Origin of the sequence: Corynebacterium sp. (assembly GCF_030532195.1) — a bacterium.
Classification (GTDB): domain Bacteria; phylum Actinomycetota; class Actinomycetes; order Mycobacteriales; family Mycobacteriaceae; genus Corynebacterium.
Genome location: NZ_JAUNLP010000005.1, coordinates 1 through 57,671 on the forward strand (window position 1 = coordinate 1; position 57,671 = coordinate 57,671).

General features: G+C 57.9%; 49 protein-coding genes (1 of these 49 running past the window's edge). 23 read left to right on the forward strand and 26 right to left on the reverse strand.

Annotated features, from left to right (window positions below; all coding sequences use genetic code 11):
- Positions 1-118: 118 nt before the first annotated feature.
- Positions 119-1,396: an MFS transporter gene (locus Q4E11_RS06450; RefSeq protein ID WP_303164581.1), complete on the reverse strand. Its 1,278-nt coding sequence runs from the start codon at positions 1,394-1,396 to the stop codon at positions 119-121.
- A gap of 188 nt (positions 1,397-1,584) precedes the next feature.
- Here Q4E11_RS06450 and Q4E11_RS06455 point away from each other — a divergent pair, with 188 nt between their 5' ends.
- Positions 1,585-3,087 (forward strand): NYN domain-containing protein, encoded by a 1,503-nt coding sequence (locus Q4E11_RS06455; RefSeq protein WP_303164583.1) that lies wholly within the window; start codon positions 1,585-1,587, stop codon positions 3,085-3,087.
- Between the two features lie 97 nt (positions 3,088-3,184).
- Here Q4E11_RS06455 and Q4E11_RS06460 read toward each other — a convergent pair whose 3' ends face one another.
- On the reverse strand, positions 3,185-4,036 hold the full coding sequence (locus Q4E11_RS06460; RefSeq protein ID WP_303164584.1) for a PspA/IM30 family protein: 852 nt from the start codon (positions 4,034-4,036) through the stop codon (positions 3,185-3,187).
- Between the two features lie 154 nt (positions 4,037-4,190).
- On the opposite strand from Q4E11_RS06460, the gene Q4E11_RS06465 reads away from it, so the two are divergent.
- Positions 4,191-5,459 carry a serine hydrolase gene (locus Q4E11_RS06465; RefSeq protein ID WP_303164586.1) on the forward strand — a complete coding sequence of 423 codons (1,269 nt, stop codon included), beginning with the start codon at positions 4,191-4,193 and terminating at the stop codon, positions 5,457-5,459.
- On the opposite strand, the gene trxA (Q4E11_RS06470) is transcribed toward Q4E11_RS06465, so the two are convergent.
- From trxA (Q4E11_RS06470) to Q4E11_RS10630, 10 genes are all read right to left on the reverse strand, one after another.
- Positions 5,456-5,842: a thioredoxin gene (trxA, locus tag Q4E11_RS06470; protein WP_303164588.1), complete on the reverse strand. Its 387-nt coding sequence runs from the start codon at positions 5,840-5,842 to the stop codon at positions 5,456-5,458. The two genes, Q4E11_RS06465 and trxA (Q4E11_RS06470), sit on opposite strands and share 4 nt — an antisense overlap.
- Positions 5,843-5,981: 139 nt before the next feature.
- Entirely contained in the window at positions 5,982-6,830 is an 849-nt protein-coding gene (locus Q4E11_RS06475; protein WP_303164590.1) for a fumarylacetoacetate hydrolase family protein, read from the reverse strand.
- A gap of 120 nt (positions 6,831-6,950) precedes the next feature.
- On the reverse strand, positions 6,951-8,090 hold the full coding sequence (locus Q4E11_RS06480; RefSeq protein ID WP_303164592.1) for an acyltransferase family protein: 1,140 nt from the start codon (positions 8,088-8,090) through the stop codon (positions 6,951-6,953).
- A gap of 164 nt (positions 8,091-8,254) precedes the next feature.
- Positions 8,255-9,829 (reverse strand): replicative DNA helicase, encoded by a 1,575-nt coding sequence (gene dnaB, locus Q4E11_RS06485; RefSeq protein WP_303164594.1) that lies wholly within the window; start codon positions 9,827-9,829, stop codon positions 8,255-8,257.
- 672 nt (positions 9,830-10,501) lie between these two features.
- Entirely contained in the window at positions 10,502-10,954 is a 453-nt protein-coding gene (rplI, locus tag Q4E11_RS06490; protein WP_303164595.1) for a 50S ribosomal protein L9, read from the reverse strand.
- Between the two features lie 96 nt (positions 10,955-11,050).
- Complete coding sequence (locus Q4E11_RS06495; RefSeq protein WP_303164596.1) at positions 11,051-11,614, reverse strand: single-stranded DNA-binding protein; 564 nt, start codon at positions 11,612-11,614, stop codon at positions 11,051-11,053.
- Positions 11,615-11,737: 123 nt separating this feature from the next.
- The gene (gene rpsF, locus Q4E11_RS06500; protein WP_303164598.1) at positions 11,738-12,025 is read right to left on the reverse strand and encodes a 30S ribosomal protein S6; all 288 of its coding nucleotides are present in this window, start codon (positions 12,023-12,025) and stop codon (positions 11,738-11,740) included.
- A gap of 250 nt (positions 12,026-12,275) precedes the next feature.
- The gene (locus Q4E11_RS06505) at positions 12,276-12,467 is read right to left on the reverse strand and encodes a hypothetical protein (protein WP_303164600.1); all 192 of its coding nucleotides are present in this window, start codon (positions 12,465-12,467) and stop codon (positions 12,276-12,278) included.
- Positions 12,468-14,933 carry a transglycosylase domain-containing protein gene (locus Q4E11_RS06510; protein ID WP_303164601.1) on the reverse strand — a complete coding sequence of 822 codons (2,466 nt, stop codon included), beginning with the start codon at positions 14,931-14,933 and terminating at the stop codon, positions 12,468-12,470. It abuts the gene before it with no gap.
- A gap of 11 nt (positions 14,934-14,944) precedes the next feature.
- A complete protein-coding gene (locus tag Q4E11_RS10630; protein ID WP_368410411.1) occupies positions 14,945-15,316 on the reverse strand; it encodes a DUF5318 family protein in 372 nt (123 codons plus the stop codon).
- A 235-nt stretch (positions 15,317-15,551) separates the two neighbouring features.
- Here Q4E11_RS10630 and Q4E11_RS06515 point away from each other — a divergent pair, with 235 nt between their 5' ends.
- From Q4E11_RS06515 to Q4E11_RS06530, 4 genes are all read left to right on the forward strand, one after another.
- Positions 15,552-16,634, forward strand: coding sequence for an inositol-3-phosphate synthase (locus tag Q4E11_RS06515; protein ID WP_303164603.1), 1,083 nt, complete (start codon positions 15,552-15,554; stop codon positions 16,632-16,634).
- 407 nt (positions 16,635-17,041) lie between these two features.
- Entirely contained in the window at positions 17,042-17,533 is a 492-nt protein-coding gene (locus Q4E11_RS06520) for a MarR family winged helix-turn-helix transcriptional regulator (RefSeq protein ID WP_303164605.1), read from the forward strand.
- A 146-nt stretch (positions 17,534-17,679) separates the two neighbouring features.
- The gene (locus tag Q4E11_RS06525) at positions 17,680-18,612 is read left to right on the forward strand and encodes a universal stress protein (RefSeq protein ID WP_303164607.1); all 933 of its coding nucleotides are present in this window, start codon (positions 17,680-17,682) and stop codon (positions 18,610-18,612) included.
- Positions 18,613-18,694: 82 nt separating this feature from the next.
- Entirely contained in the window at positions 18,695-19,096 is a 402-nt protein-coding gene (locus Q4E11_RS06530) for a hypothetical protein (protein WP_303164609.1), read from the forward strand.
- Positions 19,097-19,249: 153 nt separating this feature from the next.
- On the opposite strand, the gene leuS is transcribed toward Q4E11_RS06530, so the two are convergent.
- Entirely contained in the window at positions 19,250-22,168 is a 2,919-nt protein-coding gene (gene leuS, locus Q4E11_RS06535; protein ID WP_303164611.1) for a leucine--tRNA ligase, read from the reverse strand.
- Between the two features lie 59 nt (positions 22,169-22,227).
- Here leuS and Q4E11_RS06540 point away from each other — a divergent pair, with 59 nt between their 5' ends.
- The 3 genes from Q4E11_RS06540 to Q4E11_RS06550 all read left to right on the forward strand — a co-directional run bounded on the left by Q4E11_RS06540 (position 22,228) and on the right by Q4E11_RS06550 (position 25,139).
- Positions 22,228-22,836, forward strand: a complete 609-nt coding sequence (locus Q4E11_RS06540; RefSeq protein ID WP_303164612.1) for an SdpI family protein — start codon at positions 22,228-22,230, stop codon at positions 22,834-22,836.
- Between the two features lie 71 nt (positions 22,837-22,907).
- Positions 22,908-23,897, forward strand: a complete 990-nt coding sequence (locus Q4E11_RS06545) for a bile acid:sodium symporter family protein (protein ID WP_303164613.1) — start codon at positions 22,908-22,910, stop codon at positions 23,895-23,897.
- Between the two features lie 111 nt (positions 23,898-24,008).
- The gene (locus Q4E11_RS06550) at positions 24,009-25,139 is read left to right on the forward strand and encodes a DUF695 domain-containing protein (protein WP_303164615.1); all 1,131 of its coding nucleotides are present in this window, start codon (positions 24,009-24,011) and stop codon (positions 25,137-25,139) included.
- Positions 25,140-25,147: 8 nt separating this feature from the next.
- On the opposite strand, the gene Q4E11_RS06555 is transcribed toward Q4E11_RS06550, so the two are convergent.
- Positions 25,148-26,167: an NADPH:quinone reductase gene (locus Q4E11_RS06555; RefSeq protein WP_303164617.1), complete on the reverse strand. Its 1,020-nt coding sequence runs from the start codon at positions 26,165-26,167 to the stop codon at positions 25,148-25,150.
- Positions 26,168-26,282: 115 nt separating this feature from the next.
- Between Q4E11_RS06555 and Q4E11_RS06560 the strand changes: the two genes are divergently transcribed.
- On the forward strand, positions 26,283-27,197 hold the full coding sequence (locus Q4E11_RS06560) for a hypothetical protein (RefSeq protein WP_303164618.1): 915 nt from the start codon (positions 26,283-26,285) through the stop codon (positions 27,195-27,197).
- Between the two features lie 66 nt (positions 27,198-27,263).
- On the opposite strand, the gene Q4E11_RS06565 is transcribed toward Q4E11_RS06560, so the two are convergent.
- The 4 genes from Q4E11_RS06565 to Q4E11_RS06580 are packed head-to-tail and all read right to left on the reverse strand — an operon-like array spanning position 27,264 to position 30,450.
- Positions 27,264-27,617: a branched-chain amino acid transporter permease gene (locus Q4E11_RS06565; RefSeq protein ID WP_303164620.1), complete on the reverse strand. Its 354-nt coding sequence runs from the start codon at positions 27,615-27,617 to the stop codon at positions 27,264-27,266.
- A 2-nt stretch (positions 27,618-27,619) separates the two neighbouring features.
- Positions 27,620-28,351 carry an AzlC family ABC transporter permease gene (locus Q4E11_RS06570; protein WP_303164622.1) on the reverse strand — a complete coding sequence of 244 codons (732 nt, stop codon included), beginning with the start codon at positions 28,349-28,351 and terminating at the stop codon, positions 27,620-27,622.
- Positions 28,352-28,993: a YqgE/AlgH family protein gene (locus Q4E11_RS06575; protein WP_303164624.1), complete on the reverse strand. Its 642-nt coding sequence runs from the start codon at positions 28,991-28,993 to the stop codon at positions 28,352-28,354.
- Positions 28,993-30,450: a CCA tRNA nucleotidyltransferase gene (locus Q4E11_RS06580; RefSeq protein ID WP_303164826.1), complete on the reverse strand. Its 1,458-nt coding sequence runs from the start codon at positions 30,448-30,450 to the stop codon at positions 28,993-28,995. Before Q4E11_RS06580 ends, Q4E11_RS06575 begins: the two co-directional genes overlap by 1 nt.
- 160 nt (positions 30,451-30,610) lie before the next feature.
- Between Q4E11_RS06580 and Q4E11_RS06585 the strand changes: the two genes are divergently transcribed.
- The 7 genes from Q4E11_RS06585 (at position 30,611) to Q4E11_RS06615 (ending at position 41,812) form a co-directional block, all read left to right on the forward strand.
- A complete protein-coding gene (locus Q4E11_RS06585) occupies positions 30,611-31,417 on the forward strand; it encodes an NUDIX hydrolase (protein ID WP_303164626.1) in 807 nt (268 codons plus the stop codon).
- Between the two features lie 7 nt (positions 31,418-31,424).
- Entirely contained in the window at positions 31,425-33,992 is a 2,568-nt protein-coding gene (locus tag Q4E11_RS06590; RefSeq protein WP_303164628.1) for a hypothetical protein, read from the forward strand.
- Positions 33,993-34,019: 27 nt separating this feature from the next.
- On the forward strand, positions 34,020-37,577 hold the full coding sequence (locus Q4E11_RS06595) for a lipid II flippase MurJ (protein ID WP_303164631.1): 3,558 nt from the start codon (positions 34,020-34,022) through the stop codon (positions 37,575-37,577).
- Positions 37,578-37,710: 133 nt separating this feature from the next.
- Entirely contained in the window at positions 37,711-38,361 is a 651-nt protein-coding gene (locus Q4E11_RS06600; protein WP_303164633.1) for a sigma-70 family RNA polymerase sigma factor, read from the forward strand.
- Positions 38,362-38,530: 169 nt separating this feature from the next.
- Complete coding sequence (gene trxB, locus Q4E11_RS06605) at positions 38,531-39,469, forward strand: thioredoxin-disulfide reductase (protein ID WP_303164636.1); 939 nt, start codon at positions 38,531-38,533, stop codon at positions 39,467-39,469.
- Between the two features lie 463 nt (positions 39,470-39,932).
- Positions 39,933-40,253 carry a thioredoxin gene (trxA, locus tag Q4E11_RS06610; protein WP_303164638.1) on the forward strand — a complete coding sequence of 107 codons (321 nt, stop codon included), beginning with the start codon at positions 39,933-39,935 and terminating at the stop codon, positions 40,251-40,253.
- 374 nt (positions 40,254-40,627) lie between these two features.
- Entirely contained in the window at positions 40,628-41,812 is a 1,185-nt protein-coding gene (locus tag Q4E11_RS06615) for an N-acetylmuramoyl-L-alanine amidase (protein WP_303164640.1), read from the forward strand.
- Positions 41,813-41,926: 114 nt separating this feature from the next.
- On the opposite strand, the gene Q4E11_RS06620 is transcribed toward Q4E11_RS06615, so the two are convergent.
- From Q4E11_RS06620 to rpmH, 8 genes are all read right to left on the reverse strand, one after another.
- The gene (locus tag Q4E11_RS06620; RefSeq protein WP_303164641.1) at positions 41,927-42,850 is read right to left on the reverse strand and encodes a hypothetical protein; all 924 of its coding nucleotides are present in this window, start codon (positions 42,848-42,850) and stop codon (positions 41,927-41,929) included.
- 10 nt (positions 42,851-42,860) lie between these two features.
- Complete coding sequence (locus tag Q4E11_RS06625) at positions 42,861-44,114, reverse strand: ParB/RepB/Spo0J family partition protein (protein WP_303164642.1); 1,254 nt, start codon at positions 44,112-44,114, stop codon at positions 42,861-42,863.
- A 12-nt stretch (positions 44,115-44,126) separates the two neighbouring features.
- Positions 44,127-45,089: a ParA family protein gene (locus Q4E11_RS06630; RefSeq protein ID WP_303164644.1), complete on the reverse strand. Its 963-nt coding sequence runs from the start codon at positions 45,087-45,089 to the stop codon at positions 44,127-44,129.
- A 263-nt stretch (positions 45,090-45,352) separates the two neighbouring features.
- Complete coding sequence (rsmG, locus tag Q4E11_RS06635; RefSeq protein WP_303164828.1) at positions 45,353-45,961, reverse strand: 16S rRNA (guanine(527)-N(7))-methyltransferase RsmG; 609 nt, start codon at positions 45,959-45,961, stop codon at positions 45,353-45,355.
- Between the two features lie 616 nt (positions 45,962-46,577).
- Positions 46,578-47,711, reverse strand: a complete 1,134-nt coding sequence (gene yidC / locus Q4E11_RS06640; protein ID WP_303164647.1) for a membrane protein insertase YidC — start codon at positions 47,709-47,711, stop codon at positions 46,578-46,580.
- An 88-nt stretch (positions 47,712-47,799) separates the two neighbouring features.
- Positions 47,800-48,132 carry a membrane protein insertion efficiency factor YidD gene (yidD, locus tag Q4E11_RS06645; protein WP_303164648.1) on the reverse strand — a complete coding sequence of 111 codons (333 nt, stop codon included), beginning with the start codon at positions 48,130-48,132 and terminating at the stop codon, positions 47,800-47,802.
- On the reverse strand, positions 48,092-48,472 hold the full coding sequence (gene rnpA, locus Q4E11_RS06650; RefSeq protein WP_303164650.1) for a ribonuclease P protein component: 381 nt from the start codon (positions 48,470-48,472) through the stop codon (positions 48,092-48,094). Before rnpA ends, yidD begins: the two co-directional genes overlap by 41 nt.
- A 20-nt stretch (positions 48,473-48,492) precedes the next feature.
- Positions 48,493-48,630, reverse strand: a complete 138-nt coding sequence (gene rpmH, locus Q4E11_RS06655) for a 50S ribosomal protein L34 (protein WP_005511646.1) — start codon at positions 48,628-48,630, stop codon at positions 48,493-48,495.
- 747 nt (positions 48,631-49,377) lie between these two features.
- Here rpmH and dnaA point away from each other — a divergent pair.
- The 6 genes from dnaA to Q4E11_RS06685 all read left to right on the forward strand — a co-directional run.
- On the forward strand, positions 49,378-51,132 hold the full coding sequence (gene dnaA, locus Q4E11_RS06660) for a chromosomal replication initiator protein DnaA (RefSeq protein ID WP_303164656.1): 1,755 nt from the start codon (positions 49,378-49,380) through the stop codon (positions 51,130-51,132).
- 510 nt (positions 51,133-51,642) lie between these two features.
- Positions 51,643-52,833 (forward strand): DNA polymerase III subunit beta, encoded by a 1,191-nt coding sequence (gene dnaN / locus Q4E11_RS06665; RefSeq protein WP_303164657.1) that lies wholly within the window; start codon positions 51,643-51,645, stop codon positions 52,831-52,833.
- A gap of 12 nt (positions 52,834-52,845) precedes the next feature.
- The gene (gene recF, locus Q4E11_RS06670; protein WP_303164659.1) at positions 52,846-54,039 is read left to right on the forward strand and encodes a DNA replication/repair protein RecF; all 1,194 of its coding nucleotides are present in this window, start codon (positions 52,846-52,848) and stop codon (positions 54,037-54,039) included.
- 17 nt (positions 54,040-54,056) lie between these two features.
- Complete coding sequence (locus tag Q4E11_RS06675) at positions 54,057-54,707, forward strand: DUF721 domain-containing protein (RefSeq protein ID WP_303164661.1); 651 nt, start codon at positions 54,057-54,059, stop codon at positions 54,705-54,707.
- A 242-nt stretch (positions 54,708-54,949) separates the two neighbouring features.
- Entirely contained in the window at positions 54,950-56,989 is a 2,040-nt protein-coding gene (gene gyrB, locus Q4E11_RS06680; RefSeq protein WP_303164662.1) for a DNA topoisomerase (ATP-hydrolyzing) subunit B, read from the forward strand.
- Between the two features lie 68 nt (positions 56,990-57,057).
- On the forward strand, positions 57,058-57,671 hold the 5' portion of the coding sequence (locus tag Q4E11_RS06685) for an alpha/beta fold hydrolase (RefSeq protein ID WP_303164663.1). Its footprint extends 307 nt past the window's final position; 614 of the gene's 921 nt are visible here — the first part of the coding sequence; its start codon is at positions 57,058-57,060; the stop codon falls past the right edge of the window.

Below are 57,671 nucleotides of genomic sequence, written 5' to 3' on the forward strand. Positions count from 1 at the left end.
AACCAGCCAGCCGCGCTGACCTCCGAATACATTACACACAACCCCACAACAAAGCTAATCCCCAGGTCAATGCACAAAAACAGTGTTAGTTGGAGTTAAGGGTTTGTTAAAGCATTGGTTAAAGAGTCGACTTAGCCCCTGCTCCAAGGCGCTTCCACACGGCGGCGGAGGCCACACCCAGCAATGCACCAGCGCCAAGGAACACGCTTCCTGCACCAAGTGCTGCCGCTCCAAGACCAGCAACTGGCGGAAGCACGACTTGGGCTAGGCGGTTGCCCATCAAACGAATAGATAGAGCCTGTGCTCGAACATCTGCACTTACTAGCGAGCTGACCCAGGTCATGGACATCGGCATGACAAATCCCCATGCCAAACCACAGATACCAACTGCAATAACCATCATCCAGCTAGAAGTCAGCCACGGCATGGCGAGCATCGGCACAACACCAGCACACACCGCAACGATGAGGACACGGTCGCGATTGGCACGACGCAGGACTGTCGGCATAACTGCTCGAGAGACAATCGCCAGGCCACTTCGAGCACCCAAGATTGCAGTTACCTCGGCCACGCTGAATCCGAGTTCTCGACCCAGCACCGGTACATAGGCGGTCAGCAAATCGATTGCCACAATCACGGCTATCGACACTGTCATGGCACTGGACATGCCTTCATAGCGAAGAATGTCGAAAAGCGAGGGCGAGATCTTTTCAGCCGGATGTTCAGTCCGCTCCCGGGAAGGACTTTCATCTGCACCTGAGGATTGTCCACCAGCAGAACCCGAGGCTGCCGCATACACTTCCCCAGCTGCGGCCGCTTCGAGCCGTCGATAAGCAGTGGCGACCGGCCAGCCGATGACGAGCGCGACCGCACCGATAATCGCCATCGCCCATAGCGCGCCGGTCGTGGTAGTGCCGGCGCTGGCGCCGTCGTGATTCGGAGTCAGCAGACCAGCACCGACGATACCGAGGAATTGGCCGATGGAGATGCCCAGTGTGAAGTAGGCAAACAGACTGTCCAGCCCCGCGACGCCACCTCGGAGATGAGAAACCATCCCCTGCGCGGCGATGAGCGTGGTCAGATGCGCGAACCCAAGCGTGACGTAGCCGAGCAGCAACACGGGCAGATTCGCCGAAAGTGCCATGACAACTGCGGCGATGACAGTTGCGATGAGGCCGGCGTACATGACTTCGGTGGCTCGGCGGGAGTCGACAAGCTTGCCGGCGGGAAGAGCGATAAGCAGAGGAACAAGGGAAAACGCCGCGGTAAACCAACCGACGGTGGCTGCGGAACCACCGAAGTCGAGGACTCGCCAGGACAACAGCACACGCCCACCGTTGAACACCGCCTGCCCCATGACCGTCACGAGAACCAAAAGACCGAACCAGCGTTTCATTTTCTGCTCGATTTTTCCTTTCTCCTGCGAGGCGGGTTCATCTGCGAAAACAAATCAAACTATTGCAGGTTATTAAGGATAGTCCCTGTAGTCACACATGTTTAGGGCATAGAATGAATTATTCGGGCATCCTTGTCGATGTAACCGGATTGCCTATTTAGTTAATAAAGAATCAGGAATTAGGAGCCATGCTTGAACGCACATTGGTGTTCGTCGACACGTCATATTTATTGGCGAGCTTTTACAACTCGTGGGAAACCGGAGCCCGCGGGCAATTAGAAATTGACCTTAGAGAAGTAGTTAGTGTCCTTGACCGAATGATTACCCAGCAGCTGAACCAGCCAGTTCAGCGGCAACTTTGGTACGACGGCATCCCGGAGTCGGGGCCGCACCGTTATCAGCGCTCGCTGCGCACTATCGATGGTGTTCAGCTGCGTGCAGGTCAGCTCATTGAATGGGGCGATCGTCGCACACAGAAGGCCGTCGATACGCGCCTGGTTGCAGACATGGTCGTCGCGGGCCTGCGCAATCAGGTCTCCGATATCGTGCTGGTCTCTGGCGATGCCGACATGCTACCGGGCGTGACCGAGGCATCATCCGCAGGCGTGCGCGTGCACCTCTACGGCTTTGGCTGGGATTCCATGTCGGGTGCGCTTCGCCATGCCTGTGATTCGACGACCATTCTCGACCCCCGCGAGGACTTCGCTGACGCCATGCAGCTCAACGTCCTCGAGGGCCCGATTCCACCTGTCGTCCGCACGAACAAGCCACTCGGCGATGCCGAACCAATCGAGGATCTTGGCGCCACCCGTATCCCGGATACGCGCATCACCCCGCCAGGCGAGGAATCGCTTGACGACGGTCACAGCGCCACCCCTTCTTCTGGTGACGGTGACCCTGAGACTTCGGAGACCGGAGCCTCGGAGATTCAACAGGAAAAGCGCGTCGTACCATCGCCCACAACCGAGAGCGACTCGGAGTGCATCGAGTTCGACGGAGCTGCAGCGACACCCACTGCCAAGGCGGATTCGCCGAAGTTCAACGAAGTTGAGCATGCCGCGAAGATGGGTAAGCGGGAGGTTCCGGCGGAAGCTGAGCGCAAGGCAGAAGTTGAGCGCACTGGTTCATCTGGTTCGTCTGCCACCTCGGCTACCCCGGCTGCCCCGGCTACTCCAGCGGCCATGCCCGGCGCGACTGAGGTCAGCGGAGCTGCAAGTGAAACAGCTGCGCCTACTGAGGCGAAGGCGGATGCTGCAGCTGGCAGTGATTCGGTGAAGACGGAGCCGTCGTCAAGCGGTGCTGACGCTAAGCCTGCTGAGACAGAGGCGCCCAAGCCGAGCCCGCGTCCGAACCCGTCGATGATGGCGCCGCGCCGTAAGCTGCGGAGCCGCTATGTGCCGCTGCCGAACGAGGTGTGGGCATCTGCGGGATTCCAGACGCCGTTTGATGTGGGACAGCAGTACGCCAACTGGTGGTACGAGAACATCGCCACGGAGCAGGCACGCGATACCGCGCATCTGCTCTCGGGCGGCGGATTACCGCCGGAGATTGATCGCCCGCTGCTGCAGTTTGCGTGTGAGACTCTGCATGAATACACCCTGACTGAGACGCAGCGTGTCAACCTGCGCGACGGGTTCCATGCGGGTATCCGCGGAGTGCTGCTGGCACGGAAGAACAATCAGGGCGAATAATGCCCGACAGCGATAAACACTGCTTGACATAAAAGTGGCGGTGGTTAGGAGTTTGCCTAACCACCGCCACTTTTTTGCGTGAACTCTACTCGAGCCTCTACTTGGAATCTTCTGGCTTATCAGCCTGGTCTGTCTCGACCTGCGCTTCGGCCTCCTCCTTGGCAGCTTCCAGCTCACTGACGGACTTGGTCGGTGCATCACCGGACTCCAGCGCTGTGTTGCCGTTATCCTTGTTCATCTGCGCGCGAATCTCGGCCAGACGCATACCGGCCTGCGCGTCACGAGTCGAAGTTTCAATCTCAGCCATGCGGTTGGTGCTCGTGGACTCGGCCAGCTCCTGTGCGCCCAGGGCGTTGGCGTAGCGGCCCTCAATCTTCTCACGAACCGAATCCAGCGTCGGCACATTCGGATCGTCGGTAATACCCTGCATGCCCTGCAGCGTCTTCGATGCGGTTTCCTGCATCTTCGCCTGATCCGCCTGTGCTTCCAGCTTGCGAATCTCGTCCTTAATGCCCTCGTACCGAGCCTGGGACTGCTCCGCTTGCCGCTGCGCCTCCTGAGCAGCCGCAACTGCCTGCTGATGCAGCTGCGTGGTATTTTCCAGTTCCCGCTCCACATTCACCAGCTGCGTGGCAAAGACCTCAGCAGTACTTTCCATCTTCTGCGCAGTTGCCTCATCACCAGCCGCACGAGCTTCATCAGCACGCGCCAGTGCCTGACGAGTATTGTCTTGAATCTTGTCCCGCTCCGCATTGAGACGACCCAGCTGCATCTCCAGCTGATTGCGGTTACCGATCACAGCCGCTGCCTGTCGTTGAATCTCCTGGTGGCGCTTGCGCTCGGCCTCTGCGGCCTGCGCAATCTGGATCTTGGGATCCGCGTTGTCCTCGATTTTCTTATCGAACGAAGACATCATGTACTTCCAGCCCTTGGCAAATGGGTTAGCCATGAAGATCCAACCTTCCTCAAATTCTCAGTGCGTGTTCTCGGATACGTGGTCGAGGTTAACTAAAAGTTTTTGACTTATTCGAAAATTGTACGTGAGCCAGCGCACTCTCTCTCGGTAAAACTACAACTGCCAATTACGAGCAGTCTGACAACAGATGGATAACAAGCGCCTGCCACAGACAGTTGTAAACTCTCTATTCATGGTTCACTGCCCATCATTTGCGCGTCGCGGACTCGCTGCGAGTCTCGCTGCAGTCGTCACTCTGACTGCCACTGCGCCGCTGGCCAACGCCACGGCTTCGTCCCCGAATGACACGAACAGGGAGCAGGCTACGGATGTAGTTATTGCTGCGCCTTCCTCGAGTTCAACTTCCACTTCGCCCTCGGAGCGCAAGTCATCGTCGGAAAGCACGACCTCGGAGAGCAAATCCAAGACCTCTGAAAAGGAATCGTCGACCAAGAAGTCAGAGCCGACTGACAAGCCTGCCGCTAAGCCCAAGCACTTCCCGCCGCTCGTGCCCGGCGCGAAATCGAGGTGGGGCGAGGGCGTGCAGTCGCGTCTCGACGAAGTGACTGAGCAATTCGATGCCGAGGGCAGCACGCTCGGGATGGGTATCCTCGACCGCCAGACCGGCGAGTTTATTTGTAACTCCCACTGCGATGAGGCATTCCGCCTCGCCAGCCTGATGAAGGTGTTCGTCGCCGATGTCGTGGCCTATAGCAACTATGAGCGCCCCGAAAAGGGCAATATCACCTCAGGCACAGGTGACATGCCCGTCGAAGGCAACGCCGATGCCATGACCCGCGACGACATGATTCGCTACTCCGACAATGAGGCCACAGACGAGCTCTGGGACAACTACGGCGGTACCCGCATTGTCGATAATGTCCGTGAGCGCTACGGCCTGTCGGCCAAGACAGTCGGCAACGCCATGTGGGGTGCAACTACCAGCACGCCGGCCGATATGGTGGCCTACTTCGACCGCATGCTCAGTGAAAAGGGCGGCCTCAGCCACACTGAGACGCATTACCTGCGACAGCTGCTGTACTCGCTGCCGCGCTACTCCTACGGCAATGCCGACCAGAACTTCGGTCTGCGAGCTGCACTGCCGAAGGAGACAATTGCCAATAAGTCCGGCTGGTACGAGGACATGCACACCACTGCCGGTTTTTTGGGCGACAATGACCGTTTTGCCATTGCCGTGTTGGGAAAGAATGTCACCGCTAACGACCTCACCGAGGCCGTTAGTCGAGTGTTCCCCGAGGGACAGGTTCTGCCCAAGGAACCGAAGCACGTCTACACCAGTGAACCGCTGGCCAATGATGATGAGCCAGAAAAAGCCAATCCGGCCCTGTGGGCACTGCTAACGGCAGTGTTGGGCTTCGGGCTCGGCTGGATTCTGCGCGCCCAGCGCTCTAGCTAGGCCTCTTCGGAGGCGGTGTCCTGCTTTGCCTGCTCTGCAATCTGTGCGCGAACGTCATCCATATTCAGGGCAGAAGCCTGGCCGATGAGATCGGTCAGAGCCGCCTCCGGGAGAACACCGGAGTGCTGGAACAACAGGATTCCCTCGCGGAAGACGAACAGCGTCGGAATCGACTGAATGCCAAGGGCCGCAGAAACTTCCTGGTTAGCGTCCGTGTCCAGCTTGGCGAACACTACCTCTGGGTGCTTCTCCGACGCCTTCTCAAAAATCGGAGCGAACTGGCGGCACGGACCGCACCAGGATGCCCAGGCATCAACCAAGACAATGTCATTGTTCTGGATGGTCTCTGCGAAAGTCTGGTTCGTAATATCAACGGTTGCCATGGGACTTACTCCTTAAAAAGATCGTTTAAATAACTCTACGTTGGGTTTTCCCCTGTTAGTCCACCACAACGCACACGGGATCTAATTCATTCCATGGGGCCCGGCGCGACCGTCGTCAAGCGGCGCCCAACCACACTAACTAGCGATTGATACGCACAACGTTGCACTGCTTGCCCAGCCCATCAATGGTGACGACCATCTCCTGGCCATCGTGCAGATAGGTCGGCGGATTCATGCCGTGACCAACGCCTGCCGGCGTGCCGGTGGAGATCACATCACCCGGGTTGAGCTGCACAAACTGCGAAATATAGGACACCAGCTTGGCTGGCGAGAAGACCAGGTCCGCAATCGGGGCGTCCTGACGCAGCTCACCGTCGATGAGAGTCTTCACCCGCGCAGAGTCGGCATCGAAGGCATCGGCAGTCAACATCCACGGACCAAACGCGCTGGCGCGTTGCAGCGTCTTGCCCTGCAACCACTGTTCGGTGGCGTACTGCAGATCACGCTGAGTGAAGTCATTCATGATGGCATAGCCGGCAATCGCACGGCTGGCCTGCTCCTCATCAACCTCGAGGCAGGTCTCGCCCACAATCACCGCCAGCTCGCCCTCATAGTCCAGCTTCTGCGCGCAGGCCACAGGCACGCGAATGTCATCTCTGGCACCCGCGACCGCATCGGCGAACTTCGCGAACAACGTCGGCACCTCAGGGCGCGCATGCCCCATCTCATCAATATGCGCGGCGTAGTTCAGACCGACGCAGATAATCTTGCCCGGGCGCGTAATCAGCGGTGCGAACGCCCACGCGGTCTCCGCCACGACGTTGTCGGGATTGTCCGCCGCACCCGCCAAGAGCTCTTCTGCTTCACGACGCCACGTTGGCCGCGCTAACACATCTCCGAGACAGTGGTCAGCAAAAAGGACTGCAACGCCGTCGCCGAGCACTGCGGCGCGGGTGCCACCCTGGTATCGCAACGTTGCAAGACGCATAGCACTCTCATTTCCTCGTGGATTTTCTCTATGGCCTACTTTTGACCACATATGCACACCAACTAACTATCATGCAGCAGCTGGTCTCTATCCTCCACGCTACCGTCTCGCCCGCACGACCTACGCAGCAGGTTCAACCTGAGGGCGTTGGAAAACACGCTGTCCCGGCGTAGTGAGACGGACAACCCATGCCGGACGGACAAAGAGCCACCCAGCACCAATCTTCAGCAGCAGGCGATGCAGTCCCAGGCAGAGCATGGCCGCGATGATGGTGACCAATGGAGTCATAATGACCAGTTGCGGATCTGCCGGCAGGATGAGGTCAAAGACAATCATGACCAACACCAGCATGGGGATGTGCATGAGGAAGATGGGCAACGTGCGACCACCCACCTTTTCAAACGGCACTACCAGGCGAGTGTTTTGCAGCATCGACATGACGTTGACGGCCGCCAGCGCTCCAGTGGTGGACAGGTAGACACGGGTAAAGCCGACGTTGCCCTCATTGAAACTGGAGTAAGTGACCTGCACCCAAATTGCCACCGAGAGGAAGGCCACCAGGGAAATCACCAGCGAGATGCCATTGCGGCGTTGCGCCATCTTGAAAATCCACGGCGCGCCATACATGCCCAGCACGTAGAAAAACAGCATCTTAGACACGAAATCCCACGACCAACTCACCGCCTCAAACGGGGCCCAGACACTGATCAGACCGGCGACAATCAGCTGAATCACCGGATGGACCCGGCGAAAAGCACGGGTAAGAATCGCGAACAGCGCCAGCGCCCACAAGAACCACAGGTACGAGGTCGGCTCAATGAGAGCATGGAAGGTGTTGTAGACGCGCGCACCCCATTGACTGGTCTCTACAATCGGCGGTGGGTAGACAATCCCATCGGCGTCCACATGCGTATACGGCATGAGGAAAAGCACCAGGTCACGCAGTGGAACCCAAATGACGTACAGGTACACCATCACCCAAATGCGACGGTTGGCCAGCTTATGCCATGACTCCTTCAACGCCTTGCCGGCAAAAAGTCCCGACAACAAGAAGAACAGCGGCATACGGATGGGACCGAGGAAGAAGTTAAACGATGCCCACCACGCCGTGTAATAACCGTGCGCCTGCAGCTCGGTGATGGCATGACCCAACACGACCAGCAGAATACACAGGCCCTTGGCGGCATCCACCCAGCCGACGCGCTGTTTCGGCGCGCGCTTGCTTCTCTTTGGCGCCACGGGCGCGGTAGTTGTTGACATCTGGCTCCCCGCTTCCCCGGTGACTCCCTATTATTCCCTGCCCGCTCTACCTGCGGACCACACACATTGACCGACACCACCTTACCCAGCAACCCGGACCAAGTTAATTTCGGGTAACTACGAATGGCACCTCACAGGGGCCGCGCACAGGCACTCGCCGCGATCTACGGCTCCTCCGCGAGGTTGGCGAAGCGCGAGTAGTGCAGCTGGTGCGCAACGGCGATAGATCCGGTGGGTCCACCACGGTGCTTTGCGACGATAATGTCTGCCTCACCTGCACGTTCGTGATCAGCCTCTTGCGAGTCTGGACGGTAAATCAGCATAACAATATCGGCGTCCTGCTCCAGCGAGCCGGACTCACGCAGGTCGGAGACCTGAGGCTTCTTATCCGTACGGGCCTCCGGACCACGGTTCAACTGCGAAATAGCAATCAGTGGCACTTCCAGTTCCTTTGCCAACAGTTTCAGCTGACGGGAGAACTCGGAGACCTCTTGCTGCCTGGACTCGACCTTCTTACCCGAGCTCATCAGCTGCAGGTAGTCGACCACAATCAGCTTCAGGTCATGCTTCTGCTTGAGCTGACGAGCCTTCGCACGAATCTCCATCATGGTCAGGTTTGGAGAGTCATCAATGAAAAGCGGTGCATCACGAATCTTGTCACCGACTTCAACCAACTTGGTCCAGTCCCGCTCATCCAAGTCACCAGAACGCAGGCTGGCCATATTGATTTTTGCCTCCGCGGACATGATGCGCATCATGATTTCATTACGCGACATTTCCAACGAAAAAATGGCACTAGTCAGACCGTTGCGAATCGATGCTGAGCGCATGAAGTCCATGGCCAACGTCGACTTACCCACACCGGGGCGAGCCGCAATAATAATCATCTGACCTGGGTGGAGACCGTTAGTCAGCTTGTCCAAGTTGGTAATACCCGTGGGCACGCCCTGAGCCAGACCACCATTTTGGGTAATGAGGTCCAGTTCCTCGAGCGTGTCATCGAGAATATCCGCAATGGGCACATAGTCATTCTTCGTGTTTTCGCGACCAACGCCGAAGATAATCTGCTGTGCTTCATCCACCAGCTGCTCCGGCTCGGTGTCCTCCGCGCCCGCATAACCAATCTGAGCAATCTTCGTGCCGGCTTCCACCAATCGACGAATAGTGGCCTTTTCTGCCACGATTCGCGCATAGAACTGAGCATTCGCTGCAGTGGGCACCAAAGATGCGAGCGTGTGGAGATAGAGCGGGCCGCCGATGCGCTCCAAGTCACCAGTGCGATCCAGACGTCCGGCCAACAAAATCGGGTCAATCTCAGAGGACTCACCATAGAGATGCAGAATTGCCGAGTAAATGGTCTGGTGCGCAGGACGGTAGAAATCCTCCGGCGAAAGCTGCTCATAAACATCCGCCACTACCTCGGAGTTCAGCAGCATCGCGCCAAGCACACTCTGCTCCGCTTCGATATTGTGCGGCGGCGTGCGCTCGAAGTTAGCGCCCACTGCGGCGGAGGCCCGCACCCCGCGCCCACGATCTCGCTCACGGAAGTCGCGGGAAAACGAGCCGGAATTCCCACCAGAACGGGGCGAAGGCACGTATTCTTCCGGCGGTGCTTCCTCTACCGGTGGTTCCTCCGGCAGCGGAACGTCATCAAAAGAATCATCAAAAGAGCCCTCGGCGACCGAGGAGCCTTCATTCCCAGCGCTCGAATTCGCTCCGTCACCAACTGGCTGACTCATGTTGAGCTACGCCTCCCCTTCTGGCCCTTCTGGCCGTTCTAGCCTTGGCTGTGTGCCTTCTCGATCCCATCGCAGTTATACCCGCTCGGGCGGATTGACGGACTTGTAAAAGTACCCCTTTGGCCTGGGTAAAACAATCTGCGAGAGCATTTATCCCCGAAGTTATCCACAGGCTCTGTGGATAACCCTGGGGAGAACTTGTGAACAACCGAGAAAAGCCCAGGTGAACCCAGGGTAACCCTAAATCACCACTTCAGCGTTTCCTTAAAACCGCAGGCCAGACCGGTTGTCAAGTCTATTAATGCAGGTCACGAACCTTTTTAAAAGCTTTTGACCACACCCGGAGTTACTGCCGTCACTATTCGATGTAGAGCGCTAAGGGAGAATAATTAACGCTAATTTAATGAAAGGCTTTCACTCCGTGGAAAAGTTATCCACTATGAGGACCAACTTTACCCACAGGGTTATCCACAGGAATCGTCGTAAAGCTGTGGATAGAATCCACAGGGTATCAACAGCACCTGCACAAAGACCCTAAAACCACGAAAAGCTCCGACCTTTCAAACGTGAAAGACCGAAGCTTAACGTGTGCTGTTGTCATTGGGCTTAAGGGCACACGACCGCGTCGTGGCTCTCAAGCCGCCGTCAAAGTAAAAACTCTAAACCGCTGAATTAAGCGGCGACGACCTGTACGGAAACATGCGCGGTGATCTGCGGGTGCAGCGCGATGTCAACGGTGTGCTTACCAAGGGACTTGATCTGGCTCGGAGCAAGCACGACTGCGCGCTTGTCGATAGCCTGACCGGAAGCCTTGCGAACTGCATCGGCGATGTCACCCTTGGTGACGGAGCCGAACAGCTTGCCAGTATCCGATGCCTTCACAGCAACGGAGACGTTGTCGAGCGAATCAATCTTCTGCTTGACTTCACGTGCATGGTCGAGGTCGCGGATAGCGCGAGCCTCCTGGGCACGACGAATGCCCTCAATCTGCTTTTCTGCGCCGCGGGTGGCAACGATTGCCAGTCCACGTGGAAGCAGGTAGTTACGTCCGTAGCCGGCCTTGACCTCAACGATGTCGCCTGCGACACCGAGCTTGTCAACGTCGGCGGTGAGGATCAGCTTCATGATCCCTGCCTTTCGCTGGATATGTCTTTAAAAAGAATGAGAATTGTGGGTGCTAAATCTGCTGCGAATTAACGCGCTAGCGTGCCTGTACTGGCGCTAGAACGGAGGCTCATCGCCACCGAAACCACCGCCTGCCGGAGGTGCCGAGTTCCACGGATCTTCCGCAGGAGCTCCGCCACCGAAACCGCGATTGGACTGGCCACCCTGGCCACCCTGGTTGCCACCAAAGCCACCGCCGAAACCGCCACCGGCGTTTCCACCCTGGCCGCGATTTCCGCCGCCATAGTTTCCACCGCCACGCGGATTACGAGTGACCTGGGCCCGAGCGAACTTCAGGGACGGACCCACCTCATCGACCTCAACCTCGAAGACAGTGCGTCGCTCGCCCTGGCTGGTCTCATAGCTGCGCTGGCGCAGACGACCCTGGACGATGACTCGCATGCCCTTGGAAAGACTCTCAACGGCATTCTCAGCCGCCTCACGCCACAGGCTGCAGCTGAGGAATAGCCCCTCGCCGTCAACCCACTGGCCATCTCGGTACACCCGTGGAGTCGACGCGACGCGGAAATTCGCCACGGCGGTGCCATTTTGGGTGTACTTCAGTTCCGGATCGGCAACGAGGTTGCCGACGACTGTGATTTGTACGTCTCCCTGAGCCATGCTTGATTCTCCTCGGTTGAATTCTGTCGAGCTGATGGTGGGGCTTTGCCCGCTATCCTACGGCTTCCGCACAGACAGCGTGACCGAAACCAGTCACCGCTATCGCGCGATTAACAACGCAGATTAACGATCAGCCCGCAGCACCTTGGTGCGCAGGATGCTGTCGTTCAGATTCAGACGACGGTCGAGTTCCAGCACGGTTGCGGACTCGCAGGTCAGGTCGATGACAACGTAGATGCCATCTTCCTTCTTGTTGATCGGGTAGGCGAGGTGGCGCTTACCCCAGATGTCCACCTTCTCCACCTTGCCGTTTTCCTTGCGGACAACGTCGAGGTACTTCTCCAGGGACGGGCCTACGGTGCGTTCATCCTGTGACGGATCGATAATGATCATTACTTCGTAGTGACGCACGGACCTCATCACCTCCTATGGTCTAGTTCTTGTATTTCGGCTACACAGCGTGGGTTGCGGGCACTATCTTTCATGCCAGCCACTGCATAGCAGGAGGGTCGTTGCGTCAAGCAACCCTGCCAGGCTACCCCAGGAAGAGACATATGTCCTAATCGCGGTACTTCCGTCGGCAAGCGGAAATGTCGTGGAAGGAGCAAAAAAGACGCCCACGGTAACTACCGCGGGCGCCTGAATTTAAACTGCGCGTTGTCTACATCGAAGTTGAGGATGCGTACCCCAGTGCAATGATGACCGGAATCACTGTTGCGAACAGGAGCGCCGCCAGGCCAAGTACCCAAATGACGGCCGGCTTCCACTTCTTCATGAAACCCATGTAGGCCGTACCAAACATCACAAAGCCAAGTGCGACGCTTGCGATGGTGAAGATGACCCAGGAGTCCACTTACTGGTCACCTCCGGCCGGGGCTTCGCCGCCGCCAGTATCGGCACCGCCTCCGGCATCACCACCGCCGCCTGCGCCACCAAATCCTGGAATTGGCAGCAGGTCGGCGAGCCCACCACCGGCACCGCCTGCGCCACCGTCGCCACCCGGAATCGGAATCTCAATTTCCGGTGCAGGTGCCTCAGTGGTCTCCTCCTGAGTCTGCTCCTCAGTCGTTTCCTCCTGGTACTGCGGCGACTCGTAGGTCTGCTGCGGTGCCGTGTACTGAGGCGCACCGGCGACACCACCGACCGACTCCGGCTGCGAGAAGCTCTCGAAGTCCTTATTGGCCAGCGCGTTGTCCATGGTGTACTTCCACAGGTCACCCGGAGTCTGAGAACCGTACATGATGCCGCCCGAGCTGTTGTAGAGAGCCGAACCGTCGACATTTCCGACCCACACAGCCGTGGACAGCTGCGGAGTCGAACCAATCATCCAGGCATCCTTATTCAGCCCAGAATCGCCCAACTGCGTGGTACCGGTCTTGGCAGCCGACGCACGCCCGCCGCTCAGCGGCTTGTTGCTGTATCCGGCAATTGGCTGCATAGCGGAGATGACGTTCGTGGCAACAGCCTTGGAAACACGGCGGTCGCCGCTACCCTTGTTGGCCTCGTAAATAACTTCGCCCTTGGAGTTTTCAACCTTCTCCACGAAGTGAGTCTCTTGGTAAACGCCGTCGTTGGTCAGCGTGCCCAGACCGACAGCCATATCCAGCGGACGAGTCAGGTACTGACCGAGCGTGATGCCGTCCTGCGAGTGGCCGTTGTCATCCATCAGAGTCTTTTCCACACCAGGGATGGACTCCGCCACACCAAGGCGATGTGCCATCTTGGCCGTGTCATCCGGACCATTCTTCAAATCACGCTGGAGGCGAATAAACGGCGTGTTCAGCGACTGCTTCAGAGCTTCGTACAGTGGCACGACGCCACCGCCAGCGCCGTCGGAGTTGTACAGCGTGGCGTTACCGGACTGCACTGGCGCCGAGGAGTACTGCGCACTCAGCGGAATGCCCTGATCCAGAGCTGCTGCCAATGCGAAGATCTTGAAGGTAGAACCAGTCTGCAGACCACTGTTGGCGTAGTCCCAACCAGTCGGGTCATCACCGCCGTAGTAGGCACGGACTGCACCGGTCTTCGGCTCCACAGAAACAATGGCAGCACGCAGGCCAGTCTCCTGGTCGACGTAATTATCCATCGCATCCAGCGCAGCCTGCTGCACCGTCGGATCAATCGTTGTGGTGATCTTCAGACCACCGGTGTTGACCTCCTGCTCGGAAATACCCTTACGCTCCAGCTCGGCGAGCACCTGATTCTTAATCATCGCTGCCGGGCCCGGCTCCGGCACCTGCTGTGGGGCCAGCGCAGGGTCGATGGTCTCCGGGTACTGCATCGACGCACGATCTTCCGGCGTGATGACCTTCATTTCCACCAGGCCGTCGAGGACGTAGTTCCAGCGGTGCTCCGCCTCCGGGCGGTTCGTCCACGGGTCAAGTGCGGACGGACGCTGAATCGAGGCCGCCAGCACGGCGCCCTCCTCGACGTTCAAGTCGCTGATGTCCTTGTTGAAGTACGCCTTAGATGCAGCTGCAATGCCGTATGCATTACGGCCGAAGTAGATGGTGTTCAAGTAGGCCTCAAGAATCTCGTCCTTGGTCCACTCACGCGCCATCTTCGCCGACATCACCAGCTCTTTGGCCTTACGAGTAATCGTGCGCTCATTACCCACAACAGCATTCTTGACGTACTGCTGCGTAATGGTCGAACCACCACCGGCGCTGGAGTTACCCGTGATTACGCCGAGCGCCGCACGGCCATAACCGGTCAACGAGAAACCGGGATTTGAGTAGAAGTCTCGGTCCTCTGCGGCCAGCACCGCATTGCGCACCGCATCGGGCACCTTGTCAATGGTGACATTGCTTCGGTTGCCGCCCTCCGGCACGATGCGGGTTAGTTCCTTTTCACCAGTGCGGTCATAAATAACTGCAATCTGGTTATTGGCCAATTCCTCCGGCTCCGGCACGTCAGTCGCCGCATAGGCGACACCGAACACCACAACCGGCAGCAAAATGACCAACACCGCAGCCAACCCCAGCCACGCTAAAATGCGTCGCTTGTTGTTGGCGGGCTGTTCCTCTTGCGCCATTGAGTCTTCCTCTTCATGGTCTTCCGGGGCGCTCTGCCCCGCCGTCGACTCCGATTCGCTTGCCGACGTCATTTCTGGCTCGGCGGCCACATCGTCATTGGTGTCACCGTCTGAACCCAAATCGGTGTTGTCGCTGGACTCGTCGTCAAGCGAATTGCCGTCGGAGCCTGCGTACGTATTAAAGGAATCAGCGTCTGGCTGATCCCACCACTCACCTGAGCTGGACCCATTGCCCTCGTGAGGGCCGTTGGGACCGTCGGGTGTGTCCGGTCGATCGTTGCTCACGGGCGCTCTCCCTAGTTTTCTGACTGATCTCGAGCTGCCTGAAGTGTCCGGGTCAGGAAACTCCACTTGCAGTCCGGGCACACCTCAACTTCTTTGACGGTGCACGAACCGTATTCACTAACTATTGCTGATAATTCTTTTTCACTACAAGCAGAGCCGGAACGACGGCCCAAGTTTTCTCCGAATATCCAGAATACGAGGTGGAGGTCATCTTTGCGACATACTGGGCACGTGTACTGGGACTTTCTGCCATGAAACCGCGCTGCAGCAACCAATCGCGCATCGGCATCACAAATAGATTTCCGGGAGATCTCCCCTGCCCGCCATTGCTCCAACAACTGCTTTTTCTGCAAGGAGTGATCAATCTCGCCCTGCCATTTCATCACTGGGTCAGATTAGCAGGTACGACGTCGCACATTTCACCCCCGCTTTATCGGTAAACCCTAACCCCCGGAGGGTTTGAATCACCGTTAGTGATGAATATAGGTATAGCGTCACGCTCGTTACCTCTAGTGCGCGCGCGTCCACGATATTGAGACGAATCAGTATTAGGACGGACCGCGACTGCGAGGTCAGAAACCTCCGAGCACTAATTTAAGTTTCAAGGAGAAGTACTAAATGAGTTCAATTCGCGTCGCCATCGCCGGCGTGGGCAACTGTGCATCCTCGCTGGTGCAGGGTGTCCAGTTCTACCGCGATGCCAAGCCGGATGAGACCGTTCCAGGCCTCATGCACGTTGTCTTCGGCGACTACCACGTCAACGACATCGAGTTCGTCGCTGCATTCGATGTTGATGACAAGAAGGTCGGCAAGGACCTCTCCGAGGCCATTGTTTCCTCTGAGAACTGCACCATCAAGATTGCCGACGTTCCGACTCTCGGTGTCGAGGTTCAGCGTGGCCCGACCCTGGACGGCGTTGGCAAGTACTACAGCGAGACCATCGACCAGTCTCCGGCTGAGGCCGTGGATGTCGTCCAGGCACTGAAGGATTCCAAGGCTGACGTCCTGGTCTCCTACCTTCCGGTCGGCTCCGAGCAGGCCGACAAGTTCTACGCTCAGTGCGCCATCGACGCAGGCGTTGCATTCGTCAACGCTCTGCCGGTCTTCATCGCTTCCGACCCGGAGTGGGCCAAGAAGTTCGAAGACGCTGGCGTTCCGATTGTCGGCGACGACATCAAGAGCCAGGTCGGCGCAACCATCACCCACCGCGTGATGGCCAAGCTGTTCGAAGACCGCGGTGTTCGCCTCGAGCGCACCCTGCAGCTCAACGTCGGCGGCAACATGGACTTCAAGAACATGCTCGAGCGCGAGCGTCTGGAGTCCAAGAAGATCTCCAAGACTCAGGCTGTGACCTCTAACCTCACTGGTCCGCTGGCTGGCAAGATCGACGACCGCAACGTCCACATTGGCCCGTCCGACTGGGTCGATTGGCTCGATGACCGCAAGTGGGCCTACGTCCGCCTCGAGGGCAAGGCCTTCGGCGAGGTGCCACTGAACCTGGAGTACAAGCTCGAGGTCTGGGACTCCCCGAACTCTGCCGGCATCATCATCGACGCTCTCCGCGCCGCCAAGATTGCCAAGGATCGCGGCATTGGTGGCCCGGTCTACGCCGCTTCCTCCTACCTGATGAAGTCCCCGCCGAAGCAGCTGCCGGACGATGTCGCCCGCGCTGAGCTGGAGGCCTTTATCGCTGGCGAGTAAAAGCCGCCTTAAACTTGACGCCTTATAAGGTACGGAGTCCGCTTTGTGCGGGCTCCGTTCTTTTTATGCGTTCTTTTTATCTCTCGAGCACACGCAAGCCCCATGTAAGATGAGGCTGCCCTAATCTACTGCTCGTGGCTGATTGTGCTGGCTCCACCCAAAAGGGCAGCTGCCGACAGCACCTAACAGGTTTCCAATTTTTTAGATGTGACAACTTCGAAAGTTTTGACTACTTCCATAAATTGGATTCACTCTGGTAGGTTTCTCCATCTGCCTGCACAAATGGATTTTCCATGTTAAATCGAAATTGATTTCACTAAAAAAATTAGCAGTTGTACAAAAATAAGTAGGCAGTCAAAGACATTTCGTATTGGCAACTAGCACTGTTCGCATATAACATCGTCGCTATGACAAATAACTCGGGCTCTATTGGCACACCTGATGCCACTACTCCACTGTCGCTAGCAAAGCGCCTACGCCCTCTTCTGACCCGCGCAGAACTGCTCTACAGCCGCCGTTCTTCCGAGTCTCAGCTCAGCCGCGCTCAGCTATCCATCATGATGACGCTCAACACCCTCGGCCCCTGCCGCATTAGCCAGCTGGCAGAAGCTGAGGCTATCCGCATGCCCACCGCCTCCAATGCAGTGCACCACCTTGAGGTCGCCGGCATGGTTGAGCGCGTGCGGGACAGCAAGGACCGCCGTGGCGTGCGCGTTGAACTGACTGAAAAAGGTCGCGATGAGCTGCAGCGCGTCTCTGATGAGCGCGATCAGCAGATGGCTGAGATGTTCAGCAGCTTGTCCCCGGAGGAGCTGGAGTTCGGCGCCGGCCTGGAATCCATCTTGACCAAGGTGCTGGAGAACTACCCGGAGCATAAGAACGGCGCTGCGGGAATCTAGCCTTTTCTTCGCCTTCTAACTCCATGGGCAGGGTACATAGGTTTAACGGCTAGTTCACCTCGTTTTATATATGGTCGCTTATCCACGTAGGCTATTAACCAGAAGCACCCCTTGGATGTATCTGGTTAATCACAGGAGGATTAGCGATGGCTTCTCGCCCGCTTCGAATTATGATTGCGTGGCGCCCGGGCGAATACGGTACGGAAACCTTGGCCTACGCCGCCTGGTTAGCCCGTACCACGAAGGTTCAAATTCGCGTCGTCAGCGCCCTGTCTCGCGGTTGGCCGCTGACCTCACTGGCACGCCTGAGCACTAATGACTCCTGGGTCGCCCAGGAGACCGACGCCCTGCAAAAGATCATCAAGGATGAACTGAAGCTTGCGGGTCTGCGCAAGGGGATGCTTGACGACGAAGCCGTGCGAATCATCGAATCCTCCAGCGAGTCCACGACCATCTGTAACGAGGCCGAAGAATTCGGTGCCGACATGGTTCTTCTCGGCACCCGTCGGAGCAGTACCAAGGACTGGTCGGCCAAGGGACGTGGACGTTTTATCGCCGGCTCTACCTCCGATGCGTTGCTGCATTATTCACCTATCCCGCTGGGGTTGGCCATCCCGGGCGGCAAGCTTTCCAAGCATGGTGTGACTCGTGTGAGTGTCTGCTACATCGACACGCCGCAGTCTCACCACGCACTGAATAAGGCTGCTGACCTGGCATATAACTGGGAAGTCCCACTGCGCTTGGTGTCCTTTACGCCGCGCGGTGCCACTATGTACCCAACCGAAAATGGCTTTGGCCCCTCTTCGGATCTGATGATTGAGTGGCGCGAGCAGGCCATGGGTCTGCTAGACCGCGGTATTGACCGCGCGCATACCCGCTACCCGGATTTGCCCATCGATGGGGAAGTGGCCTCCGGAAACGGCTGGGAAGAAGCAATCCATTCCATCAAGTGGAAGAAGGGCGACCTGCTGGTGCTGGGCTCCTCCACGCTTGGACCATTTGGCCGAGTCTTCATTGGCTCGTCCACCAACCACATTGTTCGCCACAGCCCGGTGCCAATGCTGATTACTCCGGCCTAGTCTCCGGCACAGTCCGGCCTACGATAGCAGGCAGTGGTCAATAAACAAGCGAATCATGTGACAGAAAGGGCGAGAGTAGCAGATGGTCGACAATTCTCCCGAACGTGAAGAGGACGAGCTGCTCGAAAGCCTCGAGCGGAGCATGTATTCCGGTCGACGAGCCTATATCTACACCGGAGCAGTCGTCGGCATCACACTGCTCGCTGGCCTGATTATCGGCATCGCCGGCGCCGTTGTCGGTGGTCCCACCTGCGATGCAGGTAAATCTTCCTTCATTTGCTCACGCACATGGGAGATTCTTTTCCCCGTGGTACCGGCCGTGATTTCTCTGGTCGGCTGCATTTACGGATTCTGGCAGACCTATGTGGAATGGAAGCATTTCCGCAATTGGCGCCCATGGTTGGCGATGTGCTGGGTATTGATGCCTTTCACCCTGATGTGGATGCTCTCCACGTTCGGCATTCTCATCCTGGGCGTGCAGTAGCGCCCCAACCTATACGAAACCCATACGACGCCTATGCGACAAAGTGTCGGGTTTATGGCAATTTCGAGCCGATTTTAGGCATCAAACTGCTATAAACTCCGACACTTTCTTGTGGTCACATTGGTCGATATGACCAACATGGCCACTGCCTGCCTACTTCTTCACAACCAGGTTAACCATCTTGCCTGGGACAACAATCACCTTCACGATGTTGCCACCAGCATTCTCAACCGCCGCCGCCACCTTTTCGTCGGCACGCGCGACTGCCTCGATGTCCTCGCGAGACGCATCGGTTGCAACGTCAATGCGGGCGCGAACCTTACCGTTGATCTGAACCGGCAGCTCGATAGTGTCATCGACCAGCCACTTCTCATCGACCTCCGGCCACGGGCCGTGCGCCAGGGACTCGGCATGGCCAAGACGGCTCCACATTTCCTCCGCAATGTGCGGAGCAACTGGGCCGAGCATGAGCGCCAGCGGCTCGACAGCGGCGCGCGGGGCACCGGTGGAGCCGTAGTTCTTGGTCAGGTAGTTGACGTACTCAATAAGCTTTGCGACGGCAGTATTGTCATGCAGCTCTGCGTAGTCAGAGGTGACCCCATCCACTGTGCGGTTGAGCGCCTTGAGGTCGTCGTCGGAAAGCGATGCGTCAGTGACGGCGAGCTCGCCGGAGTCCTCGTTGACCACCAAGCGCCACGCGCGCTGGAGGAAGCGCTGCGAGCCGACGAGGTCCTTCGTTGCCCACGGACGCGAGGTGTCCAGCGGCCCCATGGCCATCTCGTAGACGCGCAGGGTGTCGGCGCCGTAGTTATCGCAGATCTCATCGGGGGAGACGGCGTTCTTCAGGGACTTGCCCATCTTGCCGTACTCCTGGAAAACCTCCAGGTCAGAGCCGTCCTCGGCGCCGCCCGGGATGAAGAATTTGCCGTCGCGCTCGACCACGTCAGCGGCGGGCTGGTAGACGCCGCGGGCATCCGTGTAGGCGTAGGTCTGGATGTATCCCTGGTTGAACAGGCGGCGGTACGGCTCCTTGGAGGTCACGTAGCCGAGGTCGAAGAGGACCTTGTGCCAGAAGCGGGAGTAGAGCAGGTGCAGCACGGCGTGCTCAACACCGCCGACGTAGAGGTCGACACCGCCCGGATCGTCCTTACCGTGAGTCTCTGGACGCGGGCCGGTCCAGTAGCGCTCGTTTTCCAGATCGACGAACTTCTCGGAGTTATTCGGATCGATGTAGCGCAGCTGGTACCAGGAAGAGCCTGCCCAGTTCGGCATGACGTTGGTGTCGCGGCGGTACATCTTCTTGCCATCGCCCAGGTCGAGCTCGACATTGACCCAATCCGTGGCCTTGTCCAGCGGTGCCTTCGGCTCGGTGTCGGCATCGTCCGGATCGAAGGTGACCGGCTTGTAGTCCTCAACCTCCGGCAGTTCAACCGGCAGCATGGACTCAGGCAGCGCGTAGGCGTGACCTTCCTCGTCGTAGACGATAGGGAAGGGCTCACCCCAGTAGCGCTGGCGAGCGAACAGCCAGTCGCGCAGCTTGTACTGGACCTTTTCGTGGCCAGCGCCTTCCTTTTCCAGCCACTCAATAACTGTGGCGATGGCGGTGTCCTTGTCCATGCCGTTGATGTCCAGACCGGAGTCATTGGCGGAGTTCACGCGCTTGCCGTCGCCGGTGTAAGCGGCTTCTTCGATGTTGCCGCCGGAGACAACCTCGCGGATAGGCAGGCCAAAGACGGTGGCGAACTCGTAGTCGCGCTCATCGTGAGCTGGAACGGCCATGATGGCACCGGTGCCGTAGCCAATCAGGACGTAGTCGGAGATAAATACCGGCACCTGCTCGCCGCTGACCGGGTTGATGGCGTACGCACCCAGGAACACACCGGTCTTGTCCTTGTTCTCCTGGCGCTCCAGGTCGGACTTGGAAGCGATGTCCTTGCGGTACTTAGCCACGGCCTCAGCCGGGGAGGCACAGCCGTAGGTCCAGCGCTCATCAACGCCCTCGTAGGAACCGCTGCCGGCTTCCACCAGCTTGTCCACCAGCTCGTGCTCAGGGGCTAGCACCATGTAGGAAGCACCGAAGAGGGTGTCCGGGCGAGTGGTGAAGACGGTGATCTTGGTGTTGACCTTGGGGCCAATCTCGGCGGTGAAGTCAACCTCGGCACCGCGGGAGCGGCCAATCCAGTTGCGCTGCATGGACTTGACCTTGTCCGGCCAATCCAACAGGTCCAGGTCATCGACCAGGCGGTCAGCATAGGCAGTAATCCGCATCATCCACTGACCCAGGCGCTTGCGGAAGACCGGGAAGTTGCCGCGTTCAGAGCGGCCATCGGCGGTGACTTCCTCGTTGGACAGTACCGTGCCCAAGCCCGGGCACCAGTTGACCATCGAATTCGAGCGGTAGACCAGGCGGAATTCATCGACGGCATCACGCTTTTCACTCTCGCTGAGCTCAGCGTAAACGCGACCGTCCTTGGTGGTCATCTCACCGGACTCGAGCAGCGGAAGCAGCTCATCGATGCGACGCGCCTTCTTCTGGTCCTCATCGAACCAGGCATTGTAAATCTGCAGGAAGATCCACTGCGTCCACTTGTAGTAGTCGCGGTCGGTGGTAGCGAACACACGACGGCGGTCATGGCCCAGGCCAAGGCGGCCGAGCTGGCGTTCCATGTTGCCGATATTCGTTTCCGTCGTCACGCGCGGGTGCGTACCCGTCTGAATTGCGTACTGCTCGGCCGGCAGACCGAATGCGTCGTACCCCAGCGTGTGCAGCACGTTTGCACCCTGCATGCGGTGGAAACGGGCGAAGACGTCCGTGGCGATGTAGCCCAGAGGGTGGCCGACGTGCAGACCCACGCCGGAGGGGTACGGGAACATATCCTGAACGAAAAGCTTGTCCTTCGGCGGAGTGGAGCCATCGGCAGCTGCTAGGTCGCCCACGGGGTTCGGGGCGTAGAAGGTGCCATTATCTTTCCAGTACGTCTGCCACTTTCCCTCTAGCTGAGCGGCCAGCTCGGGGGAGTAGCGGTAGTCGGTGGCTTCTGCCGAGGAGGGGGACTTTTCGCTGTTGGTCATGGTCTCACAGTCTAATAGGTGCGTTTGGCACGTGCCCAACCACCTATTAAATTGGAGGCATGATTGTCATCCCTGTAATTACCCTGGTTCTGGCTATTTGCGTAGCCGTGGTCGCCGGTTTGGCATGGTCGGCAAAGTTGCCGGGTAATAACTGGATTGGAATTCGCGCGCCTGAGGCACGAAAGTCGCAGGAAAACTGGGATATTACGCACCGCGTTGCCGGCCCACCGTGGGCTGTCTCCGCCATCGCGTTCCTCGGCGCCGCAATGCTTGGCTTCCTCGCCATCCGCCCGGAGGCCTCCGGTTGGCTGTGGCTCTGGTTCGCCGTCGCTGTCCTGGGAGGCATCGCCATGCTAGGTGTCGGCGCGGCTATGGGCTCGCACACAATCGCGCTTTACGACGCCAAGGTCTCCGCCGAGTCAGACTCCGGTTGTGGGTGCGGTGACGGCGACAGCGGTTGCGGCTGTGGCGATGCCCCTGCAGCTGAGACCAACACCTGCGCCTCCGATGACCCGGCAGCCGAATGTGGTGTTGCTGGCGGTTGCTCCTCGTGCGGCCTGGAGGGTCTGTGCACCGATAAGGGTGATGCGGCTCCCGCTAATACTTCGTTCAAGCCGGTTGACAAGGAAGCCCTGCGCAAGGCCGCTGAGCAGCAGGGTCACAAGTAAATAGTATTGAAGAGAAACACTTCTTCAAAAACTGCAAAACAGCATCTGGTTGACCATTAAACTCTTTGTTCATGTGGCAACGAATAGTGAATTGGCGTCCAGATCCTCTCATCGTCGGTATCGTTGCTGCAGCGATACTGGCGATTATTTTTCCTGCAAGTGGCACTACAGCTGAGGTATTCGGCTGGGCCACCAAGATCGCCATTGGCTTCCTCTTCTTCCTCTACGGCGCACGCTTGAGTCCGCAGGACGCGCTGGCCGGTGTGAAGCACTGGCGCCTACACGTCACCATTTTGGCGTTTACTTTCGTACTCTTCCCAATCCTGGGCCTGGCTATGAAGCCGCTGGATTGGATTCTTTCTCCTGGCCTCTACATGGGCATTTTGTACATGACGCTGGCACCGTCGACGGTGCAGTCGAGTGTGAATTTCACGTCGATTGCCAAGGGCAATGTGGCCGGCGCAATTGTCAGTGCCTCGGCTTCGAACCTGCTGGGCATTGTCATCACACCGGTACTGGTGATGCTGCTGATGGCCACCGGCGGTGGTGTCCACATTGATTCCTCAGTGTTCCTGGATATCTCGCTGCAGCTGCTGCTGCCGTTTGCCATTGGTCAGATCACTCGCCGCTGGACATGGAAGTTTGCCGCGGCGAAGATGACCAAGAATGTCGACCGTCTTTCCATCGCCATGGTTGTCTATGCCGCATTTTCTGAAGGCATGGTGCAGGGCATCTGGTCGCAGGTGCCAGTCGGCGACATAGTCATCCTGTGTGTGCTCTCGGTCGTATTGGTGGAATTCGTCCTGCGTCTGTCCGGTTTTGTGGCCAGAAAGATGGGCTTTGACCGCAAGGACCGCATTGCCATTCAGTTCTGTGGCTCCAAGAAGTCCCTGGCTACCGGCCTGCCAATGGCTGCCGTCATCTTCGGCGCCAACGCCAGCCTCTATATTTTGCCGCTGATGATTTTCCACCAGATTCAGCTGATGATCTGTGCTGTCTATGCCGCACGCTGGGGCAAACAGGCCGAAGCCGCAGAGCATGCGCAGACACAAGCGGCGTAGGACCGACAGCCACATTTGACGCATATACTGGGGCGCACAACTTTAGTTTCGATATCGTGCGATTAAACGTAGAGCAAACGAAAAGCCGAACTGAAAGCGTGAATACCCCGTATGTCTAACCAAAATTCTGGACCATTTTCCGCTGAAAAGCGGACCGCCGAAGACACCGCGATTAATGAATTTTGGTCGTGGTGGAATTCCTACGGTGCCGATGCTCTTGACGCGATGTTCAGCGTCCAGCTCGGTGTCGAAGGCGCTCCCGCCGCTACCGACGTGGACATTGTCGATGTGCAGTCGGAGGTCGGCGGTCGCATCGCCGCTATTAACGAACGCCTGATTTGGGGTTTTGAGGCAGGCGCACCGTATTCTCGCCACCTTCTGACCGTGAGCGCCGCTGGCGATCCGGAGCTACGCCCGGTCGCTCGTCGTTGGCTCGAGGCCGCGCCTGACGACGGTGCGGTGTGGTCGTTCACCGACCTGCGCCAAGCAGATCCGACCATGAAGCTCTCCCTCGGTGAGGTGGCAAACGTACTGGTTGCCCAGGGTGCGCTCGATGCCGATGCCCCTGCGGAGGTCGATCCGGCAGATGCCCGCGTCGCATACAGCAGTGGCCACGGCGCCGTTGATGTGCGCCTGTACCACCCACTGTTTGCGCCAATTGCCCAGCTGGAAGATGGCGAGCGCCTGGTGGCACAGCTCGGCTTCACGCTACTGCAGCTAGCACTCGGCGAGGAGGACTTCGGTCTGTGGCTACGTGGCTTCGCCTTCGCTGGCGAGGAACCGGAAGATGCCATCCCGCTGCCGGAGTTCGGCAAGGTTATCGAGCAGCTTGCGCAGGATTGCCCGGAGTGGCTGACCATCGAGGCAGAGGCCAATGGCCAGCCGATTCGCGTGGCCACGCGCGCACCGATTACCCAGATGATTAGCCCGACGATGACGCAACACGTACTGGTGCAGCTCATGCTGGGCAATATTGATGACCAGGGCCTGCCCAGCGATGAGTCGAAGGAGTCGCTGGCCGCATTCAACGAAGCGGCTGCACAGGCCATTGAAGATGACAAGGGCATTTTCGTCGCCGCTGAGCACAGTGATGGCATGGCGTTGATGCACTTCTACATTGACCCGGTCTCCGATGCTGAGGCCGGTATTCGCGCGGTAGCCGAGAAGTGGACCGAGGGCGAACACGTCATTGACACCGAGTACGATCCAGGCTGGCAGCGCGTCGGACACCTGCGGGTTTAACGCTCCGCTTACTCCATTTCGCCGACTGCCAGCACAACCCGTCGGCCACGCAACTTGCCCGCCTCGATTTCCTCATGCGTCCGCGCAGCTGCGGACAAAGGGCGGGCTTGTACTCGAAGTGATGGCAACTCGCCCTTGTCGGCAAGGTTGGTGATGGCTCTGGCGGCGTCGGCAAGCACTGACGAATCGGCGTTGCTGATGGCGAACCCGACGATGCGGCAATCGCGGGAGTAGAGCTGACCGACGGGCAGTTTGGCGGTCGAAGCGCTGCCCAACCCAGAGATGATGACGATGCGCCCGCCCATGCGCATCAGCCCGACTGTCCGGTCCAGGCGATTGCGACCCGAGGTATCCAGATGGCAGGCAACACCTCGCGCGTGATCCACGCCGGTATCCACGTCGGCGGCAGTAGCCAGCTGTTTGTAGAGGTCCGCGCTTCGGTAGTCGATAGCCACCTCGGCGCCCAGCGCGCGACAACGCTCCACGTCTCGCGACGATGCCGTCGTGATGACGCGCGCACCAAGTGATGCGGCAATGACAATTGCACAGGCCCCCACATTGCCGCCACCGCCCTCGATGACCACTGCGTCGCCCGCCTGTACCTGCCCATGAACCGCAATCGCGAGATACGCCGTGGCAGCGGGATGAACTGCGGCAATGAACTCAGCCCGGCGCGCGGAGTCCATTTCTGCAATGGGGTAGGCGCGGTTTTCGGCAACGACAGCGTATTGAGCAGCCCCTCCTTGGCGACCATGGTGACCAAGGCTGTTGCACCAGACCCATTGCCCGACCCGGATGTGGGTATTTTGGCCTACCGCTACGACTTGCCCGATTATGTCGCGGCCGATGACGAATGGAAACTCCATTTTGGTGGGGTAGGCACCTGAGCGCACGAAGGTATCGACGGGGTCGACTGCGCAGAAATCGACCTTGACAAGCAATTCATCGGGTCCTGGCGGGGGAGTGGGGATGGTCTCAACGTGGATGTCGGAGGCCGCCCCGAGCTTGTGAATTACCGCTGCCCGCATGTGACTGGGGACAGTGGAGTGACCTATTTCTGATATGTCAGAACGAGAAAAATCCATCGCGGTACTCCTATAATGAGTGAATTCACGTCTAAAGCTTAGATTGGTTTTGTCTGATATGAACGCTCGTCATCGTCTTGCCTCGCGCCCATCTCGTGCGCTTCGCCTCGGACTGACCGGGGTCATTGCGCTCACTGGTCTACCACTGGCTGCTGGTAATGCCGCAGCGGCTCCTCAGCCGAAGCTCAACGGTCAGGGCACTATTGACGCCCCGGCTCGAACACAGATCAGCTTTGATTACACTCCGACCGGTACGCACTTCGGTACTGCAAATGAGAATGAGGCCCGCCCAGGTCTCTCCATTGTCAAGCTCTACATTGCGGACTACGTCTACAAGCACGGCACTGAGGCTGACAAGGCCAAGGCCACGCAGATGATTCGCTACTCCGACGACAACATCGCCAGTGAGCTCTATGGTCGCTACCCGAATTCCATCAATGCCACGGCCAGCGAATACGGCCTGAGCAATACGCATGGTGCAGCTCATTGGGGCAATTCGACGACCTCCAGCGCCGACACGGTGAAATTCCTGGAAGCCAAGAAGCGTGAGAATCCGGCCGACCCCGTTCTCACGGCAATGACCACGGCGTCCCCGGTGGCAGCCGATGGCTACCGCCAGGATTACGGCACCGCCACACTGCCTGGTGTTATCGGCACGAAGTGGGGCTGGTCGGATGACCGCCGCAGCGTTCACGCCTCGGCTTCGATTGGCCCGGACTTCAGCGTTGCCGCCAACACCTACGGCACCAGGGAAGATCACACTAGCGACGTTCAGAATGCCTTCAACGGTGGTATTCCGGGTAGCCCAGCACTGCCAACCCCGGGTATTCCAAACCTGCCTGGTCTGCCGGATAGCCCAGGTCTGCCGACCATTCCGAACCTGCCGGACAGCCCAAATCTGAGCGAGCTGCTGCAGCTGCCTGAATCCCCAGCGCTGCCACAGATTCCGGGCCTGCCGAACTTCGCTGGTTAAGGGCCTGCCACAGCGCCCGTCGACACTCGCCCGGCGCGCTAGCTGGAAAAATCAGACCAGCCCAGCTCAGGCCACCACATTCACGAGCACCATATACAGCGCCGTGCCAACAAAAATCGAGACCACGGCGTTGCGTTTCCACCAATGCAAGGCGATGGTGACAATCAGTGCAATCGGCACCGCCCACGCGGCACCGGGGTCGCCGCCGCCATCGTCGCTGAGGCCAAGACTGCCAAACACGGTGTAGACCACCAGCGCCACCATCACACCGACCGGCATGGTGGTGCCCAGGAACTCAAATAGCGGCGAATTCTTCAGCGCTCGCACAAACGCAAACGGCAGCGCACGCAAAGTCACTGTCACCACGCCCATCACCACAAGCGCGGCGAGAATATAACTGGTATCGGGCAATGTAGTCATGCTCACTTGCCCTCCACATCATGCGTGATGCTTGACGACGTCATGCGCAGCACGGAATCAACTCGAGGTGACCACACGCGCACCAACAGCGTGGCAAAGTACAGCAGCAGGCCGATGACCAACATTTGATTCGGATTGATCAACCAGCCCACCAGCGTGCAGGCAACCGCAGTCAGGGGCAGTGACCAGTCCTTCGAGGCTTCAAAAGCGTCCATGGCCAGCACGGCGAACAGAGCCGTCAGTGCAAATTCCGCACCATGGATTCCCTCGGGCAGGGCCGCGCCGGTGATAGCGCCAACGATGCCTGAGCCCACCCACAACAGCTGGCAGACAATCTGGATGGCCAACAGTTGTCGGCCGGTCATCTTCTCATCCGTGTCTGCTGCGGACACGATGGCGTAGGACTCGTCGGTAAGCGCGTATGTGGAATAGGCGCGCCCCAGCCGGGAGCGAATCAGATCCCGCGGAAACGTCAGCCCGTAAAAGACATGCCGAAAGTTGACCATGAAGGTGGTAACAGCAATACCCAGCAGTCCGGTACGTGCCATGACCAGGCCGATTGCGAGAAACTCCATTGATCCGGCGTAGACCAGGATGGAGAAGATTGGTGCCCACCACCAGCTGAAGCCAGTTTGGGCAACGAGCAGTCCAAAGGCGAGGCCGAGTGGGATGAGTCCCATACCGACGGGTAGCGCCTGCCGAATTCCGGTAGCGATATCGCGGTTGTTACTCATTTAGTTGTCGCGCACATCCACCGGGTAGGTGCCGTAGAGCGGCAGTGGCCAGGGCTGGCGGCGCATGCAATCGCCCCAGATATCTGCTGCCGCCGGTGCGAGCACATCGGAGGGCAGGGCAGGGGCGACATACCAATCGCCGCGGTCGAGCTCCTCTTCCAGCTGGCCCGGATCCCACCCGGCGTAGCCGGCGAAGATGCGCGCCCCATCGATACTGGGCGCCACATCCTCCGGCTCGATACCGAGGTTGACCAGCGCAAACCTGTGGGCAATGCGCTCCATGTACGGCGCGCCGGTAATGCTGTCGGTCTCCTCTGGCAGGGTCGCGCCGTTGCGCACCACACCAATACAAATCGGCTGGTTCTGGTTGACCGGACCACCGAGGTAGAGCACCGGCGGTTTCGCCATCAGCGGTGCCCACGGCTCCAGTACATTGTGGACCGGCGTCTGCGAGCGCTTGGTCAGGTCCACGCCGAGCGTGCCATTTTCATTGTGCTCGATGATAAAAATCACCGAACGCGCGAACTCCGGCGAGAGCATTCCAGGGGCGGCTAGCAACAGCATGCCAGCAGCTGGATCATTGCGCTCCAGGCTGGAGAAGAGCCTGTCACCATAGAGGTTCTCGGGATTAATCGATGCCATTAGCTCTCTCCTTTGCTATCCGTCTGCTGCGGCTCAGCCGTCTCACCAGTCTGCTCGTACCACCACTTCTTCAGCGCCAGGATTGCGTCCTCGCGCTCCAGTGGGCCGGACTCGAGCCTGAGCTCCTTCAAGTAATTCCAGGCCTGGCCGACTTCTTTGCCGGGCTTCAAGTCCAGAATCTCCATGATTTCATTGCCGTCCAGGTCCGGGCGCACACGCGCGAGGTCCTCCTGTTCGGCGAGCTCCTTGATCCGCGCTTCTAGATTGTCGCAGGCGCGAGCCAGACGTGCTGCTTTACGACGGTTCCTCGTCGTACAGTCGGCCCGCACAATCTTATTCAGCCGTTCCAGCAAATCCCCGGCATCGTTGACATAGCGGCGTACGGCCGAGTCCGTCCACTTGCCTTCGCCGTAGCCGTGAAAGCGCATGTGCAGGTAGACCAGCTGGGAGATCTCATGGCTGGTCTTCTTCGGAAACTTCAGCTTGCGCAGGCGGCGGCGCACTAGCTTCGCGCCAACGACTTCGTGCTGGTAGAAGGTGACATTGCCCTGCTCGTTATAGGCACGAGTGGCGGGCTTGCCGCAGTCATGCAGCAGTGCGGCCCAGCGCAGCACCAGGTCGGGCTCGCCAGGTTCTTCCTGGTCAATGGCCTGACGCATGACCTGTAGTGAGTGCTGGTAGACATCCTTGTGCTGGCGGTGCTCATCCTGCGTCATCCGCATATCTGAGATCTCCGGCAGGACGCGGTCAGCCAGGCCAGATTCCACCATCAGGTCAATGCCGCGGCTGGGATAAGCCCCCAGAATCAGTTTGTTGAGCTCCGTGGCCACGCGCTCGACAGTGATGCGGTCAATCTCACCGGCCATCTCCGTCAGCGCATCCATGACTCGTGGTGCAACATCGAAGCCCAACTGTGAGGCGAAGCGGCAGGCACGCAGCATGCGTAGCGGATCATCCCCAAAGCTGACTTCCGGCGCACCTGGAGTATCCAATACTCCGGCCACCAGATCCTCGAAACCACCGAGCGGGTCGAGGAAGGTACGCGAGCCGTCGCCATGCAATTCCACGGCGATGGCATTGCAGCGGAAGTCGCGGCGAATCAGGTCGCCTTCCAGCGTGTCGCCGAACGTGACTTCCGGATTGCGGCTGACCTGGTCGTATGTGTCCGCACGGAAAGTGGTGATTTCCACCTGACGGCCATGCCGCTCGGCTGACAGTGTGCCAAATTCAATACCTGTATCCCAGACGATATCCGCCCACTGGTCCAAAATGGCGCGGGTGGCCTCCGGACGTGCGTCGGTGGTGAAGTCCAGATCCTCGCCCAGGCGTCCTAGCAGCGCATCGCGCACGGAGCCACCGACGAGGTAGAGGTGATAGCCGGCATCGGTAAAGGCCTTAGCCAGCGAATCAAGAATGTCCGCCTCCTTGGCAATGGCTTGGTCTGCCACCGCCAGCATTGCCGTCCTGCGCACCTTGGGGTCCACATCGGAAGCAGCCTGGGGAGTAGCGTGGGGCGCAGCGCCCTCGGCCTTATCGCCATTTGTTGTAGAAGGAGTCGATTGTGTCACGACCGACACAATACCCGCTTATACCTATAGCACCGGTAGTCTAAGGGGAATGAACAACGTGGTACGCAATGACAACTCGGGGGCGAAGAGCCGCCGACGTCGTCGGCGACCGCGCAGAAGGGGTGGAAATTCCGCTAGCAACAGCGCGAATAACAAGGCAACATCCAAGTCGAATTCGGCCGGCGGCAAGCAACCGTCCAGGTCAGCGAAGTCTTCACGCTCGGCTGCGCACTCAGGCAACCGTAGTGGCCGCAAGCATGGGCAGGCGAAGGGCAACCGTCGTCGTAACGCACAGGCCAAGCGCACGCACAATCGTCGCCCCAATAGCTCGCGCGGGCAGACGGCATCGCCGATGTACACCTCGATTGAGACATCGGCAGGTGGCCTGGTGGTCTCCGGGCTGGCAGAGGCCGTCAGCGACGGTGGCTCGGTGGACCTGTCGCGGATTTATGTCGCTCTGATTGGGCGCCATGATCGCCGCGGTCGACTGCTGTGGTCGATGCCGAAGGGGCATGTCGAGCCCGGTGAGGCCTTTGATTCGACGGCTGAACGCGAAGTCTGGGAGGAAACCGGCATTCGCGGCGAGGTCATCGAGGAGCTCGGCGTGATTGACTACTGGTTTGTCTCCGACGGCAAGCGGATTCACAAGACCGTCCACCATCACCTTCTGCGCTATGTCGATGGCGATTTGAATGACGAAGATCCGGAGGTCACTGAAGTGATGTGGGTTCCGGTGGACACTCTGGTGGAGCGCCTGGCCTACGCCGACGAGCGCAAATTGGCCCGGCGCGCGCATAACCTGCTTCCCAACCTCGCCCGCGCGGAAAAGCAAGCGGGTCGACAAACACCGAGGTGATTTGCGCGTGTTGAGGTTGCATTTGTCCAGGCAGGCGGGTTGTACGGCCGCTCGTAAGGTCACTGCCGCCGCCATGGGTCTTGCACTGTGCGTGACGACGGTTGCAGCGCCCCCAGCTCTTGCGCAAGATGAACAGCTCTGGGAAAACAGCGCCAACCGCATCGGTGCACAGGGCCCGCTGCGGCTGTCGGTGACCGATATTGCGCCGAATGTGGCGAAGTTGGATGATGCCCTGACCGTAAAGGTGCAGGTGCACAACAGCTCGGATGAGAGCATCAACAATATTGTGCTGCGTCTGCAGCGAGCTGGTGCCTTGGAGTCATCTGCCACTGCGCGGACCATTTTGGCCGAACCGGAATCCGTCTATGACGTGGCCGGCGACTTTAGCGACCCCATTTCGCTAAAGCCGGGGGAGTCTCGCGAAGTGACACTGCACTCACCGATTTCCGCGCCGGCCCCGGAAGGTCTAGGTATCACGGAGCCTGGAACGTTTCCGCTGCTGATCAATGCCAACGGCAAACCGGCCGATGATATTGACAAGTTGCTGACGGAAACCCGCGCACTGCTGCCGGTCATCAATCCACAGGCATCACCTGCGGAAACACCACCGGCGACCGAAGCCGACTCCGAGACGGAGGAAACTGAGGAACCCCAGGCTCCCGACGAGCCCGGCAAGCCGCGCTCCGTGCCGCTGTCCCTGATTTGGCCAATCAGCCAGCCCGTTCCACTTGTCGGCGGTGAGACTGGTGATGCCCCGACTTCACCGGATCTGATTTTGACCAATGATTCACTCGCTGATTCTCTCGAGCGCGGCGGGCGTCTCGACGGCCTGGTCAGCTCCTTAGAGAAGGGCTTCAACGGCCCCGACGGCGATAAACTGCGCCAGTCCACCTGCATTGCCATTGATCCGGAAACCCTTGACGCGGTCTCCCGCATGACCCGCGACTACTGGATTGGCACCAGCCGCCCCAGCCCGGTGCAGACATCTCAGCGTCTGCGCGATTCCTGGGGCAACCAGGACGACACCGACCTTGAGCGCATGCCCGCCAATGACGATGCCGCACACTGGCTCGACCGGCTGCACACGCTGACGAAGGACACCTGCGTCATCTCCCTGCCATGGGCCGGCACCGACCTCAGCGCAGTGGCGCGAGTCAACGATGAGGACCTCTCACGAGAGGCTCTTGTCGCAGGTCAGCACACTATTAACCAGCATTTGGGCATTCAGTCCCTGCCGGGTGTCTACCTGCCTACCGAGGGCTCCGTGACGTCGGAAAGCATCCCGCTGTACTCCGCGGCGACGGCGCAGCGGACGTTGACCCCGGCGGAGGCGTTCGAAGAGCGCGTCCACAGCGGCGAGACCAATCGCGGCGAGCCGACGCCCGAGCCACCGCGCGACGCGGCGGAAAACACCACAGTTCTCATCGCCGACAACACTGCCACCACCGATGATGGTCAAACGCTTGCGCCTGGTCACAGTGGTGTGCTTGCCGACGGCAGCCGCGCCTTCGCCCTGCCGGGCACACTGTCGGCCTCACTGGCGGCGACTGGGCAGTCGCCACAGACTGCGCCGTATTCCAATCTGCTTGGCCGTTTCGATTTCCGCATGGACTCGGAAGCTGCCCGAATGCAGATGGCCATCGGTACGCTGTACCAGTCTTTGACTGATACGAACGATCCGCGGGCTTCGATTGTTGCGGCTCCACCTGCTGGTTGGGCACCGCGAGTCGGCGATGCCGACGACTTCGTCAAAGCCGTACAGGAGGCACTGAACTCCGGGCTGGCAGAGCCTAAGGCCCTATCCGACGCCATCAACACCGCTGCTCACGACTTGGATGCGGGACCGGTGACGCCAACTGGTGATCTCGCAGATCCCGCACCGGTGGCCGACAATGTGGTGGAGACAGCACAGATTGCCTCGCGGGAAATCACGGATCTGACCAAGATCATGTCGAATGACCCGAACGTGGCGCTGTCGCGATATGAGTTCACTCGCCCGCTGCGCCGCGATCTTCTGCGCTCCTTTAGCGCACTGGGGCGGCGCAATCACAGCCGCTCGGCCGACGTGCAGGCACACAATGAGGAGCTGAGTAAGCAGGCGCTGACCATGACGCGTCGACTGCGCAATTCCGTGACATTGGTAGCCCCGGGCGGTGTTTATACGCGCGCCACGCAGTTATCACCGATTGTGGTGCTGGCGCGAAATGGTCTGCCACTGCCGGTTCCAGCCTTTGTCCGTGTGGGTGCGGGGGAGTCCGTGCTGAAGGACAAGTATGAGGCCAATATTCCGGCTAAGGGGTCGGTGACCGTTCAGTTCACACCGGATTCGGTCAATGATGCTGAGGGACTGCCGTCGACAAGCGCGCCGGATGGTGCTCGACCACGATCCGATGGCGATAATTCCCACAATCTGCTGCTGTGGCTGGAATCTCCCAACGGCACGCCGATTTCTCAATCGGTGAGCATTTCCATTCAATCGGGCACGTCGGTGGGGGTTTTGCTGGTCATTGCCACCGTCATCATCACTGCTGGCGGGTTTTTTGCCGCGAAACGTTCCCAACGCTTTCGGAAATAGACCCCTTTTTAAGCAACAATAGGATGTGTGACTGACTCAGACGCGCATAAATCTGGACTCCGAGGCCGCATTCGCCGCCCCGCGCCGCCGGCTCCTGTGCCGACGGCTCGCCGTGCGGCGGATACTCAGCCTGCCGAGGCCGCCCCGGATCTAACTCGCGTATCCGGCCGCACTAGTACCACTGGCAAATCTGCGGCAGCGCAGTCGTCGAACGCGGACACCACCGCTCCGACGAACAGTTCAACAGCGACAGCGGAAGAAACTCAGGGACAGTCCAATTCGGACATCGTTGCCTCGACGGGCTCGATGGCAATTGCCACCCTGATTTCTCGAATTACGGGCTTTCTGCGAAACCTGCTCATCGGCGCCACGATGGGTCCGGCAGTGGCTTCTGCATTCAACGTCGCCAACACGCTGCCGAACTTGATTACAGAAATAGTGCTCGGCGCAGTGCTGACTTCTCTGGTGGTGCCGGTGCTGGTACGCGCGGAGAAGGAAGACCCCGACCACGGCGCGGCGTTTATCAGACGCCTGCTAACTGTCTCTCTGACACTGTTGGCGGTAGTCACCGTAATTGCGGTGATAGGCGCACCACTTCTGACCAGATTGAGCCTCAACGAGGCCGGCAAGGTCAATGTGCCGTTGGCGACATCGTTCGCCTTCTTATTACTTCCGCAGATTATTTTCTACGGCATATTTGCGCTGCTCATGGCGGTGCTCAACACCAAGGGGATATTCAAACCCGGTGCGTGGGCACCCGTTGCCAACAACGTCGTGGCCATTGCCACGCTTCTGCTCTATCTACTCCTGCCTGGGCAGCTGAGTCCGGATTCGGACGGCTCCCTGTCCGATCCGCACATCTTGTTGCTCGGTTTGGGCACGACCTTGGGCGTGGTTATTCAGGCTGTGATTATGCTTCCGTATCTGCGCCGCGCGGGTATTGACCTGCGCCCGCTGTGGGGCATTGATGACCGCATCAAGCAGTTCACCGGTATGGGCATCGCGATTATCACCTACGTGGCAATCTCCCAGGCCGGTTACTTCATTACCACCAATATCGCCTCGACGGCCTCCAAGGCCGCCCCGATGATTTACCAGCAGGCATGGCTGCTCCTGCAGGTGCCCTACGGCATCATCGGTGTGACACTGCTGACCGCCATCATGCCTCGCCTGTCCCGCAACGCGGCCGACGGCAACGATCAGGCGGTGGTCCGTGACCTGTCCATCGGTACCCGCCTGACCATGATCGCGCTGGTGCCAATCGTCGCGTTTTTCACCGCCTTCGGCCGCCCGATTGCAGTGGGTCTTTTCGCCTACTTGGAGTTCCCGCGCGAGACCGCAGAGATCCTGGGTTGGACACTGTCCTTCTCGGCCTTCTCTCTGATTCCGTACGCCATCGTGCTGTTGCACTTGCGCGTCTTCTACGCTCGCGAGGAAGCATGGACGCCAACGTTCATTATTCTCGGCATTACGACGGTCAAGGTTATTCTGTCCTTCCTCGCGCCACGGTTGGCCTCCAATGAAGAAACCGTCGTCGTCCTGCTCGGTGCTGCCAATGGCTTTGGTTTCCTCGCTGGTGCCGTGATTGGTCACTTGCTGCTCCGCCGAACACTCGGCCATTTGGACAGCAAGGCGACAATTCAGACTGTGCTGTGGGCGCTCGGCGCCTCCGTCGTCGGTGTCATCGTCGCCTGGGGAGCCTTCGCACTGACCGATTTGGGTCTCTTCGATTTCTTCGGTTCCTTCGGTGTTCTGCTGCAGACTGCAGTCACCGGTGTGGTCTTCCTTATCGCCACTGGCGTGGTTTTGGCCCAGGCGCCGCTGGAGGAGGTGCGCGTTCTCGGGGGCTTCCTCGGCCGTATTCCTGGCCTCAGCCGCTTTGCTCCGAAGCCGCATGCTGCAGACAACGCAGTGGCAGATTTCGATGCCATGGAAAAGGAACGGGGATTTGCAGCAGACGCATTCTCTGTCTCCCCGGCCAGCCTCATCGGCGAGACTACCGGTCTGGCCAACGAGGGCTTTACCGCCTCGCCACTGCTTCCGCCAATGCCGACGCAGGGCTCTCGCCCGACTCGCTATGTGCCGGGTGAAATGGTCTCGGGCGGTCGCTTCCGTCTGCGTTCCGAGATTGCCACGTACCCAGGTCTGCGCCTGTGGCGCGCTATGGATATGGGCGATCCGGACGAGTCGGATGTTGCGCTGATTTTCGTCGACACCATCGCGCTGCCGTACTACGACAGCTCGCCGTCGATTGCCGCTCAGCGCATTGCCACCACCACCAATGAATTGCGCGATCTGGCCGGTACCGGAATGGCACGTATCCACAGTGTTGCCAAGACACGCACTGAGGTGCTCATCGTTGCTGATTGGATCAGCAGCATCGGAATCGAGCAACTGCGCCAGGCAGCGCATCCGGATGCACTTGCACTGGCAGCTGCATCTCTTGCCGACACCATTGCCGATGCCCACGAGTCCGGCCGCTGTCTCGGCTTGGATGACAAACCAGAGCGTCTGCGCATCAGCAGTGATGGTCACATTTACAACGCATTCCCCGTCGTTTTGCCCGATGCATCGCAGCGCTCTGACTACGACGCAATGCTCTCCGCCGTGGAAGCGCTGTTCTTCAACGTGCCCAATATCCCGTCCGATATTTCGGCGGTGATCCGCCGCGCCAACCAGGCGCAACCGGAGGACTTCGACCAGAAGATCTCGCCGGCGCGCAAGTTCGCCAATGCTCTGCGCGAGGCCGCTCTCGGCCCCGATTCATCCGAGTTCCCCGCCATCGACACCGACACTGGAGCGCGCGAATCTATCGATGACGCATCCGCCGCGAAGTCCGGTTCCGCACGCAATCGCACGCGCTCGTTTAGTCTCGGCGCGGTCGTCGTTGGTGTCGTGATCGTCGGTGCGCTCATCGCCGCCGCTATCTTCGGTCTGGTCAACAGCTCCGACGATGCGCCGATCAACTCCGAGTCGGTGCGCCGCGCGCCGAGCGCATCCGGTCCACGTCTGGATCAGCTTTCGCTTGTCGACGCTCTCGAGTGGCAGGCCGACACGGATAATCCGGCAGCCGGACCTGATAATCCGGATTTGGCGTCGTTGACTATTGACGGTGATGACGCCAGCTACTGGGTGTCGTCGACCTATGTCTCTCAGTTCGGCGACGAGCCGACGGACTTCAAGCCCGGTATCGGCATTCGGGTCTCCCTGGATAATCCCGCCACCGTTGGGGAGGTAAAGGTTGTTGCAACCAAGGGCGCGAAGATTGAAGTTCGCGGTCTGGATAGCGCCGATTCGACTGATCTCGATGACACGACTGTGCTCGGTAGCGCTACCGCTGATGCCGGAACAACCACAATCAAGGTGGATTCGAAGGATCAGCAGTGGAGCGATTTGGTTATTTGGGTAACTGAGCTGCCGACCGCCCAGGAGGCGGTATCAGATGAGGATTCCAATGAGGAGAAAGAAGCTGGGGACGCAGTTGATCTGGCCCCGCTGACTGGTGATCCCAATTTGGCACAGTCGTCGCCAGATTCCCTGGTGGCAGTCGCAATTGGCGATATTCAGGTTCTTGGCGAGGAATAGATTTTCTTGCCTGTGCTGGGAGTTTAAAGTTATCCACAGCTAGGTGCCCGGTTTTAAGATTCATCCACAGCCCGCGGCTTCTGCGGCATAATTGCCAAGCGGAAGTCGCGGGTTTCGTGTTTGCATTGGAGCCATGAACTTTGGGGGAAGAAATAGTAATGGGGATAGTTGCCACAAGGCCCGCGCGGGTCGGCGACTTGGGGACTATGGCGTCGTCGGCAGGCGAGGGCAGGCGACGGCGGATGAGATTGACCGTGGTTTGCTGAAAGCTCACTTGGCGGGTGATCGGCGTGCATTCGCGGTCCTTGCCCAGCGCTACTATCCGCAGCTTTTTGCAATGGCCAGGAGATATCGCCGGGATGATTTCGATCCGCACGATGGTGTTCAGGAAGGGCTGGCGCGAGCAATGGCCGGTGCAACCAGTTTTCGCGGCAACTCTACTGTGGCGACGTGGCTGAACTGCATTGTGAAAAATGCGTGCATTGATCACAATCGTGGCCGCTTCGGGGTCACGCCTGTGTGCGATGGGGAAGAGGAGTTCAATGCCTGCTTAACGCAGAAGCCTGTGCCGACACCTGATATCGCGCTGCGGATGACTATGGCGACGGCGCTGAAGCGGTTGCCATCAGATCAGCGCAACGCACTTTTGTACTTGGATACTTTTTGCTATTCACTCCAAGAGACATCGAGGTGTTTTGGAGAACCATCCGGCACGCTTAAATCTCGGCGGGCACGAGCGCGCACAGCTTTGCGCCGTCAGTTGGAAGAAGTTCACGTGGCTTAATGGTTTCGCACTTTTAAGCCATGGAGGGTGAGGGAATAGGTAAAAGCAGGCTCACGTTGGTTGAGATAGTTCGTTCCGGTAGGTTCAAACCCGGAGCTGAAAAAATTGCTAACTGTTGTGCATTGCTGTGAAATCAGTGATGCACGAGATTGAAGTTATAGGAGTTTTCATGAGCGATACCGTTCACGACCTGATCATTGTTGGTTCTGGTCCCGCCGGTTACACTGCGGCCACTTATGCTGCCCGCGCTGAACTTAAACCAGTAGTGTTTGAGGGCATTGAATTTGGTGGCCTGCTCATGACAACGACTGAGGTGGAGAACTTCCCCGGTTTCTCCAAGGGCATCATGGGCCCAGAGCTCATGGATGAGATGCGAGCGCAGGCTGAGCGCTTTGGTGCGGATCTTCGTATGGAGATTGTCGATCGCATGGATCTGACCGGTGACATTAAGTCCGTATGGGTTGGAGAGGAAGAGCACAAGGCTCACGCTGTCATTCTGGCCACCGGTGCTGCACCGCGTTACCAGGGTGTTCCAGGTGAGCAGGAGCTGCTTGGCCACGGTGTCAGCGCCTGCGCTACCTGTGATGGTTTCTTCTTCCGCAATCATGACATCGCAGTGGTTGGCGGTGGCGACTCCGCAATGGAGGAGGCCATCTTCCTGACCAAGTTTGCTCGCTCGGTGACGATTATCCACCGTCGTGATGAGTTCCGTGCCTCCAAGATTATGGTCGAGCGCGCAGAGAACAACGACAAGATCCGTTTTGAGATGAACAAGGTTGTCTCCAAGGTCCTCGGCGAGGAAGCCGGATCGGTCAACGGTCTCGAGCTCGAGGACACTGTTACTGGTGAGAAGTCCACGCTTGATGTCACCGCAATGTTCGTCGCCATCGGTCATGAGCCACGCTCTCAGATGGTTCGCGATCAGCTGGACTGCGATGACTCCGGTTACATCAAGGTCTCCGCTCCAAGCACTCAGACTTCCCTCAAGGGCGTCTTCGCGGCTGGCGATGTCCTCGATTCTCATTACCAGCAGGCCATTACCGCTGCTGGATCTGGCTGCAAGGCCGCTTTGGATGCGGAACACTACTTGGCAACGGTCGAAAAGTAATCAATACTTCGACAGCTGCCTGACCTGCTGATTTCACCTGACTGCGGGAGGTGCCCACTATTGGAGTGCACCAACTATTGCGCATTCCCACAATGGGAATCTGCAATAGTGATAAAATTCAATTGTTGGTATTCATTACGCATCAGCGATGCAATTTCAGCATTTGAATGATTTCCACTGGGAATACTTTCGCAATAAAATCTAATATGGAACACCTCTTAGATTTTATCGATTGATAGCCAACCCATTCTGGCTTAGGTTGTTGCCTAGTGGTTGGTTCAATGTCTCCAGCGAATAACTGCGAGCCGTTGCCCCTCAACAGAAATCAGAAATGAATAACGCGCTGTTTAATAACTTAGTACGCGAAACGCGCTGTCGAAAGCCCTGTTTTCCAGCGGTTTTGTCGGCATAATGGGCGTGAAAAGAGTAGAAAACTAGCTTTCATTATTAGGAGAGGAAAATCATGGCACCAGTAACCGTGACTGCCGATACCTTTAAGTCCACCGTGCTGGAATCTGACAAGCCCGTGCTCGTCGATTTTTGGGCAGAGTGGTGCGGTCCATGCAAGAAGATCGCCCCGGTTCTCGATGAGGTTTCTGCAGAGCTGGAGGACAAGGCTGTCATCGCTAAGGTCAACGTCGACGACGAGCGCGCACTGGCCGGCATGTTCCAGATTATGTCTATTCCATCCCTGCTTCTGTTCAAGGACGGCTCCAAGGTCGAGGAACTGCGCGGTGTTCGTCCGAAGGGCGATATCGTCAAGATGATTGAAAAGCACCTCTAATCCGCCTCTGTTCCAACTGTCTCCACTGTGTACCGCTCTTTTAGGCGCCCCAGTGGAGACTGCTCCTAGTGTTACAGAAGTAAATTACTGTGTCTCCTGCAACTTTGCGGTTTTGCTGGCCGACGCGTGCTTGTGGACATCAAAATTATGTAGACGGCCTGGTAATCTAACTAAAAAAGGCGATATCCGCTTTCCTATATTGTGTTGGGGCTTCATTTCGCACCGACATCACGGTTTATCGTTGGCCACATTCTCAAATAGTCATCTGGGTGCGCGACTTCGGCCCTCCGGCTCGTAGGCCAGCATTCCTAACTGAGTGTGGTTCGTTGCAATAATGCGCTTAATAAAATGGTGGAGTTCGGAAGGGAGTTTTCGTGCCAGAGTTTCTGAAGGTGGGTGATCGGTCACCTCGAGTCGCTGAGGTACGCGCAACGCTGGCGCGTCTAGGTCTCCTACCTAGCTGGGAGGGCTCGGCTGCCGAGGAAGATTCCCCACAGTGGTCTGGTGACGACGACCTTTTTGATGAGGGACTTCGTGAAGCGCTTCTAGCGTTCCAGCAATCCCGTGGCGTATATGCCGACGGCGTTATCAGGGACAGCACCCTTCGCCTGCTGCGAGAAGCTTCGTACACCCTGGGCACTCGCGTCCTGTTTTATGACCCACTGTCCCAAATGACCGGTGAGGATGTCGGCGTTTTGCAGGCTACCCTGCAGGAATTGGGCTTCCACGATGCCCGGGTCGACGGACACTTTGGCCCCAAGACTGATGCCTCGGTACGTGAATACCAGCTCAACTATGGTCTTGAACCAGACGGCATTTGTGGTCCAGTCACTCTGCGAGCATTGAGCTACCTCGGTCGAAGGGTCACTGGTGGCTCCGTGAGCGCCTTCCATGAGAAGGAAGTACTGCGCTCGATGGGGCCGAAGCTGTCTGGCAAGCGCATTGTTATCGATCCAGCGCGCGGAGCAGGAGACCCTGGCCTTATGGTCAACGGTCCCTATGGCCAGATTTCGGAAGAGGAAATCCTCTGGGACTTGGCATCGCGTATTGAAGGTCGCCTAGTCGCAGCTGGTGCAGAAACTATTCTGTCCCGGCCGCGCACAGATAACCCAACTATTGAGGACCGCGCAGAGCTAGCCAATGCCTTTGGTGCTGATGTTTTTATTTCCCTCCAGGCAGACAGGTATCACAATAACCGCGCCAGCGGCGTTGCTACCTTCTACTTCGGTTCTATGAAGGGCAATAACTCGATTCTCGGTGAACAGCTCTCTGGCCTGATTCAGCGAGAAATTGTCGCACGCACCGGTCTGGTGGATTGCCGCTCCCATGCTCGTACTTGGGATTTGCTTCGCCTCACCAGGATGCCCACGGTGGAGGTTGCAGTAGGCTACCTGACCAATGAATCGGATGTAGAAATTCTGTCTTCTCCGGAACAGCGCGACATCATCGCTGAGTCCATCGTGGTCGCTGTCAAGCGCCTCTACTTGGGCGATGAAGAACAACAGCCCATGACCGGCGCATACAGTTTTGCGCAGCTCATTGAGGAAGAAAAAGAATAGATTTCCTCACGCTACAAAGATGAACGCCCCGCCTCGCACTAGCGAGCATCGGGGCGTTTTCTCATTCGTAGTTGCGCAAATCAGTTGTCAGAAACCAAACCACGGAAACCATGGCTAGAGACTGAACAACTTCGAGCGCATGAATCGCTCCTTCGCGCTCACATCCAATGCATGTCCCATTTCCTCATCCCAGTCGAGCTCCGCATCGAGTTCAATTCGCAGCTTCGGATGAATCGGGTCCGGCGTCACCACTCGAAAACCGGCCTCCAAAAGAGTGCGGGTACGAATGAGATCACCGGCTTCGTGGTTGATCGCACCCAACTTTTCCGATACGCAGGGACGAGGGTTAAGTCGCTCTTCTAGTTGCTCTTCGAAATCGGCGATTAAGTTCTCCGTGCCGTCGTCAAGCGCGTCAGGGGAGGGCAGTGGCGAGGTGACCGAATCTGACGTGCCACTGCACCCGAATGCTTCGACTGCAGAGATTCCGCGGAGAGACAGCTTGTGAAGTGTTCGCGTAATGAGCGTGCGCAACATGTCCGACTCGACTTCGAGCGGGTTGTAGTGGAGGCTAGTCAGCGCAATGGCATCTGGCGAAATCGGCCCAGACGGCATGGAAAATGTCGTCGGGCAGAACCGTGGGGGCGCAAAAAGAAGCGTGCCGATGGTCTCGGGGGCATCACTTCCCGATGGCCGCGATGACCTTCTGCGTAGTGAAAATCCGCACGGCCCCCACGAGAGGAAGACAGTATTCAACCAAGCTTCTTTCTCAAGGCGTATCTGCTCGTCCAAATTGCGCCCTAAATCGCCTTCTGACGGCTTAGAAGCATCTTCACCAGGCACGGTAGCGGAGTACGGGCTTTCAGGCCGCACATCAGCGTGTGACGCTTCACTTTTACCGTCGGCAGTAGGAAAGTGGGGCAGGGCGGTGGTATTTCGAATTTGCTCCATACCCTGCTCCCAAAAAAGACTGAGCATCGTGTCAGGAAAGACGGCTTCGATGTTCGCGAGAGAGACCGGTTCGATGAAGAATTCAGCCACGGTGAATCGCTTAGTCTTCCTCGAGGTGCATCAGCGACATGATGCGGTCGAAGTCTTCCAGGTTTCCGAACTCGATGACAATCTTGCCCTTACGCTTGCCCATCTGCGCGGTGACCTTAGTGTCAAAGGAGTTGGAAAGACGGTCAGCCCAGTCGTGCAAAACTTCTGGCTGTGGCGTTGGTTCGCGGCGCTGCTGCTTCGGCTTTTCTCCGGCGTTGAGCAACGTGACCGCTTCCTCGGTAGCTCGCACCGACAGTCCCTCAGCGACAATGCGTTCCGCGAGCTTTTGCTGATCTTCCTTGCCGGACTTAATTCCCAGCAGTGCGCGAGCATGGCCCGCTGACAGCACACCGACGGCAACTCGACGCTGAACCTCAACCGGCAGCTGAAGAAGACGGATCATATTTGTGATGACTGGGCGAGAGCGACCAATGCGATCCGCGAGTTCCGCCTGAGTCACGTTGAACTCTTCCAGCAGCTGCTGATAGGCGGCGGCCTCTTCCAGTGGGTTCAACTGGACACGATGAATGTTCTCCAGGAGGGCATCGCGAAGCATGTCCTGGTTTGACGTTTCACGAACAATCGACGGAATCGTATCTACGCCGGCGCGCTGCGATGCACGCCAGCGGCGCTCACCCATGATGATTTCATATTCAGGCTGAGGCGCGTTCGGATCTTCCTTCCGCGCGGCGTCGAGCGCCGCCTCGCGATTGTTCTCCGTAATCGGGCGAACCACAATCGGCTGAAGAAGGCCGAATTCTCGAATGGAATGCGCGAGTTCGTTGAGAGGTTCTTCATCGAAGACCTCACGTGGCTGCTTCGGGTTCGGGGTCAGAAGCGTCAGATCGAGTTCACGATAGGTCGCCCCGATATCCTCCGGCGCCGGCAAATCAACTTCATTGGACGTAGTTGTTTCACGTGAAACATCTTCGACTTCTGCAACTTCGACCGGCGTGGCAACGTTATCGTCACTGTGACGCTTATGGCCCTCATCACTGCGCGTCGCTTTCTGAGCAGAATTTCGACGCAACAACGGATTCTGGGACAAATCTGGCGACGATGCCGATTCCGCGTTAGTGCCGTCATGGCTCTGGCGAGCTCGCCCCGAAGAAGCGGTATTCGAACCTTGCCCCTTCCGCGGACCAAAAATAATGTCGGCAGCGCTGTCGCCAACCGACGGGCTCTCAGCCGGAGCAGTCGGAATCAGAGCAGCCAACCCACGGCCCAATCCGCCACGACGATTCTCCTTCTTCTGATTGGACATTGCTAGCTACTCCTAGTTGGTCGAGTTTTTTGTCGAATTGGATGGGGTAGGGGAGTGGTCAGGTTTCCGGCCGATGGCACTGCCGCCTGGGACTGCCGGGTAATCGCCACGGGTGGCAAGCTCCTTAGCAGCGTCCAAATAGGCGACGGCACCACGTGAACCAGGATCGTAGGAAATAACTGTCTGCCCGAATCCCGGAGCCTCCGAGACCTTTACAGATCGTGGGATCAGATTCCGAAGAACAACATCGCCAAAGTATCCGCGGACCTCATTTGCGACTTCCTCAGACAACTTCGTGCGGCCGTCGAACATCGTCAGCAACACTGCCGAAATGTGAAGATTCGGATTGAGGTGCTGGCGAATCATTTGGATGTTGTTCATCAACTGAGTCACGCCCTCAAGAGCGTAAAACTCGCACTGAATCGGAATGAGGACCTCATTCGCTGCAGTCATAGAATTCAGCGTCAACAGACCAAGAGACGGCGGACAGTCGATGATGAGGAAATCGAAGCCGTTGTCCTCAAGGTAATTATCCGGAATCGCATCAAGTAGTCGACGCTCTCGGTTCAACAGGGATACCAGCTCAATTTCCGAACCCGCGAGATCGAGAGTAGCGGGCACGCAGTAGAGATTCTCCGACTCTGGGGACTTCTGAATGACATCATCAATATTCATCTCGCCAATGAGAAGTTCATAAGTCGACGGTGTTCCAGAGACGTGCTCAATTCCAAGGGCGGTGGAAGCATTGCCCTGTGGGTCGTTGTCGATAACCAAGACCTTCAAACCATGACGTGCAAGCGCCGATGCGATATTAACGGCCGAGGTGGTCTTTCCGACGCCGCCCTTCTGGTTGGCAATAGTAATCCTGCGAGGCCGCTCTGGGCGGGGGAGCGACAGACGGTTCGGCGTCTTAACCTGCGCTGCGCGCTGAGCGGCTGCAGCGATGGGCGTATCCTGCCAGGATTTCCGGCTCATTAAATAATCCCCTTACAAGCACACCACTCACCAAGAGACAGCGGGTGGAGTGCAAATCAATTCTCAGTAATAATCTGCAAAATCAACGACGTCAGTTCTGACGATTACGCGATTGTTTCACGTGAAACATGTGATGAATGCGAAGTAGGTTCGCAAAACGCGCTACTTACAACACTCTAGTCGTTTCGTATCACGCTGCTCAATACCCACCGACACCTTATCCACACAGACATCGCAATCAACAGCCGGCGCGCAAAATGCCGCTACTTCTTCTGAATAATGACTGCGAACGTCGGTGTATTCAGAACCGAAGCACCAACTTCAACGACGTGCGGATTCACACCCTTCGCCTTAGTAATTAGCTTGGCGTCGCGATCAATTTCTTCCTGAGCTGAGCTGCCCTTCAACGCCACCATTGCGCCACCAGACTTCACTAGCGGGAGAGACCAACCAGCTAGCTTCCCAAGGGGCGCGACTGCACGAGAAGTGACCACATCAATCTGGCCGACTTGTTGCCTGACATTCTTATCTTCAGCACGACCACGAATTACCGTCACGTTCGACAGCTCTAGATCCTCAACCACTTCATCGAGGAACGTCGTACGACGCAGCAGCGGCTCCACCAAGATGACTTTAAGGTCAGGACGCGCCAAAGCCAGTGGAATACCTGGCAGGCCGGCACCCGAACCAATATCGGCCACAGTGACGCCTTCATTAATAGCTTCACCGACTACCGCAGAATTAATAATGTGGCGCTCCCAAAGTTTCGGTGTTTCACGTGGACCAATCAGTCCACGCACCGTAGCCTGCCCCGCCAGCCACGTGTGATACCGGCGAGCGAGATCCGCGTTCTCGCCGAACACCTTATTAATGACAGCGCTGAGTTCTGCGCCCTCTACAGTGGTCGAGGCTCCGTCAACGCCCGCCGCATTTTTATGGTTTTCGGCCTTACGCTTCTCGACGTTCTCAGAATCGGTACTCAACTGAATTGCCAACCTTTCTCATCAAATTGTTTTTAACCCGTAGCGGCGGAATGGGGGAGGGAGGGGAGAATGCGAACGAACAAACTCGGCCGCAATCTCAGACTCCACAGCTATGGCCGCTCATGAACAAGCCATTAGCAACCAGTGTACGGCACGCCAATAGCGATGTTTCACGTGAAACATCGCTTGAAAAACCCTTGATGCTGGCGAAAATAGCTGGAAGCACTAAGCAAGAGCACAAACACTAACCACAGCGCCGTAATCACACACTTGTAGTTCGTAGCTTAAACGTGCAGCGCCAGAAATGCCTTGGAAAGCAACACCACTTAGGAGTCGCCGCGACGGACAACGCCTACCGACGAGGCCCCCGAAGACGCTCCCAACCGTGACACGATCGCGGCAGCGACGGCGAAAGAAAAAGTGCAATAAAAAAAGGAGCCTCACACCCAACAGTGTGAGGCTCCTTAGCTATGCAATTCTGTAGACGAAGAACGGTGCTAGATAGCTACTTCTTCTTTTTCCGCTTCCGGTTTTTATTGTTAGCCGGTTTCTGACCTGGTGCCGGCTTCGAGGCCGGTCCCTGCGTCCCCTTCGCGGAATTACTGCTTGGAAGGTGGCTTGCGGTGTTCTGGTTGCTAGCCTTCTGTGCCTGCTGAGCCTGCTGGCGCTTGCCGCCCTTCTTCGGGTTAATCGGCTTCTGGCCAACCTTCGGAGCGAGCTTCTCCTGAGCCTCGCGCTTAGCTGCCTTCTTCGCAGCGACAGCTTCCTTCTCTTCCTCGTCCAGCTTGCCGAAGATGTAGCGCTGCTGGAAGTAGGTCCAGATGTTGTTAGTCACCATGTAGACCAACAGACCGATGTGCCAGTAAGCACCGGTGACAAGAATCATCACTGGGAAGAACCAGAGCATCATCTTGTTCATCATGTCCATCTGCTGACCCATCGGGCCTTCCTGGCGCTTAACCAGACCAGCTTCCTGACGAGCACGAGTGCGCTCAACGGACATACGAGCGTTGAAGTGCGTAGCCAGTGCCGAGATGATAATCAGCGGAATGGCCACAACCATAATGTCAGTACGCGTGAAGTCGGCAGCCGTTCCCGGCTCCGTAAAGGCTGCGTACTGATCTGTGCCCATACCAACGGAACCAGACAGGGGAGCGTTGAAGACACGAGCCAGCAGGAAGGAACGAACATCATCGACATCGAAGATGTAGTTCGGGGTGTTCCAGTTCTGCTCCACCGACATACCGAGCGCATTGCCTGAGGTACCTGTGCGGTTAAACGAACGCAAAACGTGGAACAGACCAATGAAGACAGGCATCTGCACCAGAATCGGCAAACAGCCACCGAGCGGGTTGACGCCCATTTCCTTCTGCAGCTGGCGCATGGCCAATGCCTGTGCCTGCTGGTCGTTCTTGTACTTCTCCTTGATGGCCTGCATCTCGGGAGCAAGCTGCTGCATCTTGATAGCCGAGCGCTGCTGGTTCAGCATCGGCTTGAACAGCAGGATACGAATGGTCACCACCAGCAGGATGATGGCTAGTGCCCAGGAGATACCCGAGGAGGGATCTAAAAATAATCCTGCGGCTTTATGCCACAACCACAGGATGGCCGAAATCGGCCAATACACAAAATTCAGCACGGTCTAGGATCACTCCGTTCTATAGGGGACTGCGCACAAGCGCCTTCGTCTACATAGCCCTCTCACAAAGGCTAAGCCTTATAAGAGGTTACCTGTGCATTCGCTTCCACCACGAACCCAGGCCGGGGAATTCCTGAGGAACTGGATCCCACCCACCGGGGTGCCAGGGTGCGCAACGGAAGATACGTAAAGTTGCCAGCCACAGGCCACGAGCTGCCCCAAATCTACGGACAGCTTCCAAACCATAAGCGGAGCACGTCGGCTCAAAACGACATGTGCTCGTTGGTTTCAAAGAGGAAATTCGTCGGCGATAAAAAAGAATCGCCCGCTCGGCCGCACGTGCTACGGGGCCGTGGGCGAGGGGGCCGTCGTCAAGCGAATTACTTGCTGCGTCGGTATTTGGCGAGTGCTGATTGCACATCCTGGGACAGCTCCTGGCTGGTGGCTGTGGCAGATGCGGGCAGCGCGCGCACGACGATGTCCAATGTGGACGGGTAATCCTCGACAGCGTCGGCCATGATATGGCGCAACTTTCGGGAAACCGCGTGTCGAGTCACGGCGTTACCCACAGCTTTAGATACGACAAGACCGATACGCGGACCACCAAACCTGGCAATCTGCGTATCGGTCTTGTTTTCACCGCCTGAAGTGGCGGTATCACGAATATGCAAGACGACAGTCTTGCGTCCGATTCGGCGTCCACGTCGCACGGTGACCGTAAAGTCCCGCGACGAACGTAGCTTCTTGCTCTGAGGGAGCACCGAAATCGGTGTCCTTAAACTTAAGCGGACAGGCGGGCACGGCCCTTGCTGCGGCGAGCTGCCACAACGGCGCGACCGGAACGGGTACGCATACGGGTACGGAAGCCGTGCACGCGTGCACGACGGCGGTTATTCGGCTGGAACGTCCGCTTCGACACGGTTGACACTCCTTGAAACTCAAACGACCACGAGCCTGCGCACAGCACACCGCTTTTGCTTGACGACGTTCACTGCGAACGCGTGCGCGGCGGTGGGCCAGTCGCATTCCCGTGATGCACGGAAAAATTACTTTGCCGACAGATTAAAGACTAAAAGCGTCCTGTCGGGTCCAAGCCTTATCTGTCCTGTCTCATGGGGGACATGAACGACGAAGACTGATGCGCTCGGACTCATATCTCAATGGATATGAAACACCCAGATAGGGTACGTCGAATCCCGCTGGAAATTCAAATCAACACGCCGAATTCATCTGGGATTAAATATTTTCCAGAAATTTCTCGCTACGCGGTGTGACCTGTGGAAACAGATACTTGTGCACTGCATTTCACAGGCCGTTTTACCCCTGAGCTGTGGATAACTCTCTCCCCTTGCATAACAGCGAACTGGGAAAACAGGACATTTACCTAGGTAAACGCAGTCTAGGGGAGTGTTTTTCATTGTGGGCAAACTGTGGATAAGCTGTTAATCAATTAGCAGCAAAGTTTATCCACAGGTGTGGACAAACATGTGGAAGCCCTGCATGAGGCCTATACGCGCTTGTGCAGAAATCACCCACAGGACAAATTACAAAAAATAGCCCCCAAATGGGAATACGTGGCACCTCTCGCCATGCAAAAACCGCTCCACAGGGCATGCTGCACAGATAAGTTTGACATCGAATTGATTTGTAAGAGGACATCCACACAGTGAGCGAACAACCAGAATTGCCAGGCGGACTCTGGGAGCAGGTAGTTTCCATCCTGACCTCGCCAGAGGGCGCGCCGGAGTTGGGCATTGCGCCACTCCGGCCGCCCCACAAGGCGCTGTTGCGTTCGGTTACGCACACGGGAGACTTTCCGGGATTTTTCCTGCTCAGCACTCAGTCACCAGTGGTCCAGGCACTTGTAAAAGAGGAGCTCAAGACCACAATTGAGGCGGTGTTGACCTCTCTTACGGGCGAGGAGTTGGAAACTGTTATTACAGTTGCCGATCCCGCCGACGAGGCTGAGGACAACCAGGCACAGCAATCGCAACCACAGTCGCATTCCGCTTCCTCACCGCAGCCGCAGTCCCAGCAGCAGGCTCAGTCCCCATCCCCATCGCCGGCCCCGGTTTCGCGCTCTCAGCAGAGTCATCAGGTGCATCAGCCGCAGACCGGTGGCCGCAGCTATCCTTTCCCCAATGCCAGCCCCGCTGATTTCGGACATACCGAACAGGCAGGTCAAGGCAGTTCACAGCAGTCGGGGGCTCATTCGGCACAAGGCACATCGCCACATCGCGGTGCACACACCCCAGTTGATTCCATGGCTCAAGGCCTGGCACATTCCGCTGCCGATAAGCCTTTGACCATTGCGGATCAGCGCCAGGTGGCCAGCCCATTTCGCTCGGATAATCATGACACCCTGGACGAGATGAGCAAGCCTTTCGAGGAGCCGACGCTCAACCCGAACTACACCTTCGAGACCTTCGTTATTGGTCCGCAGAACAAGTTCGCCGCTGCCGCTGCCGTAGCTGTGGCAGAGTCACCGGGACGTACGTACAACCCGCTGTTTATCTCCGGCGGCTCGGGCCTGGGTAAGACACACCTGCTCCACGGCATTGGCCACTACGCGAAGCATTTGTACCCTAACCTGCGGGTTCGCTACGTCTCTTCGGAAGAGTTCACCAACGACTTCATTAATTCCGTGCGTGACGACGCCCAGGAATCCTTCAAGCGTCGCTACCGCGATTTGGACATGCTCATCATTGATGACATCCAGTTCTTGGAGGGCAAGGAAGGTACGCAGGAAGAGTTCTTCCACACGTTTAACGCTCTCCACCAGTCCAATCACCAGATTGTGCTGTCGTCGGACCGTCCTCCGCGGGAGCTAAAAACCCTGGAAGATCGTCTGCGCACTCGCTTCCAGTGGGGCCTGAATCCTGACCTGCAGTACCCGGATTTGGAAACGCGTATTGCAATTTTGTCGAAGAAGGCACAGCTGTCTGATTTGGTCGTGCCGCACGACGTTCTGCAGTACATCGCGGAGAACACCTCATCATCCATTCGTGAGCTCGAGGGGCGTCTGCTGCAGATCAGCGCCCACGCTTCCATGATCAATGAGCCCGTGACCTTGAAGTTTGCCCAGGAAATCCTTGGTGCAGACGAAATTGAGGTGCAAATTACTCCGGAAATCATCATTTCGACGACTGCGGACTACTTCGATCTCACCGTGGCCGATTTGGTCGGTCCGGGTAAGACGCGTCCGGTGGCTCATGCTCGCCAGATTGCGATGTACCTGACTCGTTCCTTCACTGAGCTGTCGCTGCCATCGATTGGTCGGGAGTTCGGCAATCGTGACCATTCAACGGTTCTGCACGCTGAACGCAAAATTATGAAGGAAATCCAGGAAAAGAAGCCATCAAAGGACCAGGTCAACGACCTGACTACGCGGATTAGAGACCGCGCCCGCGGCACCAACTAGCCCTGTGCCACCGGGAGGCGGAAAACTTGTGATTAACTGGCGTTTTTCCGTGCACAGAGCTGTGGATAACTAACAAAAAATGTGGATAGCCAGGGAGTCCGAAAATTTATCCACAGATGGCGATAGTTATCCACAGTTAGACGCACTAGTTATCCACAGCTCGAAACCCGCGGCGACCAGCGCCAATCATGTAATTTCACAATGTGCACACCCCCTATTACTACTCCCGACTTTAAAAATCTCTAGAAACTTTTAGATAAAAGGGGTCCTGCGTACAACTGCCCGAAAAACGTTGCTAGAGCGCCGATAGGCGCGACAGCAATGAAAAAATCAGTTTTGTAATTACGGGAGTACTTAAGGCAGTAAGACGGACACTTAGTAAGCAATTTCTAGGTGGAGCAGCGAGCGTCCAGTTCTCTGCAGTAGAGTTGTACGATGGAATCTTTGTAGTTTCAGATTGCAAGTACTTATTGCAGGTACTTTCAGTAATTGACCGTTGGTGGAGGAACGATGGAGCAGACCGAAGTCCGTATTCGCGCGGCCAAGGACGATCTCGCGGGTGCGGTGAGCTGGGTTGCTCGCAACCTGCCGGCTCGTCCTACTCAGCCAATTCTTCGAGGCATGATTTTCCTCGCAGATGACAATGGTCTACAGCTGGCTGGTTATGACTATGAGGTCTCCACTCAGATTCGCATTAGCGCTGAGGTTGATGAACCTGGTCGCTTCGCTGTCAACGGCAAGTTGGTCTCCGACATCGTTTCCAAGCTTCCTAATAAGCAGGTAGAGCTTCACTTCGATGGCACGAAGGTCATCGTTCGCTGTGGTTCCTCCCGTTTTGAGCTGCCGAGCCTGACACTGGAGGATTACCCGCAGCTGCCAGAGGCTCCGGCTGCCACCGGCACCGTCGACGCCGCACTGTTGGCTGAGGCCATTAGCCAGGTTGCTGTGGCCGCAGGCAAGGATGAGTCGCTGCCGATGCTGACCGGTATCCGTATGGAGACCGAGGGCAATGAGGTCACTCTGGCCGCCACCGATCGTTTCTGCCTGGCTGTTCGCAACTTCGAGTGGGAGCAGGTTCCAGAGGGCGAGACCAAGCTGCTTATCCCGGCCAAGACTTTCGCGGAGACTGCCCGCACCCTGGACACTAGCTCGTCTGAGCCTGTGACCTTGGCTTTTGGTGACGGCACCGATGGCCGTGAGGTCGGCTCCGAGGGGCTGCTGGCAATTTTGGCCAGCCCGCGTCGTACCACCACGCGTCTGCTTGATGCGGAGTTCCCGAAGTTCCGTCCGCTGCTGCCCAAGCAGCACTCCTCCATGGCAGTTGCTCGTGTGGATCAGCTGCAGGATGCAATTCGTCGTGTTTCTCTGATGGCCGATCACGGCGCGCAGATTCGGATGGATTTCTCTGACGGCCAGGTTGTCCTGTCTGCTCACGGCGACGAGGTCGGTCACGCTGAAGAGACCGTGGCCTGTAACTTCTACGGTGAGCCACTGCTGATCGCCTTCAACCCGCAGTACCTGCTGGAGGGGCTTAGCTCCGTGCGCTCGCACCGTGTGTTGCTTGGCTTCACGCAGCCGTCGCGTCCGGCGATTCTCATCCCGGAACCGGAGGTCGTTCCGGATGCCGACGACAACGGCCTGTTCCCAACTCCGGAGACGGACTTCACCTACCTGCTGATGCCCGTGCGCCTGCCGGGTTAGTCTTTTAGGGCTATGCATATTCGGTATTTGTCCTTGCGCGACTTTCGCTCCTGGCCGGAGCTGGAAGTCGAGTTCACGCCTGGAATTACCGTCTTTACCGGGCAAAATGGCTATGGCAAAACCAATATCGTCGAGGCCGTCGGCTATCTGTCCACGCTCAGCTCGCACCGTGTGTCAACCGATGCGCCGCTGGTGCGTTCTGGGGCACCGTCGGCACGCGTCTCTGCGACGGCAGTCAACGATGGGCGCGAGCTGACGGCGCATCTGCTGATTAATCCGCACCGCGCAAATCAGGCGCAGATTAACCGCACACGTCTGAAATCGCCGCGTGAGCTGCTGGGAATCGTCAAGTCTGTCTTCTTCTCGCCCGAGGATCTCACGTTGGTTAAGGGGGATCCCGCGGCGCGGCGTCGCTATATCGACGATCTGCTTGCTTTACGACGTCCCGCTGCTTCCGGTATCCGCATTCAGTACGACAAAATTCTTCGTCAGAAAAATGCGCTGCTGAAGTCCGCCGCCAGCACCTTGCGCCGTGGTTATTCTTCCGCGGATGGTCAGGCAGCAATGGCCACCCTGGACACCTGGGATGCACAATTAGCCCAGGTCGGAGCGGCATTAATGGCAGCTCGCATGGATCTCATCGCCGAGTTGGCCGACCATGTCAGCCAGGCGTATGCCACGCTTGCGCCGCATTCGCGGCCTGCCTCGATTGCCTATGCTCCGAAGCTCTCCGGTCCGGACGGTGAATCCGCAGAAAACCTGCCCAGCGAGCCCGAACTGCTCGAGGCACTGTTGCTCACTCGCATGGCCGAGCGTCGCACCGCCGAAATTGAGCGAGGATCCTGCCTGGTCGGACCACATCGCGATGACCTCGGCCTCATTCTCGGCAACGATCCTGCCAAGGGCTTTGCCAGCCACGGCGAAACGTGGTCCTTTGCACTCGCTCTGCGCCTTGGCGCCTACTTTTTGTTGCGCGCCGATGGTCCGGATCCGATTTTGGTGCTTGACGACGTCTTTGCGGAGCTCGACCGGCATCGTCGAGAAGCCCTCATGGAGATTGCGCATCAGGCCGAACAGGTGCTCATTACCTCTGCAGTGGGTGAGGAGCTGCCACAGGCACTGGTGGAGGACACTTCGGTGGCTCATCACACTGTGACGGTGGCACAAACTGAGCAGGGCCGGATCTCGCTGTTGGACGAGGCGTGACAGGTATGGTTGGTCGCATGGAGCCCGAGAACGCGCAGAATGAGGAAAGTGACCTGATCAGCGGTACTTTTTTCCGCATGCGCGAGGCCGCCAAGGAAGGCGGACACAAGCTACCGAACCTGCAGCGACCGCCGCGGAAGAAGGGCAGCTGGACCGGGTTTGATGCTCGGTTGCCGGTAAAAGCGGCAGAGTCGATTGTCGAGGACGTCGATAAGCAGCGTGCACGTCAGGCGACGGTGCGAGACCGCGCCGGCACGGTGATTCCGCCGAGTCTGCTGAAGGAGGCGGGGATTCGTCTCTACCGGAAATATGATCGCCGACCTGCGCCGATTGGGGCAGTGCTGAATAAGGCGATTGTCGATCGTGGCTGGCAGCTCCACATTGCGCACGGTGTGATTATGACGGAGTGGGAGTCGATTGTCGGCAAGGTTGTGGCCGATCACTCACAGGTGCGTGAGTTCAAAGACGGCACGCTAATTGTTGAATGTCAGTCGACGGCGTGGGCAACACAGCTGCGGTTGGCGCAGCGGCAGGTGCTCAAGTCGATTGCTGAGCGCGTCGGCGATGGCATTGTGGAGGAAATCAAGGTGCTGGGCCCGAAGGCACCGAATTGGCGTAAGGGGCGACTGCACATTGAGGGCCGTGGACCCCGCGATACATACGGGTAAATGGTCCACAGAAAGTCAGCGGTAGGCGAAAAACTGCGAAATTTGGACTTTTAAGCCAATGAGGTCTCTCCACAGTAGGGGACTACGTGGGGTAAGATGTGAGGGGAGAATATCGGCAGACGGTTGAAATCACGCTACCTAGCGTGAGATTGAGTACTTCAAGCATCAACCGTCGGCCTGTTTTTCGCGCGCTCAAGCATGTGGCGCGGGAAGAGAAGTAAGAATAGGAGACGCGCCGAACCGTGGCTGCTACCGAACATCAATATGACGCCTCATCGATTACCATCCTCGAAGGTCTCGAGGCCGTGCGTAAGCGGCCGGGTATGTACATTGGCTCGACCGGTGAGCGTGGTCTGCACCACCTGGTGTGGGAGGTTGTAGACAACTCCGTCGATGAGGCCATGGCGGGGTATGCCACCGACGTTGAGGTCACGCTGTTGGAAGACGGCGGCATTCAGGTCCGCGATAACGGTCGTGGTATTCCGGTGGAGATGCACCCGTCCGGTATGCCAACGGTGCAGGTTGTTATGACGCAGCTGCACGCCGGCGGTAAGTTCGACTCCGAGTCCTACGCGGTTTCCGGTGGTCTGCACGGTGTCGGTATTTCGGTGGTCAACGCGCTGTCGACGCGGATGGAAACCGAGGTCATCCGTGATGGCTACACGTGGTACCAGAACTTTGACCACGCAGTTCCGGCGGAGCTTCAGCGCGGTAAGAAGACCAGTGGTTCGGGTACCACGCAGCGCTTCTGGCCGGATCCGGAGATTTTTGAGACCACGGAATTCAAGTTCGACACCATTGCTCGTCGCCTGCGCGAGATGGCCTTTTTGAACAAGGGCCTGACCATCACACTGGTGGATAAGCGCGTCTCCGAAGAGGAGCTGGAGGCTGAGGCGCTGGCGGAGCAGGCGGAGACTGAGTCCGCTGAGGCTGCTAAGGACGCTGCTGAGGAGCAGAAGGAGAAGGCGGAAAAGTCCAGCAAGCCGAAGGAACGCCGCAAGGTCTTCCACTACCCGAATGGTCTGCGCGACTATGTCGAGGCTCTGAACAAGTCGAAGAACATCATCCACCCGACCATCATTTCCTTCGATGTCGCAGGTGAAGGCCACGAAGTCGAGATTGCGATGCAGTGGAACTCCGGCTACTCCGAGTCGGTGCACACCTTCGCCAACACCATTAACACCATCGAGGGCGGTACCCACGAGGAGGGCTTCCGCTCCGCACTGACCTCGCTGATGAACCGCTATGCCCGCGAGCACCGCCTGCTGAAGGAGAAGGAACACAACCTCTCCGGCGAGGACTGTCGTGAAGGTCTGGCTGCCGTTATCTCTGTGAAGGTCGCTGACCCGCAGTTTGAGGGCCAGACCAAGACCAAGTTGGGCAACACTGAGGTGCGTTCGTTTGTGCAGCGCATGGCCAATGAGCACATTGGTCACTGGCTGGAGGCCAACCCGGCAGAGGCCAAGGCCATTGTGAACAAGGCGATCGCCTCTGCACATGCCCGCCAGGCTGCGCGTAAGGCTCGTGACCTGGTGCGTCGCAAGTCCGCAACCGATCTTGGCGGTCTTCCCGGTAAGCTCGCCGACTGCCGCTCGAAGGACCCGAAGCAGTCCGAACTGTTCATCGTGGAGGGTGACTCCGCAGGTGGTTCTGCGAAGTCCGGCCGTGACTCGCTGTTCCAGGCCATTCTGCCGCTGCGCGGTAAGATTCTGAACGTCGAAAAGGCGCGCTTGGATAAGACGCTGAAGAATAACGAGGTCCAGGCCATTATTACCGCGCTGGGCACCGGTATTCACGATGAATTCGATATCGATAAGCTGCGCTATCACAAGATTGTGCTGATGGCCGATGCCGACGTCGATGGTCAGCACATTGCCACGCTGCTTCTGACCTTGCTGTTCCGTCTCATGCGTCCGCTGATTGATGAGGGTCACGTGTACTTGGCACAGCCGCCGCTGTACAAGTTGAAGTGGGCTAAGGGGGAGCCGGGCTACGCTTACTCCGATGCCGAGCGCGATGAGCTGCTGGAGGCGGGCCTGGCTGCCAACCGCAAAATCAATAAGGACGACGGCGTCCAGCGCTACAAGGGTCTCGGTGAGATGAATGCCTCCGAGCTGTGGGAGACCACCATGGATCCGGAGCACCGCGTGTTGCGCCAGGTCACGCTGGAAGACGCGCAGAAGGCCGATGAGCTGTTCACCATTTTGATGGGCGATGACGTCGCTTCACGACGGTCGTTTATTACCCGTAACGCGAAGGATGTTCGCTTCCTGGACGTGTAATTGCACGTTTAATTTCCGGCTTGTCGGTTTTACTGACAACCTCGAGTACAGCCATTAATGTTTAGGAAATGGAACATACTCGAGGTGTCATGGTCGACGGGGAACCATCGGTTAAGCCCCGTATTGTGCAGCAACCATTGCCGGATGGCTCGATGACCCCGATGGCACTTCGGTATCCCGAAGGTTCGCCTCGGGGCATTGTCATTATTTGGCCAGGTTTTGGCATGGGAGCGCGGTATTACCGACCTATTGCCCAGGAGCTGCAGCGCCGCGGTTTTTGTGTGTTGACCTCGGAACTTCGTGGCCAGGGCAACCAGACTGCGGTGGCCACCCGCAGCCACACATGGGGTTACCACGATTTGGCATCGGTGGACTATCCGATGGCTGTGTCGCGTGCTCGCCAGGAGTTTGATCATGTGGCAGCCGGTTCCGGCGAGAAGGTAGGGGAGCCCGCGAAGCTGCCGGTGTATTTCCTCTGCCATTCCATGGGCGGCCAGATTGCCTCGCTGTATTTAGCCAGGCCAGATGCGGATATCGCAGGTGCGGTGATGGTGGGCTCCGGCACGCCGCATTACACATGTTTCACGGGAAACGAGTACAAAAGACTGCGTTTTGGTGCTCCGGTGATGGAGATTGTCTCGCAGATTTTAGGCTATTGGCCAGCGGGCAAGATTGATGTGGC

Coding starts and splice junctions, on each gene's coding strand:
- yidD (WP_303164648.1), bottom strand. CDS start 48,132: ATGTGCAATCAGCACTCGCCAAATACCGACGCAGCAAGTAATTCGCTT.
- Q4E11_RS06580 (WP_303164826.1), bottom strand. CDS start 30,450: ATGCTGGCGGTGGCAGACCAAGCCATTGCCAAGGAGGCGGACATTCTT.
- Q4E11_RS06465 (WP_303164586.1), top strand. CDS start 4,191: ATGGATAACAAGCGCCTGCCACAGACAGTTGTAAACTCTCTATTCATG.
- recF (WP_303164659.1), top strand. CDS start 52,846: ATGCATATTCGGTATTTGTCCTTGCGCGACTTTCGCTCCTGGCCGGAG.
- Q4E11_RS06520 (WP_303164605.1), top strand. CDS start 17,042: ATGACAAATAACTCGGGCTCTATTGGCACACCTGATGCCACTACTCCA.
- Q4E11_RS06570 (WP_303164622.1), bottom strand. CDS start 28,351: ATGAGTAACAACCGCGATATCGCTACCGGAATTCGGCAGGCGCTACCC.
- Q4E11_RS06560 (WP_303164618.1), top strand. CDS start 26,283: ATGAACGCTCGTCATCGTCTTGCCTCGCGCCCATCTCGTGCGCTTCGC.
- dnaB (WP_303164594.1), bottom strand. CDS start 9,829: ATGAGTCAGCCAGTTGGTGACGGAGCGAATTCGAGCGCTGGGAATGAA.
- Q4E11_RS06550 (WP_303164615.1), top strand. CDS start 24,009: ATGTCTAACCAAAATTCTGGACCATTTTCCGCTGAAAAGCGGACCGCC.
- Q4E11_RS06600 (WP_303164633.1), top strand. CDS start 37,711: ATGAACTTTGGGGGAAGAAATAGTAATGGGGATAGTTGCCACAAGGCC.
- trxB (WP_303164636.1), top strand. CDS start 38,531: ATGAGCGATACCGTTCACGACCTGATCATTGTTGGTTCTGGTCCCGCC.
- Q4E11_RS06495 (WP_303164596.1), bottom strand. CDS start 11,614: ATGGCTCAGGGAGACGTACAAATCACAGTCGTCGGCAACCTCGTTGCC.
- Q4E11_RS06525 (WP_303164607.1), top strand. CDS start 17,680: ATGGCTTCTCGCCCGCTTCGAATTATGATTGCGTGGCGCCCGGGCGAA.
- Q4E11_RS06455 (WP_303164583.1), top strand. CDS start 1,585: ATGCTTGAACGCACATTGGTGTTCGTCGACACGTCATATTTATTGGCG.
- Q4E11_RS06625 (WP_303164642.1), bottom strand. CDS start 44,114: ATGTCCAATCAGAAGAAGGAGAATCGTCGTGGCGGATTGGGCCGTGGG.
- leuS (WP_303164611.1), bottom strand. CDS start 22,168: ATGACCAACAGCGAAAAGTCCCCCTCCTCGGCAGAAGCCACCGACTAC.
- Q4E11_RS06565 (WP_303164620.1), bottom strand. CDS start 27,617: ATGACTACATTGCCCGATACCAGTTATATTCTCGCCGCGCTTGTGGTG.
- Q4E11_RS06475 (WP_303164590.1), bottom strand. CDS start 6,830: ATGCGTCTTGCAACGTTGCGATACCAGGGTGGCACCCGCGCCGCAGTG.
- Q4E11_RS06585 (WP_303164626.1), top strand. CDS start 30,611: ATGAACAACGTGGTACGCAATGACAACTCGGGGGCGAAGAGCCGCCGA.
- Q4E11_RS06545 (WP_303164613.1), top strand. CDS start 22,908: ATGTGGCAACGAATAGTGAATTGGCGTCCAGATCCTCTCATCGTCGGT.
- Q4E11_RS06515 (WP_303164603.1), top strand. CDS start 15,552: ATGAGTTCAATTCGCGTCGCCATCGCCGGCGTGGGCAACTGTGCATCC.
- Q4E11_RS10630 (WP_368410411.1), bottom strand. CDS start 15,316: ATGAAATGGCAGGGCGAGATTGATCACTCCTTGCAGAAAAAGCAGTTG.
- Q4E11_RS06530 (WP_303164609.1), top strand. CDS start 18,695: ATGGTCGACAATTCTCCCGAACGTGAAGAGGACGAGCTGCTCGAAAGC.
- Q4E11_RS06460 (WP_303164584.1), bottom strand. CDS start 4,036: ATGGCTAACCCATTTGCCAAGGGCTGGAAGTACATGATGTCTTCGTTC.
- Q4E11_RS06450 (WP_303164581.1), bottom strand. CDS start 1,396: ATGAAACGCTGGTTCGGTCTTTTGGTTCTCGTGACGGTCATGGGGCAG.
- dnaN (WP_303164657.1), top strand. CDS start 51,643: ATGGAGCAGACCGAAGTCCGTATTCGCGCGGCCAAGGACGATCTCGCG.
- Q4E11_RS06630 (WP_303164644.1), bottom strand. CDS start 45,089: ATGAGCCGGAAATCCTGGCAGGATACGCCCATCGCTGCAGCCGCTCAG.
- Q4E11_RS06555 (WP_303164617.1), bottom strand. CDS start 26,167: ATGCGGGCAGCGGTAATTCACAAGCTCGGGGCGGCCTCCGACATCCAC.
- Q4E11_RS06480 (WP_303164592.1), bottom strand. CDS start 8,090: ATGTCAACAACTACCGCGCCCGTGGCGCCAAAGAGAAGCAAGCGCGCG.
- trxA (WP_303164638.1), top strand. CDS start 39,933: ATGGCACCAGTAACCGTGACTGCCGATACCTTTAAGTCCACCGTGCTG.
- trxA (WP_303164588.1), bottom strand. CDS start 5,842: ATGGCAACCGTTGATATTACGAACCAGACTTTCGCAGAGACCATCCAG.
- Q4E11_RS06575 (WP_303164624.1), bottom strand. CDS start 28,993: ATGGCATCGATTAATCCCGAGAACCTCTATGGTGACAGGCTCTTCTCC.
- rplI (WP_303164595.1), bottom strand. CDS start 10,954: ATGAAGCTGATCCTCACCGCCGACGTTGACAAGCTCGGTGTCGCAGGC.
- Q4E11_RS06675 (WP_303164661.1), top strand. CDS start 54,057: ATGGAGCCCGAGAACGCGCAGAATGAGGAAAGTGACCTGATCAGCGGT.
- Q4E11_RS06540 (WP_303164612.1), top strand. CDS start 22,228: ATGATTGTCATCCCTGTAATTACCCTGGTTCTGGCTATTTGCGTAGCC.